Source organism: Pandoraea sp. PE-S2R-1, assembly GCF_002179865.1.
Classification (GTDB): Bacteria; Pseudomonadota; Gammaproteobacteria; order Burkholderiales; family Burkholderiaceae; genus Pandoraea.
Map to the genome: position 1 here is coordinate 57006 of NZ_NGUR01000002.1, position 57671 is coordinate 114676.

The window sequence follows — 57671 nt, forward strand, 5'->3', positions numbered from 1 at the left end:
CTGGTGGACGGACTCATCGCGTACCTCCCGGGCATTGAGGTGGCGAGTGGTTCGCCAACGTTGCCGGCGCAGACCGGCGGGCGGGCCTGCGGGGAACTGCGTCTGTAGTGTAGTCTTGCAACCCGCGTCCCGACAACCGAGTGTCAGCCGCAGCCGCATGGACTATAGTAAAAACGCCACACTTTGCGTGCCAAGGCGCGTCCCCCGTGGTGTGACACTTTCGCGAACGGAGTTTGATATGGAGACCGCATTCTCGCCTGTTGTCCTGTACGCCGTGCTGACGCTGGTATTCGTGATGCTCGTACTTGTCGTGCCCGTGGGTGCCCGTTGGCGCCAGGTGGCATGGCCGGCCTCGATGCCACCGCTCTCGCCGCACCGCCCGGGCGATCTGCTCGGCGCCCCGCGCACGCCCTACTGGCGCTCGCCGAACGACACACGAGATTTACGCCGCCCCTCGTACTTCAGCACGTCGGAACAACGCGGACGACGCCCGCCGAGCTTTCTCGCACCACGCGATCACGACTGGCGTTAGCCGTCGATCGCGGATGACACCCGACGACGCATCGATGTTGTCGTGAATAGCGGCCGATAGATTTTCGGCCGCTATCGCAGGTTTCCTTACGCCTTGTTACATCTGTAGTCCTGCGGTTGCACCGCCGTGGGACCACGTTCCTTAAAATTGGACGTGATGAAACAAGGAGATCAGATGCAACATCAACACTGGATCGCTGCCGCAGGGATGGCGGCTGCGCTCGTCTCGGGCAGCGCACTCGCACGCACCGATGTCTCGGTAAACATCGGCATTCCGGGGCCGGCCATCGTCGCCCCCGCCCCCGTCTACGTCGCACCGCCGGTCTACGCCGCGCCCGCACCGATGATGGTGGCACCGCCTCCGCCGGTGATCTACGGACCGCGTCCGCATTACTGGCGCGGACCGCCCCCGCGCCACTGGCATCACGACCGTGGCTGGGATCGCCGCGATGGATACCGCCACGACGGCTATCGCCGCTAATCTCGCAAGCCGATGCCGCAAGCCGGCACCGCGACTACCTTTAATTTGACGGTGAATACCCGATAAATTGACGGTGAATTGGCGATGAATTGCCAACAAAAAGCCCCGCATATTTTGCTTGCGGGGCTTTTTATTTTTCACGGCGAACAATTCTCGGCCGATGCGAAATTCAAATGAAACAGGCGTGATTCATATCGCGCCTGTCTCATCATCAACCGATGAATAAGCATTAATTGATCGCGTGTAATTTCGATGCGTTGAATTTCGCGTTTTGTCGCGTTTTGGCTCCCCAATTAAATCCCGAACGACGTTCTCTATTTCGTCAGGCGAATCAATAACGATAGCAGCACGGGTGTCCGTAGTAACCCCCGTAATACGGCCGGGCCGGAACAACAACGCATCCGGCAAGCGTGACGGCAAGCAGCGCGGCAACAAGCAACTTCATGATCTGACTCCTGATGATAAGGAACGAGGGGAACGCGAGTCCGTTCGATTCCTTTATATCTTTGGCCCGATATGAAGCCCATCACGCGTCTGTAAGCCGTGTAAGCGAAGGTTGCCAAACGGGGGAAGTGTCGCACTTTGTTACGTTACATGCGGCGTACAACGCCGTAACATCGCCGCCCCCGGTCAGCGGCCGCTCTCTGAAAACTCAATAACGACGCGGGTTTGCGCTTGATGCGACCGCTGGCACGGCGATTGCATAGTATTGTTTGCCGCCCTCTCAATTGCCCCGAAGAGAGCGGCTTTGGATGTCAGCCCCTTCCCGCGTCTGACGCGGGAGGGGGTCTTTTTTCCGACAGCCTGCTCAGCCACTTCCATTGCACCTTCTCCGTGCAAAACCCCTCGTATTGCCATTTCATCTGCGCGTTTGAAATGTATTGACGCTATAACAGCGTCGACTTTGCGCCCGTTTCATTTATCTTTAAATCTTTATTCGGCGCGGCTTACCGGGTGATTTTGCCATTCAAGGCAAAAACAACATGCGGGTAGCCACCAATCTCAAGTTGACTTTCCAACTGTCGTAATCGCGTCTATAGAGGAGTGCGCGTCAACTCCTGGGCGACGCAAAAAATCCTTTTCGTGACGGCCGCACGACACGCGCCGGGGCAAGCGTATCAGGGAGAAGGTCATGGAAATCGCCACGCCTGAATTCCAGATGGAACAACAGGAACTACAGGCCATCAGTGCCGCACTTAACCGCGTTCAGGCGGTTATCGAGTTCGATCTGCAAGGGCGCGTCATGCACGCGAACGACAATTTCCTTCAGACACTCGGTTATCGGCTCGACGAAATTCAGGGCCAGCACCATCGCATGTTCTGCGAGCCGGACTACGCCGCGTCAGAGGCGTATCGCGACTTCTGGGCGAAGCTCGGGCGCGGGGAATTCGACTCGGGCGAATACAAGCGGGTCGCCAAGGGCGGCCGCGAGGTCTGGATTCGCGCCTCGTACAACCCGGTGTTCGATGCGAACGGCGTGCCCTACAAGGTCATCAAGTTCGCGACCGACGTCACGGCCGACCGGGCCCGCCAAGCGGAATTCGAGAGCAAGGTGCGCGCCATCGGCGTGTCGCAGGCCGTCATCGAATTCCAGCTCGATGGCACCGTGCTCAACGCCAACGACAACTTTCTGCAAGCTCTCGGCTACTCGCTCGACGAGATCAAGGGCCAGCATCACCGTATGTTCTGCGAGCCGGAGTACGCCAACTCGGCGGCTTACCGCGACTTCTGGGCACGTCTGAATCGCGGTGAATTCGACACCGGCGAGTACAAGCGCATCGGCAAAGGCGGCCGTGAGATCTGGATTCACGCGTCCTACAACCCCGTATTCGACGCCAGCGGGCGCCCGTACAAGGTGGTCAAGTTCGCCTCGGACGTGACCGCACAGCGTCGTCAGACGGCGGAGTTCGAAGGCAAGGTGCGCGCGATGGATCTCGCGCAGGCCGTGATCGAGTTCAATCTCGACGGCACGGTGATCACCGCCAACGACAACTTTCTCAAGACGCTCGGCTACGCGTTCGACGACATCAAAGGCAAGCATCACCGCATGTTCTGCGAGCCGGAATACGCCGCGTCCGACACGTATCGCGAGTTCTGGGCGAAGCTCAATCGCGGCGAGTTCGACTCGGGCCGCTACAAGCGCATCGGCCGTGGCGGGCGCGAAGTCTGGATTCAGGCGACGTACAACCCGATTCTCGACATGAACGGCCGCCCCTACAAGGTGGTGAAGTTCGCGACCGACATTACGCAGCAAGTCGAACTCGAAGCCAGCGTGAAGCGCCGCGCCGAAGACGATCAACGCAAGGTGGCCGCGCTGCTGAACACGGTCAATCGCGCGGCTGCCGGCGACCTGACCGGCGACATCGCCGTGAACGGCACCGACCCGATCGATCAACTGGCCGAAGGCATTCGCCACATGATGGACGACCTGCGCGGCGTGATCGGCAAGGTCGTGAACTCGGCCGGCGAATTCTCGGGCGCATCGCGCGACATCGCGGACCGCGCCAATACCGTGGCGACCGGCGCTCAGGCGCTCGGTGCCACCGTCGAAGAGATGAATGCCTCGATCGAAGAACTGACCGCATCGATCAACTCGATTGCCGACAACACCAAGGGCGCCGATCAGCTCGCCAAGGCCACGCAGCAGGAAGCGGAGACCGGCGCGCGCGCCATCGCCCGCTCGGTCGAAGCGATGGAGTTGATCAACAAGTCTTCGGAAGACATCGGCGAGATCGTGAAGGTGATCGGCGAGATTGCCGGGCAGACCAACCTGCTGGCGTTCAACGCGGCCATCGAAGCCGCGCGTGCCGGTGAGCACGGCTTGGGCTTCTCGGTCGTGGCCGACGAGGTGCGCAAGCTGGCCGAGCGCTCGTCGCAGGCGACCAAGGAAATCTCCAAACTCATCAACGAGTCGACCAAACGCGTGGCACAGGGCAGCGAAGTGTCGAAGCAGGCGGGCGATGCGTTCGAGAAGATAGTCGGCGGCGTATCGCGCACCACGCAGGCGATCTCCGAGATTTCGTGTGCCGCAGAAGAGCAACTGGTTGCCGCCCGTGAAGTGAGTCTCGCGATTCAGCACGTGGCCGAAGAGACCGAGAAGTCGGCGGGGGCGTGCGAGACCATCGCGCAGGCCACCGCCGGGCTCACCAGTGAGGCCGAGGAACTCGACCGCACGGTCTCCCGTTTCAAAGTCTGACGCCGCACCCCGTTCCTTCGATCTGTCACGACTGACGCGTCCGTACCTCCGGAGAGCACGACATGGAAATCGAAGCCGACGCCGACCCCGGTACCCAGCTCGCCTTGTTGCGCGCCGTGCACCGGCACACCGGTATCTCGATGAACGAAAAAAAGTGGACGATGTTGCAGGGGCGGCTACGCCCGCGCCTGCGCACGCTCTCACTGCGTTGTTATCGCGACTATCTCGCGCTGCTGGAAAACACGCCGGACGAAGTGCGCAACTTCGTGAATCTGGTCACGACCAACGAGACCACGTTCTTTCGCACGCCGCGCGTGTGGGACTACTTCGCGCAGCACTTTCTGCCACGCTGGCAGGAGGGCAAGCCGGGCCGGCCGTTCCGCATGTGGTCGGCCGCAGCGTCCAGCGGTGAAGAGGCTTACTCTGCGGCGATGATCTGCGAGGAATTCCGTGTGCGGCATCCGGACTTCCAGTATCAGATTCACGCGACCGACATCTCCAGTCAGGTGCTGGCCGTGGCGATGGCAGGCAACTACGGCGGGCGCAGCATCGACGGCCTGAAGCAGCAACGCCCGGGCCTGCTCGCCAAGTACTTCCGGCCCAGCGTGGGCGGACATACCGTGGTGCCCGAACTGCGGGCTCACATCACCTTTGCCGAGCACAACCTGTATCAGCGCATGGCGCGCCGCGAGGCGTTCGATCTGATCATGTTGCGCAACGTGCTGATCTACTTCGAAGCCCCCGATCAGGAGCGGGTGCTCGAGAACGTGCGCCGCACGCTCTCCCCTGAAGGCGTGCTCATCGTGGGCGAGTCGGAATCGCTCTCGCGGCTGTCGACCGGCTACCGGTTCGAACAACCGCTCATTTACCGAAATCAGGGAGCGCCGAATGGGGTCATCGCATGACATTCAGGTGTTGATGGGCGAAGTGCGCATCGGGCGCGGCGAAGACGTCTTGCGCGCGACGCTCGGCTCGTGTGTCGGCATCGCGCTGATGTGGCGCTCGCGTGGCCTGTACGGTCTCGCGCACTGCCTGTTGCCCGAAGCCCCGGCACCCACGCTCGCTATCGGCGCCAAGTACGTGACGCAAGCCGTGCCATCGTTGCTGGCGCTCATGAAAGCCGATGGCGCGCGGCGCAGCGAAATTGAAGCCGTCATCGCGGGCGGCGGCAACATGATGCCGCACCAGCCGCCTGCCCGGCACGGGCTGATCGGGGTGGCCAACGCCAAGATGGCGCAGGCGCTCATCGCCGAGACAGGCATTCCGATCGTGCACGTGGAAGTGGGCGGCGAAGTGGGGCGGCAAATCACCATCGATTGCGCCCATCACGCGTATTTCGTGCGCGTGATCGGATCGAACGGTGCCACCGAGGTACCGCGCCGCCCGGCGCTTCGACTCGTGGGACGGGGCACATGAACGCACGCACACCCGGATTTCCCTTTCTGCATCGGGACGCGCTGGCCGGCACGACCGTGCTGCCGCCGACGGTGTCGCCCTTTCAGGGCTATGCCGGTCGCAATGCGTACGGTTACGGTGCGGGCGCGGCCGTCACGACGCATATCGCGAGCGAACCGACGCAGCGCCGTGACGACAAGGTGGAAGCGATCAACGTCGACGGCATCGACGGCATCGAGGACTTGAGCGGCGTGCACAGCGCGGCGCTGGAGACGGCAGCCCCTGCCGCGTCGCCCGCCCCGGCACCTGCACGGCGCGCGGTGACTGCCGACGACGTCGAAGTCTTCGGCTCGTTTCATCTGGGTGACGTGGAGTTCGCGCTGCCCATCGCCGCCTTGCAGGAAGTGGTGAATTACCCGTCGCGCATTACGCCGGTACCACTCTCGCCGCCGTTTCTGCTGGGCTTGTTCAATCTGCGCGGCACGCTGATTCCGATTGTCGATCTCAAGCCGCTGTTGTCGATCTCCTCGGGCACGGCTGGCGTGCTGGCGCGGGCGACGGAGAAGATCGCCATCGTCGATGTCGACGGCGTGCGCGTCGGGCTGCTGTTCGATACCACGGGCGAGATTCTGCGCGTACGCGCCTCGCAGCGCACCGGCTTCGAATACGATGCCGGACACACCGCGCCGCCGGTGGTTTCCGGGGCCATCAAGCTGGACGGGGGCGATCGGATTCTGCAAATTCTCGCGCCGGGTGCGCTCGTGCATATCGAGAACATGCCGCAATTGCTGGCCCGTCAGTCGCTGAGCGCACCGCAGCGCCGCCAGCAACGTCAGCGGCTGCAATGCGTGTCGTTCACGGTGGAGCACTCGCGCCTCGCGCTGCCGATGAGCGCGATTCGCGAAATCATCCGCATCCCCGAGTTGCAGAACTCGGCGCTCGCCAGCGTGTTCTGCGTCGGCATGCTGAACCTGCGCGGCACCGTGGTGCCGGTCATCGACTTCGCTCACTTTCTCGGCTTGCACGCGTGCCGGCCGGATGCCGACGTGGCAGGCACCGCCGCCGACCCGCGCCGCATTTTGATCGTCAAGCAAGAGGACGTGCATTTCGGCCTGCTGGTCGACGCCGTGGACAGCATCGTGACGTACTACGCCGACGAGTTGCTGGCGATGCCGTCGTTCAGCACGACGCATGCGCAACTCTTCGCAGGTTGCATCACCCGCGAAGACGCCAGCGACATCGTGCTGCTCAATGCCGACGAACTCTTTACGCACTCGCAAGTGCTTGAACTCACGCGCGGCCATCGCGAGCTGTATCGCGAAGGCGACGGTGCAGCGCATCAAAAGGGCGGTAGCCCGGCGCGCTTCGCAGCGGGCGCTGCGGGCAAGGCATCACGCGGCACTCGCCATGCTTACGTGTCGTTCCGCCTGCAACACATGCTGGCCGTTCGGCTCGACCAGTTGCGCGAGATCATTCACGACTCGCCCGATGTCATGCCGGCACCCGGCGCACCGTCGTTCGTGCGCGGCATGCTCAATCTGCGCCGCGAGCTGGTGACGATTGTCGATCTGCGTGCGCTCTACGGCATGCCCGCGCAGGAAGACACGCAGGCGCGCAAGATTCTGGTGATCGAACACGGCAAGGACAAGTTCGGGCTGCTCGTCGATGCCATTGAGAACATCGTGACGCTGGATGAAGCCGACAAGCTGCCGGTGCCCGCGATGCTGCTCGGACGGGCCACGCATGAGATGCGCAACGACATGCGCGATGCGGTGGAATTGCCGACGTCGGATGGCACGGCGCGTACGGCCATGTTGCTGGATCTTCAGCCGCTCAAAATGCGGCTGGAGACAGCACTCGCGTTGTAGACGGGGGTTTGACGCAGGGCCCTGCGGCGTGTCGGGGGGCGCGCCGCAGGGGTAGTTCGCGAGACGGTAGGCACTCGCCGGACTTCCTTTGCGTTTGATGTTCGACGTTTGATGTTCGACGTTTGATCTTCGGCGCTGAGTGCGCAGGGCTCAGGCGAGGCCCAACTCGCGGCGCACCTGCGTCAGAAACGCGCGCATGACATCGGTCCGCTCTCGGCCGATGCGCTGCCCTGCTGCGGTGCTCAGCCCGTCGGTCAGATGCAGCAATTTCCGCTCGAAATGGTCGATGGCGTACGTCGCGTCATCCAGTTCGCGATGCTGCGCAAACGGATCGACCGGGTCATACAAGCGACTGCCGAGACGCCCCGCCACATAGAACACGCGGGCGATGCCGACGGCACCCAACGCGTCGAGCCGGTCGGCATCGCGCAGAATCCGCGCCTCATCCGTCGTCGGCGTAATGCCCGCCGAGAAGCTGTGTGCCGCGATGGCATGCGCCACCAACTCGACGCGAGCCGCCGGCCATTCCATCCGAACCAGCAACGTGCGGGCGACGTCAGCCGCCAGCGTCGATGCGCGTGCACGATCCGGCGAGTTCTTTTCGACACTCACGCAATCGTGCAACAACGTGGCGACGGCCAACGCTTCCAGATCGACACCGGGCACGTCGGCGGCGATTTCTTTCGCAAGGCACCAGACGCGCGCGAGATGCGACACGTCGTGCGCGCCATCATCGGTCGCATGGCCGCCATCGTAGTGGCGCAACACGTCGGCGACCGTGGCCGAGCAGGGAGCAAACAGGTCAGGCAGAGACAAATTCGATTCCGTGGGAAATTTCGTTGCCGGCGACGTCAGATGACTTCGTGGCGATGCACGTCGTGCGTGACGAAGCCGGAGGTATCGCTCGGCATGGCCAGCCACTCGGGATGCGCAAGGGTGCGGCGCATGTCGTCGAGCCCGCTGGTCCAGTGATCGAGCATGGTCGAGAGGCCGAACTGATAGTCCTTGTAATGGCCCTCGTATTCCTTGTTGCGATAAATGAGCTGGACGACGTTGTAGCGCTTGCTGCACGCGATCTCCTGCGCGGCATGGCACCACGGATCGCGCGCACGCACCTCGGCAGGCACGCGCTCCAGCACTTCACGCAACACGCGGCGATAGTGCTGCGCGCGTTGCAGGTTATCGGTGACGAATCGCGTCCGGCTGGAAAACTGAATGTCCTTCTGCCGGTCGGCGACGTCGTTCAGGTTATCGGGCAACGGCCCGCGCGCACTCCACAAGTCCACCTGAAAGGCGAGCGTGTCGCGGCGCGGCGACGTGCCGAGCACTTCCGAGAGCGGGGTGTTCGACACCAGCCCGCCATCCCAGAAATACTGGCCGTCGATTTCGACCGCCGGAAAGCCCGGCGGCAACGCGCCGGACGCCATGAAGTGCTCGGGCCGCAGCACTTCGCGCGTGTTGTCGAAGTAGACAAAATTGCCCGTGTGCACATTCACCGCACCGACCGAGACGCGCGTCTCGCGCGAGTTGATGCGATCGAAGTCGACAAAGCGCTCGAGCGTGCCGCGCAGCGCCGTCGTGTCGTAATAACTCGCATGTGCCGGGTCGCCCGTCGCCGTCGGCAAGGGCTGCGGCCAGCGCGGCGTGAAGAAGCCTTTCTGACCTTCGATCAGTGCGCGCCAGGCCTGCCACGCGCTGTAGGCCACACGCCCCGACTCCGGTCCGTTGAGAATGGCGGCTTCGAAGGGAGCAGGCAGCGGCGGAAATACCGCCGGCTCGCAGATCGTGCGCCAGAACGCTTCGAGCTGCGCGACGCGCTTCTCGGGAGGATTGCCAGCGATGACCGCCGTGTTCAGGGCCCCGATGGAGATGCCCGCGATCCAGTTCGGGTGGATACCGGACTCGTACAGCCCGGCGTACACGCCCGCCTGATAAGCGCCGAGCGCACCGCCGCCCTGCAAGACAAGCGCGACCGTCTCGTACGGCGGCAGATCGATGGCGCGTTTGGGGACTTTCGGCGGGTTGGCCGTCATGACCGTTCTCCTGAAGCAATGGCGTGATGCCACGCGGTGCTGCTAAGGCAAGGCACTGGCCATCCGGCTTTGGCAACAGACGGATGGCCAGCAAACCGACTTCCGGTTATTGCATGAACCAGCCGTGACTCACCACGAACGACTGACCGGTGAAGGCCGCCGTCGGGAAGGTCGCGAGGAACAGCGCCGTTTGCGCGACGTCATCCACCGTGGTGAAAATGCCGTCGACGGTGCCGCCGAGCATGACCTTCTTGATGACCTCGTCTTCCGAGATCCCCAACTCCTTCGCCTGCTCGGGAATCTGCTTGTCGACAAGCGGCGTGCGCACGAAGCCCGGGCAGATCACGTGCGAGCGCACGTTGTGCTTGGCGCCTTCCTTGGCGAGCACGCGCGCCAGCCCCAGCAACGCGTGTTTGGCCGCGACGTAAGCCGACTTCAGCGGCGAGGCCTCATGCGAGTGCACCGAGCCCATGTAGATCACGATGCCGCCGCGATCGTCCTTGTACATGTGCTTGAGCGCCGCCTTGGTCGTGAGAAACGCGCCGTCGACGTGAATCGCCTGCATCTTCTTCCAGTCGGAGAACGCGTAGTTCTCGATCGGGTTCACGATCTGAATGCCGGCGTTGGAGATCAGGATGTCGATGGACCCGAACGTCTGCGCCACCTTGTCGATACCGCTGTTCACGGCTTCTTCATTGGTCACGTCCATCGCCACGCCCAGGGCCTTTCCGCCCGCCGCCTTGATTTCCTCGGCGACCGCGTCGGCACCCTGCTGGTTCAAATCGGCGATGGCCACCGCTGCGCCCGCTTTGGCGAGCGTCAACGCAATTTCCTTGCCGATACCGCTGGCGGCGCCCGTCACCACGGCGACTTTTCCATTCAACTGATTCACTGACTGGCTCATTTGCACACTCCTGATTCGTCAAAATGGCGCGCCGTGCGGCGCATCGCGCACACACGGCACGTCGGGGGTCTTGCGTTACGACTTCAGCAATTACGTCAGATGAAACAGAAAAGGCGCCTTGCGGCGCCTTTTCCTGCGTTACCGCGCGATCGGCTTGTAGCGGATTCGCTTCGGTTTCGCGCCCTCCTCGCCGAGGCGTTTCTTCTTGTCCGCCTCATACTCCTGATAGTTGCCCGGGAAGAACTCGACGTGCGAGTCGCCTTCGAAAGCCAGAATATGGGTGGCGATACGATCGAGGAACCAGCGATCGTGAGAGATCACCATCACGCAGCCGGCGAACTCGAGCAGCGCGTCCTCGAGTGCACGCAGGGTTTCGACGTCCAGATCGTTCGACGGTTCATCGAGCAGCAACACATTGCCGCCCGAAATCAGCGTCTTGGCCATGTGCAGACGGCCACGCTCACCGCCCGAGAGCGAACCCACCTGCTTCTGCTGGTCCGAGCCCTTGAAGTTGAAGCGGCCGATATAGGCACGCGACGGGGTTTCGTAACGGCCCACGGTCAGCACGTCGGCACCGCCCGAAATTTCTTCGAACACGGTCTTCGTGCCATCCAGCGCATCGCGGCTCTGGTCGACATAGGCCATCTTGACCGTCTGACCGATCTTGATTTCGCCGCTGTCCGGCTGTTCACGGCCGGTGAGCATCTTGAAGAACGTCGATTTACCGGCGCCGTTCGGGCCGATGATGCCGACGATCGCGCCCGGCGGCACGTTGAAGCTCAGGTCGTCGATCAGCAGACGGTCGCCGAAGGCCTTCGACACGTTCTTGAATTCGACGACTTCGTTACCCAGACGCTCACCCACGGGGATGAAGATTTCCTGAGTTTCGTTGCGCTTCTGGTATTCCTGGCTGTTCAGTTCGTCGAAGCGGGCGAGACGCGCCTTCGACTTGGCCTGACGGCCCTTCGGGTTCTGGCGCACCCACTCCAGTTCCTTCTTCAACGCCTTCTGACGAGCCGACTCACTCGATTCTTCCTGCTCCAGGCGCTGTTCCTTCTGGTCGAGCCACGAGCTGTAGTTGCCCTTCCACGGAATGCCATGACCCCGGTCGAGTTCGAGAATCCACTCGGCCGCGTTGTCGAGGAAGTAGCGATCGTGGGTGACGGCCACCACGGTGCCCGGGAAGCGCGTGAGGAACTGTTCCAGCCAGTCGACGGATTCGGCGTCCAAGTGGTTGGTCGGTTCGTCGAGCAGCAGCATGTCCGGCTTCGAGAGCAGCAGACGCGCGAGCGCGACGCGGCGCTTTTCACCGCCCGAGAGCACGCCGATCTTGGCGTCCCACGGCGGCAGACGCAGCGCGTCGGCGGCGACTTCGAGTGCCTGTTCGATGTTGTTGCCGTCGCTCGCGGCGAGAATCCCTTCGTACTTGGCTTGCTCGGCGGCGAGCGCGTCGAAGTCGGCGTCCGGCTCGGCGTAGGCGGCGTAGATCTCTTCGAGCTTGGTACGTGCCTCGAAGATTTCGCCCATGCCGCTTTCGACGGATTCGCGTACGGTCTGCTCGGGATCGAGCTGCGGCTCTTGCGGCAGATAACCGATGTTCAGGTTCGCCATCGGGATGGCTTCACCCTCGATCTCCTTGTCCACCCCAGCCATGATTCTGAGCACGGTCGACTTGCCCGAACCGTTCAGACCCAGCACGCCGATTTTGGCGCCGGGGAAGAACGACAGGGAGATGTCCTTGAGGATGTGACGCTTGGGCGGCACGATCTTGCCCACGCGGTTCATGCTGAATACGTACTGTGCCATTCGGCTTTCCTGATCCTGAAACGGTTATGCCGCTCTCGTCGAGCGACAGACATCGGCAAGTTTAACAAAGCGCAGCGTCGGGCGCGTCGATGGTGAGGTCGGCACGCGCGTAACTACAGCACGGCAGCAGCCAGCCCTCCGCTTTCTCGTCGCGCGACAAGCCCGGCCATTCGATGCGGTAAGCCACTGACGCCGGGGCCGGGTCGCCCGCGCTCTGCACGCGGCACAGGCACGCGCGGCAGGTGCCGTTGCGGCACAGACTCGGCAACTTGATGCCGGCGGCCTGCGCGGCGAGCAGCAGCGGCACGTCGGCCGGGGCGTCGAACTGCCAGCCGGCAGGCAGCAGCGTGACGCGATAGGTGCTCGGTTCGGCGGGGTCACCGATAACCGGCGGCTCGGAGGTAAAGCTGTCCACGGTGTGAAGGTTGGTGATCGAAGGTAAGGATGCCGGGTGATGATTCGCGATTCACGCGGCGTTGCGGCCACTGCTGGCAAGTGATGGCAACTGACGATGAGCACCGACGGCCCATGTGCCGGCCCTTCCCGGGGTGCAGCGCGCGTCTGGCATCAACGCGCTACCATAACCCGTTCCTGCGGCTTTTTGTCGCGAGTACGATGCCGATGGCATCCCGGACGATGTCAATCGCCAGCATCTTGGCCCCCGTCAGTCATTCGGCTTGCGCCATTGCGCTTTGAACTGCCGCCCCAATATCGAAGTCTCGCAGACGCTCTGCGATGGCGGCGACTCGACATCCCGCCAACTTATTCAACTTTATTCAGCCGTCCATGAGCCAAGTGTCCTCGTCACCGGATTCGCCTGCCGATGTTGCATCGCCCGACACGCGCGAAGATGCCCGTCTGATCGACACGCGGGGGCTGGAAGGCGCGCTGCACGCGTTTGCCGACGCGCGCGACTGGCATCGGCACCACACGCCGAAGAACCTTGCGATGGCGTTGTCCGTCGAAGTGGCAGAGCTGGTCGAAATTTTCCAGTGGCATACCGACGCTGAGGCCAGCGCGGTCATGGCGAGCAGCGAGGCACGCCATGTGGAGCAGGAACTCGCCGACATCGCCATGTATCTCGTGCGTCTGTCGTCGGTGCTGGGCGTGGATCTGAATCGCGCCGTGACCGAAAAGCTCGTCATGAATGCCCAGAAGTACCCGGCGCCGCCGGCGTAGTCTCTCCCCCAATTTCGTTACAGACACCGATATGTCGCAAACTTCACAAGCGTCTCGTGCCCCGTCAGGGGCGACCGACGGCCCGGCGCACCGCCAGGGCAAGTCGTCGCGCCGCACGCTGCCTGCGCGTCCGCGCTGGCTGATGCTCGCCATCATCGCGCTGCTGCATGCCTATATCGGCTGGCGGCTGCTCACGCCGCTGCCCGTCGGCATGGGCTGGAAGGTGGCCGGTGCGTTGTGGCTCATCGCCTCCACCGTCTTGATTCCGCTCGGCTTGATGAGCCGGGCGCTCCAGCGCGAGCCGCTCGCCACGCTGCTGAACTGGTCCGGCATGATGGCGGTCGGCATTTTCTCGTCGCTGTTCGTGCTCACGCTGCTGCGCGATGTGGTGCTCGGCGTGGCGATGGCGTTCTCGGTGCTCGACGCGCAGCTCGTGACGCGCTCCGCCGTCATCGTGTTGCTGCTGACTGCCGCCTCGACGGTGCTGGGTTTCTACAACGCGCGGCGGCTCGCGCGCGTGGTTGACGTCGATATCCCGATCGCCAATCTGCCGCCGGAACTCAAGGGGTTCACGATCGTGCAGTTGAGCGACATTCACGTGAGCTCGACGATTCGCCGCCGCTACATCGACGCCATCGTCGACGCGACCAACGAATTGAAGCCCGATCTCGTGGCCATCACCGGCGATCTGGTCGATGGCAGCGTGCCCGCGTTGCGCGACCACATCGCGCCGCTAGGCCGACTTGAGTCACGCCACGGCACCTATGTGTGCACAGGCAATCACGAGTACTACTCGGGAGCGCCGGCGTGGGTGGAAGAACTCCGCCGTATCGGCCTGACGGTGCTCGAAAATCAGCACGTCGTGCTTGATCACGAAGGGGCTGCGCTGACGGTGGCGGGCGTCACCGATTTCGGTGCGCATCATTTCGATCCGGAGAAGCGCAGCGACCCGCAAGCGGCTGTCGCAGGGTCGCCGGAAGATGTGCCGCGTGTGCTGCTCGCGCATCAGCCGCGCAGCGCACCGGCAGCGGCCGAAGCGGGCATCGATCTTCAGTTGTCGGGCCACACGCACGGCGGCCAGTTCTGGCCGTGGATGTACTTCGTGCCGCTCCAGCAGCCATTCGTCCATGGGCTGCACCGGTTGGGACGTCTGGCGATCTACGTAAGCCGGGGCACTGGCTACTGGGGCCCGCCCAAGCGCTTTGGGGCGCCGTCCGAAATTACGCGCATCCGGCTGGTGCCGGGGAAGGTCTGATTGGCGTTCAGTGACGATTGGGTGCCGTTTGAGCAGCGTTTGGCAGGCACGGACACGCGATGAGGCTACAATCGCCCTCCGCCACCGCATTCCATTGCGTTCCGCGCATTCCGCGTATTCCGTCGCCGCGCCTGCGGTCGTTTTCGCGATTCAATCTCCGTACTCGTCTTTGCTGCCATGAAGTCATTGCCTCCTGCCTCCGCGCTTGAAACCGTTGCCGTGCGCCTGCGCGGCAAGATCCAAGGCGTCGGGTACCGCCATGCCGCCGTACGCGAGGGCCATCTGATCGGCGTTCGCGGCTGGGTGCAGGCGCTTCCGGAGGGCGACATCATCGCCGTCGTGCAAGGCACGCCCGAGCAGGTCGACAAGATGCTGGAATGGATGCGGCGCGGCCCGCCCGCCGCACGCGTGCTCGACTTCGAGAGCGAAGTGGAATACACCGGCCGTCGCTTTGACCGTTTCGAACAGCTCTGAGAAAGCGGGAAGTACAGGGGATGCAGGGAAAGCTGGGGACGCTGCGGAAGCTGAGAAGTGTGCACCAACGGGCGCAACAACAGGACACAGGTACGAAACGGGAGCGAACCACGTGAACGAACCACGTGAGCGTCGGTCACGCGCTAATGGCGGCCGCACACACGGGATGCAACGAGTGGGGATTTGAGAGATTCGAAGTGACGAGCAGCGACCATCGAGTCGCTGCGCATCGCTTCTATGCGCGCCATGGCTATGCCCTTGACGGGCAACGCTTGGCGCGCCGGTCAGACTTGAGCGCTGACCTTAATTCTTGTGACGGTAATTGATGCGGCCCTTCGTCAAATCGTAGGGCGACATTTCCAGCGTCACGCGGTCACCCGCGAGAATACGGATGCGGTTCTTTTGCATACGGCCACTCGCGTACGCAATCACGCCCACGCCATTTTCAAGCGTGACGCGAAAGCGATTGTCCGGCAATACCTCTTCGACTTTTCCGCCGAATTCGATCAATTCTTCCTTGGCCAATATCGTGTCCTCTTGTAGGTGCCGCTCGCGATGAGCGCAGCACCGGTGTTACTGAAGGTTCGTTCGCCAATACCGTCGCCACGCCCTGTGGGTTGCAGGGCATCCATCGAAGCCAAACGAGCCTACCCGGCGGACCTGCCATGACTGTCATGGCGGCGCACCGAAACGCGGCGAGAGTTCGAAGGAGCAAGGCACATTGCGGCAGTGCCACAATGACGAGCAGTGCGTGTCGGGAGGGCGGAGACCGGTCGGTCCGCGCCATCGGCACAGCGAGTGATTCGGCTCGCAGGACAAGGCTGTCAGCGGCGCCGATAAAGCATTTCGCGATCGTCAGGCGATGATCGGCGAATTTTCGCCGATCCCGCTAGGATACCCCTATCTGTGTTGCTCGTGGGGAAAAGTTGTCCGGATTGTGCCATTTTGGAGGCTTTTGTCGTCAACTTGTGGCGCAATGCATCATTCGGGGCATTCAGCGCCCCCGCCTCCCAGCGTGCTTCTCCCGGATTCCTCCGGCGTTCCACCGGGCCGCCCCTCCGGGACAACGCGGGCGTGACGCGCAACGTGGCCTCTACTATGCTGTAAGTACCCGTACCCCGCAGGAGGATGACCATGAAAACAGTCGCTCAGATCCTGAAGTCCAAGTCGGCAGACACGGTATATAAAGTGCGCCCGTCCGATTCGGTACTCGATGCGTTGACCCTGATGGCAGAAGCGCGCATCGGCGCGGTACTGGTCAGCGAGGACGACCGCACGATCATCGGCATCTTCACCGAGCGCGACTACGCGCGAAAAGTGGCGCTCATGGGCCGGACATCGGTCACGACCCCCGTACGTGACGTGATGACCTCCGCCGTGCGTTATGTGAGCCCGGAACAGACCAACGAAGAGTGCATGTCGCTCATGACCGAGCACCGCATTCGCCACCTGCCGGTCATGAAAGACGGCGAACTGGTCGGCCTGCTGTCGATCGGCGATCTGGTCAAGGCGATCATCTCCGAGCAACAGTTCACCATCGATCAGCTCGAAAACTACATCATGGGCGGCGGCGCGGCGCTTGCCACCCGCACACCTCGCCCCAACTGATCACGAATCATGGGCCGGTAGCCACCCGTCAAAGGCGGAGCTGACGAGCCTTCGCACCTCGCCTGAACCTCCCGGCGCTTCCCCTGAGGCGCCATTTTTATTTCGCCTCAAACATCCTGCGCTGCGACCCGACACGGGGCTGTGCCAGAATGCACTTCCCTGACGGCCCCTAGCGTCGCGACGCCTGACCTTGCCGCCCCTCTCTCCATTCGCGCCCGCCATCGCCCCCTCCCTCGCTGCCCCGACATTCGCAACCTTCGCGCCCCGTGTGAGCGAAATCGATCGTGCGCGCTGGCGTCGCCGTATTGGCTGGATGGCGCTTGCCGTGCTGGTCGTCCATGGGCTCGCGGGGATGGCACTGCGTGAATGGTTGCCTGACTTGCCGGACCTGCGCGACGACACGCAACGGCCTTCGATGCGGGTGACTTGGATAACAACACCGGCGCCGGTGACACCGCCGGCCAGCACGAAATCCGTTCAACCGGCGCAATCCTTGACCTCGCCCGCCACCCGTTCGCCGAGAACACAAACGGCACCCGCCACACCCAGCGTTCAGCCCAAACCGATCACACCTGAACCACCCTCACCTCGCGCCATCACGCCGCCAACACTCACCGTACCGCCGCCCGACTGGCGCGCCGACATCGCACGGGGTGTCGGTCAGTTACCTCCCTCGCGGGCCTCGGCACCGGCGGCTTCCGCCGAGCGTGTGATTACCGATCAGTCGCAACGCCCCGCCGGTGCCGGAGACGATGCCAACGCCCCCGGATCGGCCGCGCAGCGTGCCTTCGACAATGCGTTGGGTAGCGGACGCTCGTCCGTCAGCGGCCCATCGGCGACGCGCGAAGGCGGCAACCCATTGGGCACCCGGGAATGTATCGAGATGAATGGCAAGAAGCGCTGTGCGCGCTATCGCAACCAGGCCGCAGACATCGACCCGTTCATGAAGCGAGAACGATTGTTCTCGCCGGATATGCGTTGAGACATCAAAAAACTTCGCAGAAACCTTCGCAATCGACGTCGCAGAAAATTTCACCGTGGGCGAGCGGCAAGACCACCGCTGCGCCCACTCGACTGACGCGAAAGGCGAATCAGAAGTCTTCGGCGTCGACGTCGTAGTTCGACGGCTCCCAGCGAATCGCCAGCAGCGCGAGCAGTCCGACAGCCGGGGCGATCGCGATCACCCAGAAGACCTTGGTCGCCAGCGCCGCCGCGAGCACCGGGAACAGGAACAGCGACACGGTGGAGCTCGAACGCATCAGCGTCTGATTGAAGCCCACGCCCACGCCGCGCAGCGACGTCGGGTAGCTCAGCGACGCAAACGTCATCGAGTGCGCGCCCGGACCGAAGCCCTGCCCCAGCAGGAACAGCGCGAGAAAGCCCAACGCCCACGCCACCTGCACCCCGCCTGCGGGCTTGCCGACCAGCGCCAACCCGACGAGTGCGGTCAACTGGAAGGCGTAACCGATGACGGTCAACTTCCACGCACCGACCTTCGGCACGAGACGCACGCCGAGCAAACCACCCGTGAACGCAAACAGCAGGTTGAGCGCCAGCGACATCAGAATCGTCGTGAGCATCGACTGCGCGAGGAAACTCGCAATAATCACCGGCAAACCGAATGCCACCGCGTTATACGCAAACGACGAGGCCACCGCGATGATGGTCGCGAGCGTCGTGCGGCGCAGATACACACCGCGCAGCAACGCCCCATAGTTGCTCCATGCCGCAGGCCGTTTGGCCGTCACACGCTCGGCGTCGGCAGCCACCACGGCATCGATGCCATACGACCGCTTAAGAATCTTCGCGGCCCCTTCCAGATCGCCCTGATTCGCGGCCCACACCGGCGACTCGCTCATGTAACGGCTGCGCACGGCGATGATGGCCAGCGCCGGAATCGCGCCGAAGCCGAGAATGATCCGCCACAGCAGCGCGCTATGCGACGACGGCAGCACCGAGTAGCACAGCAGCACGAGCAGATACGACGCACAGATCGCGGCGTACCACGTTGGACACCACATCGCCACGCGCGCCGCCTTGTTGCCGCGTCCCTTCAATTTCGAGAACTCGGCGAGGAACGCCATCGCCACGGGCAGATCGATACCGACGCCCAGCCCCATCACGAAGCGCGCACCGGCGAGCACGTACTCGTTCGGCGCGAACGCACAGGCGATGGCCGCGATGACGAAGCACAGCATGTCGGCCATGAACACGCGATAGCGGCCGATGCGGTCGGTGAAATAGCCACCGAGAAACGCACCGACGATGGCGCCGAACGTGATCGCCGACGCGACCATGCCGGTGCCGGCAGGCGTGAGATTGAATTCGCGGGCGACGTCTTTCAGACCGAAAGCGAGTGCGCCCAAATCGTAAGCGTCGAGGAACACACCGCCAAGGGCGATGGCCACGATCCAGCGGGCATTCGAGACACGCGCGCCGCCTTCGTTGACGAGCTGCGCTACGTCGCCCGCCGAGCGGATGACAGCGGGGCCGGAAGGGCGGGCAGCCGTAGATGCCGCAGTCGCTGCGGGAGCAGACGCGGCAGGAGACAGGGAAACGTCGACAGACATGATGCGGAACCGGGAAAGCAGGGACGAAAGGTCGCGATGTTACCGCTTGGTACCGTGTCAACCAAGTGCTTTCTGGTTATATGCTTAGACGATTCCCGCGCCAACTGGCATATTTTGCGAATTTACCAGCAACATCATCCACTTATCACCGCCATATATAGTGGCTTCCCCTCACCCCACCCGCATTGACAGGGCATGACCCCAAGTCCCACCCCATGGGAATATGATCGAGGCATGCTTCAAAAGCGGCGAGATCCGCGCGAACCCGCGCCGCACCGGGCTCGGCGCCATTACAAATGCTTACCGTTTCTTACAGCACGAATGTCTGCGGAACCCTACATTCCGCGACGTGGTCGCAAGATATGTGGCACATAGTGCGCGAAGTCACCGACCTCCATGGTGACGGCGCATTTACCTCACGCTCACGAGGAACGACTGAAAATGAAGATCAAAGCACTTACGGGAATCAGCGCGGCACTGGCCGCAGTCCTGCTCGCCGGTTGCGTCGCACCGGGCCAGCAATACGGTGGCGGTTACCAACAGGGTTATCAGCAACCGGGTTACCAACAGCCGGGCTACCAGCAGGGCTATCAGCAACCGCCGCAGCAGGCACCGCAGGGCGCGCTGTATGGCCGGGTCGAATCGATCGAGCAGATGAACGGCGCGAATAACAGCCCGAACATTCTCGGTACGGTGCTGGGTGGTGCCGCCGGCGGTTTGCTCGGCAACACGATCGGCGGCGGACGCGGACGCACGGCCACCACCATCGGTGGCGCGGTGGTCGGTGCCATCGCAGGTAACCGCATCGAAAACGGCATGGGCCAGCCGAACGTGCTGTACCGCATTACCGTGCGTCTGGACGATGGCCGCGTCGCCACCGTGACCCAAGCCCCGCCGCTGCGTGTGCAACAGGGCCAACGTGCTGCCGTCTCCAACGACACGGTGTATCCGTACTAAGCTAAGCACGAAATATCGGAAGGCCTGCAAGGGGCCGAGTCCGATTCGCTACAGTGAAACGCCCGCCGGTTTTGCCCGGCGGGCGTTTTATTTTCAAGGCGTGTCAAACGCGACACAGTCGCGTCGATCGAGGGGTCAGGCGCCATACGCAAAGACTATTTGGCCTGATAAGATACGCGCGACCATCGGAGGGCTGTGCGCCGTTCCGGAACTTTGTCGAATCCGTCAGTTACCGCAACCCTTCGCATCCGTCATGTCGACCCAGACGACTTATCACCATCGGCTTTTCATGGCGGTGGTCGGCGGCATTAGTGCAGTACTCAATGCCGGCGCCTTCTTTGCTGTCCTGCTATTCAACGGACAGAACCCCTATACCCCGTACGGCCTGACACTTGTCAGCGCGTTGGGTGTGGCAGCCTTTATCGTCTTTGCCCGCTTCCATCTGCTGGCCAGCGCCCGCGATGCCAAGTGGATGCTCGGCCGCGGCGCCATGCGCTGGTGCCGGGTGCTGCTCACGATGATCGTGCTGCTGTTCCTGACCTATGACCGTCCGGAAGACGTGCGCGTCATGCTCGCCGAATGGGCGGGGCTCGCGCTGCCGTTGCAGATGCTGGGGCTGGCCGCATTGCGCGGTGCGGCCCACAGCATCAACAATGCCCCGGGCAATCAGCGCCGCGCGGCGTTCTTCGGCTTCGGCCCCGAGGCGCGCAAGCTGAATCTGCGCCTGCGCCGCTCGCCGATTCTCGGCATTCAGGTTGCCGGTTACTACAACGACGCGCCTGTCGAGCCGGAAGACGGTGAAGTGTTGCCGCCCTACCTTGGCCGTTATGCCGACGCGGCGGCGCATATTCAAGCCAGCAGCTACGAAATCGTCTTCATCGCCATCGGGCAACAGGACAACAAGGAACTCACCGCCGACATCGTCAACCGCTTGTACGATTCGACGGCTGCCATCTACCTGCTGCCCGAGTTCCGCTTCCCCGGGGATCTGCCGCTGACCGGCACCGATCTTGCCGGTGTACCGTTGCTCGCTTTGCATGACATCACCGTGCAGGGCTTCCTGCGCATGATCAAACGCGGCATGGATATCGCCGGGGCGTCGCTGCTGCTGTTTTTCCTGTGGCCGGTCATGATCGGCATCGCGATCGCCGTACGGCTTGATTCACCGGGGCCGATCCTGTTCCGGCAGCGCCGTTATGGCGAACGCGGCCAGCCGATCATCGTGCGCAAATTCCGCTCGATGCGTGTTGTCCAGCCCGAGGATGCGGCCGCGGCGGCGACTGGCGGGTTGCGTCAGGCACACGCGGGCGACAGTCGCATCACGACCCTTGGCCGGCATCTGCGCCGGACGTCGCTCGACGAACTGCCGCAACTTCTGGATGTGCTGGGGGGCGCGATGAGTCTCGTCGGCCCGCGTCCGCATGCGGAAGAGCACAACGAGATGTACCGGCGTCTGATTCCGGGTTACATGCTGCGTCACAGCGTGAAGCCCGGCATTACGGGATGGGCGCAGATCAACGGCCTGCGCGGAGAGACCGAGACGCCCGACAAGATGCAGCGCCGCGTCGAGTACGACCGCTACTACATCACCCACTGGTCGCTGTGGCTCGACATCAAGATTCTGCTCAAGACTATTCCGGTCATGGTCACCGGACACAACGCGCTGTAGTCCGCGCTGTAGTCTTTTAGCGCGCCAGTGCCTGCGCGCGCTTCGGCGCAGGCGCGTGCTGCGCCGGCTAGCGGCTAGCGCCCTAGCGCCCGCTACGCGCCATGCTGCGCCACTGCCGCCAGCAGATGCCGACAAAGCGCCGGTCATCGACCAGATAGCGCCGCCACATCCTGCCCGGGTCCTGCAAGATGCGCCAGATCCACTCGGAGCCGGTGCGTTGCATCCACTTCGGTGCACGCCGCTGCATCCCGGCGGCGAACTCGATCGCAGCGCCCACACACAGCATCAGTCCACCCGGCATGTTGCCTGCGTTGGCCATCGCCCAGCGCTCCTGCTTCGGCATGCCTACGCACACGAAAATCAAATCGGGCGCTATCTCGCGAACACGCTCCGCAATCGCATCGCCTTCGGGGCCCGTCGGATCGAAGCGCATCGACGGCACGATCAGCGTGAAGTCCAGCCCCGGGAAGCGCGCAGCGAGCCCCTCGCGAATCCGGGCTTCGAATTCGGGATGACCGCCCACAAAGACTGCCTTGCCGCCCGTCGCACTGGCGCGGTCGCAAAGCGCGGGAAGCAAGTCTGCGCCAGTCACGCGTCCGGGCAACGGTGTGCCGAACAGGCGGCTGGCCCAGATGATCGGCATACCGTCGGCGAACAGATAGTCGGCGGTGGCATAGGCGCGCTTGAACTCGGGCTGTGTGTCGAGCCGCACAATGTGATCGACGTTCGGCGTCACTACGATTCGCGCGCGCCCGTCGCGCTGCACACTGGCATGTGCGAGCACATCGACGGCGGTGTCGAAAGGCACCGCAGCGAGATTCAGCCCGAACAGGGCAACGCTGGGTTCGAAGACGTCGCGCGAGTGCGTGACGGGTGCGGCGTTCAGATCCGTGTCACTGGTCATGACCTATCGTATTCCTGTCGTCCGGCGAAGCCGGATCCGTTCGGGTGGCAGGCACGATAGTATCAGCGGGCCTATGACGTCAGTGACACTTTTCGCCACACGCGCGCGCACTTGTTGCGGAAAGTCGTCGTCTTGACGTCGTGGATCAGCTACCATCGCAGCGGCTATCCGTCCTGCCCTTTCCCTAACTGCCGTAAGCACGCCGCGAGTTGCCGCAGACGATGATTCTCGACGCCCACGACATTCCTTCCGGCACCTGCCTGCAAGCCGATCTGTGCATTGCCGGTGCAGGTGCCGCCGGCATCACCCTTGCGCTGGCACTTGAAGCCAGCGGACTCGACGTCATCCTGCTCGAAAGCGGCAGCGACACCCCCGAGCCCGCCACGCAGGCGCTCTACGACGGCACCGTCGCCGACACGCGTCTTCATCCCCCTACGGAGAGCTACCGGGTACGCCGTTTCGGCGGCTCGACCACGCTCTGGGGCGGACGCTGCATGCCGCTCGATGCCATCGATTTCGAAGCGCGCGACTACATGCCGCACAGCGGCTGGCCAATCGCCCTCGACGACTTGATGCCGTGGTACGCACAGGCCAATACGTTGTGCGAGGCCGGTGAGTTCGCCTACACCGCCGAGCGCGCATTCACGAAGCCGTCGCCGCCGATGATCGGCAACTTCGAGAGCGATCTGTTCACCACGAATACGCTGGAACGATTCAGTTGTCCGACCGATTTCGGCGGCCGTTATCGGGCGCGTCTGGCCCGGGGACGCGTGCGCGTCGTGCAGCACGCCAACCTGTGCCGCCTGCCACAGCGCGACGACACGGCACGTCTGGTCGGCCCGGCCGAAGTCCGCACGCTCGAGGGCAAGGTCTTCACCGTGGCCGCGCGCGCATACGTACTCGCCACCGGCGGTCTGGAAGTCCCGCGACTGTTGCTCGATAGCCCGGGTGCCAGCGGTCAAGGCCTCGGCAATGCGCACGACGTCGTAGGCCGCTATTACATGTGCCACATCGCCGGCACCATCGGCACGATGGACCTCGCCGCAGCAGCGTCGGTGTACCACGGCTACGAAGTCTCGGACGAAGGTATCTACTGCCGCCGCCGTTTTGCCTTGCGCCCGCAAGCTCAGCACGACCTCCGGGTCGGCAACTTCGTCGCGCGGCTGCACCATCCGCGCATTCCCGAAGCGGGCCATGGCAGCGGCATTCTGTCGTCGCTGTATCTCGCACGCCCCATCGTTCCTTACGAATACGCCAAGCGCCTCTATGGCGACTCGCCCGACAATTCGCTCGCGAACTGGCTCGCGCACTTGCGCAACGTCATCGTCGATGCGCCGAACACCGTTCGGTTCCTGACGCACTGGACGCTCAAGCGCACGTTGGCGGCCCGCAAATTCCCGTCGATCATCGTGCGCCCGGCCAACCTGCGCTTCAGTCTCGACTTCCATGCCGAGCAAGCGCCGAACCCGGCGAGCCGCGTGATGCTGGGCGACACCGTCGATACGCTGGGCCAGCGCCGCATTCACATTGACTGGCGCTACTGCGATGAAGACGTGGCGACCGTGACCCGGACACTCGCAGCACTCGCGCAGGAAGTCGAACGCACCGGCGTCGGCCGCTTCTCGTACGATCCGTCCGAAGTGGAAGCCGAAATGACGCGCTACGGCGCCTACGGCGGCCACCACATCGGTACCGCGCGCATGGGCCTCGATCCGAAGACCAGCGTGGTCAATGCCGATTGCCGCTTGCACGAGACCGACAACGTCTTTATCGCGAGCGCTGCGGCCTTCCCGACCTCCGGGCAGGCCAACCCCACACTGAGCATCGTGGCGATGGCCCTGCGCCTTGCCGATCATCTCCAGCAGCAGGGGAACGTCTCCGACTTGCCCATGCCGCCGTCAGCCAGCCCGTCCACTTCTTCGTGAGTCCGTCCGCCACATGAAAGCCCGCATCCTCGTTACCGGCGCGACCGGCTTTATCGGCCGCCACGTCGTTCAGGCACTTGCCGCCAGTGATTGGGCCGAACCGGTCGCCGCCTCGCGCCGCGCCGGCCCGGGGCTGCGCGTCGTCGACGCCCTCTCCTCCGCCTCGCTCGGTGCCGCCCTCGAAGACGTCGACGGTCTCGTCAATTGCGTGGCTGGCTCACCGGAAACCATCGTGGCCAATGCGCATGCGTTGCGCGATGCCCTGAACGCGCGCACCACGCCGGTGCCTGTGGTGTATTTCAGTTCGATGGCGGTGTATGGCGGCGTCGAAGGACATATCGATGAGACGGCGACGCTCGCGGGTGAAAGCGCCTACGGCATCGCGAAGGTGGAAGCGGAAAAAGCGCTCGCAGGCCTGCCGAGCGTCACGCTGTTGCGCCCGGGCTGTGTCTACGGAGGTGGCAGCCCGCAGTGGTCCGCGCGTATCGCGGAGTTGCTGCGCGCAGGCCGTCTCGGCGACCTCGGCGTCGCGGGCGATGCGCACAGCAATCTGGTGCACGTGGACGATGTCGTGAGCGCCGCACTGAGTGCACTGCGCACGCCGGGTGCGGGTGGGCGCGCGTATAACCTCGCCATGGCAGAGGCCCCGCGCTGGAACGAATATTTCACCGCTTACGCGATGGCGCTGGGCGCGACGCCGGTCAAGCGCATCGGGGCAAAGCAACTGAAGCTCGAAACGAAGCTCTTGGGTCCTGCCCTCAAGATCGCCGAGATCGCAGGCCGCAAGGTTGGCTTGAAAAACCTGCCGCCGCCGATTCCGCCGTCGCTCGCCCGGCTCTGGCAGCAAGACATCTGCCTCGATGCTCAGTTGGCCAAACAAACCTTTGGCCTCAACTGGACCCCTTGGCGCGACGCCGTCAAGGCAGAAGCCACGCGCGCGTAATTAGCCGCGCGCCTTCCGGGCGAGAAGACCTGTCACCCAACGCCGCAGCGCAGCGAGCGGTGACACCCCGAGCAGTCGATGCGCGGCCCACGTCGCGGCCGCGCCATTCACGGCAATCGCCAGCGATGCGGCGGCCGAGGCGCCGACGCTGCCGCCTGACGGTGCCAGCAACGCCAACCCGGCCAGCAGCACCACCACCGACACGGCGTTGATCCGCATAAGCGCCCGCGTGTGTGCCGTCATCCCGAGCAGTTCCGGCATGGCAGTAAAGCACGCAGCGGCAATCTGCCCGAGCGCCAGCACGCGCAACGCGGTCGCACCATCGTCATAGCCGTGCCCAAACAGGCCCAGCAGGTGCTGCGGAATGACGAGCATCGCCACCGTGACCGGCAGCGCCAGACAAAGCACCAACCCGATCGCTTGCGCCGCGCTGCGCTCCAGCCCCGGCGTATCGTGACGCGCATACAGACTGGCGAAGCGCGGTGCGGCCATGCCTGTCACGCCACTGATCAACAGATTGACGACGAGCGCCAAGCGCCACGCAAGCGCAAACAAACCGGTCTCGCGCGACGACGCGACGATGCCCAGCACGATGGCGGGCGCCGAGGTGATCAGCAGCTTGGTGAGTTCGAGCGAGAACAGCGACAACCCCGTCTTGAGCAGCCCCTTGGCGGCAGGATGCGGTGCCGCTGACGGTGCGGTGTTCGTCAGAGTCTGCTTCGGCACATCGCGCAGAAACCGCCGGAGCAGCACCGCACCGACAATCGCCGTGAGCGTGAAGCTCGCGGCAATCAGTATCAAGGCATTGATCACCGTCAGGTGGCCGGTGACAACCAGCGGGATGACGGCCACGCAGAAGATGGCAGGCCAGAGCCACGAATAAATCATCTGGCTGAAGCCCACGCGCTGCAACCCGGCGAGCGCCCCGGCGACGGCGGCACCGAGATTCTGTGGAACGAAGGAGAGCGCCCCGAGCATGAGCGGCAAGGCGAGGCCCGGCTTGCGGAGAATATCGTCGGCAAACAGCGCGGCACCGGCGGCGAGCAGCACCGACACGGCGACCGAGGTGAGCACCACCAGCCAGAGCGCACGGCGGATCGTCGGGCGCACGGCACCGAACTGCCCCGATGCCACGTCCATGGCGAGTTGCCGCGTCAGCGCCTGATCGACGCCAAGACGCCCAAACCCGGCGAGCGCCACCATCGTGCTGAACACGATGTAGAAATTGCCGGTCTCGACCACGCCGAGCGCCGCAGCGATCAGCAGGTGAAAACCGTAGCGGCTGGGCAGATCGAGCAGGCGTACGCCGAGGCTGATCACGCTGCCGCGAATCATCGAAGCCCCGGTCTTGGCGGGCGGCGGGCGCGTGTCGGTCATATCAATTCGCCGGCTTCGAGGTTGGCTTGCCTGCGGGCTTCAATGCAGGCTGCGCCGCGCCTCGCAACACCAGCAGCTTGATGCTTTGCGGCGGCAAATCGACGCGCAGCGCACCGTCGGTGGCCGCGACGTCAGGGGCGCGCGTCAGTTCGTTGTTCACCAACTGCCAGACTTCGCCCGCGCCGCCGACCGCAAAATTGGCCAGCGAAATCGTGGTCTGTGCGGGACGATCGAGTTGCTTGTTGATGACCACCACGGTCATCGCGCCGTCGTCACGCAAAGCCGCGAACGCCGAGACGGTATCCGGATCGGGGACGGTCGCTGCCACGCTGGTCGAACCGAACGCACCGCCGTGTCCGTCGTAGTTGCGGTAAAGCTTGATCGCCTTGTAGACCGGCATCGACGGATCGAGCGTGCCCCAGCGCGTCGCCATATCCAGCTTTTCGCGGCCGAAAATGCCCAGCACATCCGCTTGGGCCGTCGCCCCGTTCATGCGTGTATCCGCGCCCCAGTTGTACTCGGTAATGGCGATCGGCGTGCCCGGGTAGTAATACGTGTCGACCCACTGACGCATCATCGGGATCAGCGCCACCACGCTGTTGATCCACGTCGGGTCCTTGTAATTCGGGTCCCACAGATTGCGCGTGGAACGGTTTCGCATCAGCGCAATCGTGGACGAATTGCCGGTGGGCGCTTCCTCGTACTCACCGCTCTGCGGGTAGAAGTGCAGGCTGAAGACATCGACCGGACGGCCCGCTTTCTTCCACTGCGCCAGCAGCCACGGCACGTAAGCCATGCCACCGGTCTCGCGTTGGCGGTCGGGCGCCTGCGCATAGCCATGTTTGATGGAATGCTGCTGGTCGAAGCCGCTGTACTGATAGCCGTTCCAGCCCCACTCTTCGGGCGCGATCACCTGCGCGCCCGGGTCGGCCGCCTTCACGGCACGCGAATAGGCGATTACCTTGGCAGCGATCTCACTCGCGTGCGCACCTGTCGGATGCACGTCGTTATGAATCAGTTGCCAGAGGCTCGGCTCGTTATCCATCGCGTAATAACGCACGCCACCCGCACGCGCGGGCCCGAACTGCTGCACCAGCGCCGCCACGCGCGCCTGCTGGCTGGCGGGGTCATCGGGCACCGTGGCGTCGTTCGGATCATTCACGACCGGTGTACCGTCGCGCAGAATGCCGTTGCCCGCGTCGGTCATCCCGTCCACGTCGTGATTCTGTTGCAGACCGTATTTGGCGATCGAGAAACTGGCGAGACGCTCACGGGCACGCGACAACGTGGCTACGCGCCCCAGCATCGAGATCGTCACGATGGGGGTCGCACCCCCCGCCTTCGTCAGCGCGACAAACCGGTCGCCGAACTGGTCGTTGATATCGGCGGGATTGACCGGCAGGCTTTCGTAGTACCAGTCGCGCCCGGCGTTGCGCGCGTCGAGCCGCCAGTTGTAGGCCGAAGCGCTGTTACCGCCCGAGCGATTGAGCGGCACGCGCAGGTCCTGCAACATCGCTGTCGTGCCGAAGTTGATACCGTAGACATACGGATTGATCGGATGACGGTTTGCCGCCGCATCCACCGCGATGGCAACCGGCAGCAACTCACCGGGTGTGGCTTTGGTGCACGCTGCGGCGGACAGCAGCAGCGCCACCCCGACCAGTTGAATCAAACGGGAGCGTGGGCTACGGTGCCGCAAAACGCGCATGGAAACTCCGGGGATCGGCCCGCCGATCGAAGCCGCCCGCGCGCCAGATATAGGCAAAAATCGCCAGGATGACGGCGGTTTCGCCCGGCGCGAGCGTCGGCGGGTAGAAGAACGAGGCCAGCAGAACAAACTTCAGATAGTCGAACAGCGCGCCGAGGAAGTCGTCTTCGACCTCCGCGCGCAGGCGCCGGTAGAAGAAGAGTCCACGCAGTTGCAGGGCCAGGATGATGAGCGCACCGATCAGGCCGAACTCGAACACGATCCCCAGCCAGGTAATGTCCGCCAGAAAGAAGAAGTGGTGGAAGTAACCGATCAGGCTATCGCCGCTCGCGGGGCTGATGGTGCCCACGCCAAACAGCCAGCGCATCGGCTCGTTACCGAGGAAGCGTGTCGCCAGTTGTGCGGAAATGCGGCGCGTATCAAAGCCGGTCTCGGCGCCCGCGCTGAAAATGGTCGCCAGATAGCCCATCGAGAACACCGACGCCAGCACCACGGGCACCACGAGCAGCAGCCCGATCCGCGCACGCGGGCGGGCCCACACAAACGTGTTGATGACCAGCACCGCCACGATGCCGATGGCCAGTGCGCGCGATTTCACGATCAGCAGCGCCACCGCCAGTCCCACGAGCACGCCGACGAGATACCGGAAACTCCGCTCGAAATAGGCGCGGCGGTAGCAGAAGAACAGCAGGATGAACGGGAAATACATCGACATCCGGATACGGTGTCCCCGGCTGTCGGCGGTGAAGAACGGCGCCTGACCGAATACGTAGGTTTCCTTGTACCAGCTGGACGGCACCACCAGCCACATCAGGATCAACGCACCGACCACGACCGCACCGAGAATCACGAAGCTCCGGCCCAGCTCGCCCAGCGTCGGCTTGAGCATGAGCAGCAGCGCGAGAAACGAGAAGAAATACAGGATCGGCAGCAGTTTGACCTGCGCCGTCAGGCTGACGAAGAAACTCTCGTTGAAATAGATGACGGCCGCGAAGCTCGGGATGATCAGCAGCCACGCGAAACTCAGCAACACCTGCCGCGTCATGGGGAAGCGCGGCTGACTGCCCAGACGCAGGACCAGCGGCAGCGTGAGCACCGGAAACGCTTTCGACAAGGCCCACAGCGGATACAGCGCCGTAATGTAGTGAAAGGTCTGGCCGAACATCGGCAGCACCAGCACCAGGCACCAGATCACATAGGACCGCGAGGCGCTGTCGGCAAAGACGGGCGGCAGTTCGCCCACCGGTGCATCGGCGTGGCGGGCTGTCATTTCGAGGGAGTGCGACCCGGCTGTCACGAAGCGGTTGAATTCGGTGAGTAAGCTTGGCAAACCCGGCTGTCGCAGTGTCCCTGCGACAGCCGGTCATGAACGATCAGAAGGAACGTGCGCCGTTGATGTCGTAGTTCACGTTCTTGTTGAACGGCAGTGCCTTGTTGATGTACTGGTCGACCCAGAGATCCACTTCGGCAATCGACGACTTCGGCACGAAAATCGTGTCGTTGGACGTCAGCACGATGTCTTGCGCCGGGTCGCCCTGTTGCGTCAGTGCCTTGACGTCGATGGTGCGCAGCATCGGACGGCCGTCCGGGCTGCGGCGAATCAGCACGATCTCGCCGGTGCGGGCCGTGTCGAGCAGGCCTTGCGCGGTAATGATCGCCTGCATGACGCTCATGCCCGGCGTGAGTGCCAACTCACCCGGCTTGCCGACTTCGCCGCCCACAAAGATGTGTGCGGCCGTTTGGGTGACGGCGATCTGGGCACGGGCATTCGCGACCATGCCACCGGTCGCCAGCGCCCGGTCGACGGTCTCGCCGAACTGCGCAAGCGTCTTGCCGGCGGCAGGCAGGTTACCGGCAAACGGCATCGCGATCGTGCCGTCAGGCGCGACGCGGCCCTTGTAGTTGAGCTCGATGTTGAACGGCAGGACAACGGAAATATCGTCCCCCGGCAGCAGGCGGTAGGGGGACGGTGCTGCGTCGACCCACGTCGCAAAACTGGCCGGCTGCTGGTATTTCGTGTCAACCCAGGTATGGGAACAGGCTGTCAGCGTCATCAGTGCCAGAACGCAGGCCGGGCGGAAAATGTTCATCGGTAATGATGGCAGGAAGCCGGGATTGGTCGGTTTGGACCGTACTCTAGTGCACTTGAGCGTTCTCGCCAAGCGCGAAGAATGTTTGTCGGATTTAGGGGAAAAAAGTGCTTCTTGGGAGACTTTAGGGGGACGATCTTCCGTAAGATATGCGCCTTGAAGCCACACTTGATGGCCCGGCAACGCTACCGCTACTCGCACCCTTATGGCAATTACGACCAGAACAAGGCCTGACCGGCACGCCGCTGTCGTCGATTTGACGATCCGGGACTATCTCAATACCTTCTTCTATTACCGAAAAATTGCGACGGCAGTATTTCTGGGGATCGTCGCTCTTGGCATTCTGATAGCCCTGCTGGTACCTATTCCGTACCGCGCACAAGCCACGCTGCTGGTGCTCAACGCCGGCTACTACGACCAGACCAACAACGCCAACGCCGGCGTGGCGCTCCAGCCACCGGTCGGCCAGTTGAACGGTGTGGAAGCGCAGATTCTCGCCAGCCCGGAGCTGCACCGCGATGTCGTCCTGTCCAAACTCGGACCGGCTGCCACCGAGCGTGACATCGACCGCGAATTGCAGAGCTTCGAGCGCAAGCTGCATATTGAGCAGAACGACCTCGCCAACACCATCACGCTGACTTATTCGGATACCGATCCGAAAGTGGCCGCCGATGCGCTGGCCCGGCTGCTCGACAAATACTTCCGTCAGCGCGCGTCGATCTTCACGTCGGGCCGGGTCAGCATGCTGGTGAGTCAGCGCGACGATGTGGGCAAGCAACTCGACACGGCCGACGCCGATCTGCTCGCGTTCCAGAAGAAGCACGGCATCGTCAAGATCGACGACCAGACCTCGCGCGCGGTGCAACTCGAAAGCCAACTGGTGCAGCGCAAGCTGGAAACCGACGCCAAGCTGTTGCAGGACCGCAGCGAGCTTCAGTCGATGCAGGCCTCGACGAAGGACGTGCGCTCGACCATTCCGATCTATACCGACGATTCGGAAGCCAGCCGTGCGCTGAACGGCATGCAGACCACGCTGTCGGAACTCGAGACCAAACGCGCCGATTTCGCATCACGCTATCTGCCGACGTCGCCCTTCGTGCAGAACATCGACAAGCAGATTGCCGATATGCGCGCGAATATCGCGAGCCAGAAGCAGCAGATGATGACGGCGACGCGTCTGGGTCATAACAATTACTACGACGTGGTGCAGGAGCGTCTGTCCGTGCTGAACGCCAGCATCGCGGGCGGTCTGGCGCAGCAGAAGGCGCTCGACGAGCAGATCAAGGACACGCGCACCAAGCTGCAAGGCCTGAGCGACGTCTCGAGCCAGCTGAGCCAGTTGCAGGCGCGCCGCGACATCCTCGCCGACAGCTTCAAGGAGCGCTCGCGTCAGGTCGAGCTGGCCCGCGTGCAGCAAGGTCAGGCCAGCCAGATCAACGGCACGAACGTGCGCGTGATTCAGGCCCCGTTCCCGCCGTCGCAGCGCAGCGTTGCCGCCAGTCTGGTGATCGCCGCCGCCGTTGCCGCCGGTCTGCTGATCTCGGCACTGACGGTGTTGATCCTCGCCAGCCTGCGCGAAACGTTCCTGAGCCCGGAACAGGTCGAACGTGCGCTGTTGCTGCCGGTGGTGAACGCGCCGGTCATGCTGGGCGCAGAACGACGTGCGGGCGTGACTGCCGCAGCGGCGGGTGCGGCGGGTGCGGGAAGCCCTGCGGCCGCAGCGGCTGCCGAGCCAACCCTCAGTCGCCCGGCCTACATGGCGTATGGCCGCATGATCGCGGCGATCAACAGCAGCACCGACGCCCACGCCAAGGTCGTCATGGTGCTGGCAGCGAGCCAGAACGACGGTCAGGCGGCCGTGATTCAGGGGCTGTCGGTCGAACTCGAACACCGCTCGGCCAAGCCGATCGCCATTCTCGACTTCGCTTCGACGCCGGGTGCGCCGCTGTACGGCAAGCCCAACGCTCAGGGCCTGCTGGCGTGGCCAGATGGCGCCGGTAGCGGCGGCAGCGATACGGCCAGCGCCGACGCCATCGTCAACACGGGCACGCTCGAGACGCTGGTATTTACCCGCGTCGATCGTCACAATATCGTCGTGGCGCAACCGCGCAGCGGGGGCATTCCGTCCTCGTGGCAGCAGGTGACCCAATTGTTCGACGCGCTGCGCGAGTCACACGACTACATCGTCGTGCACGCCCCGCCGTCGAGCCAGTCCTTCACCGGCATCGAAAACGCATCGCTGGCCGACGCAACGGTCCTGGTGGTGCGTGCCGAATCGACTCGCAAGCCGGTCATCGCCGGTCTCAAGTCGCAGGTCGAAGATGCAGGCGGACACTTGATCGGCGTGGCGCTCACGCACCGCCGCGGGTACATCCCCGCAGCGATTTACCGCTTCTTCTAGCCACCGGCCCAGATTCGGATTCGGATTCGGACTCAGACACGACGACCATGCAACAAATCAGCGCGATCCTGCCGATCAAGACCCGGGGACGACACTACGCCGACAACATCGGCCGCTGTGACATCCTCTTCTCGTCGCTGCGTCACTTCACGACGCCGGATCTGTTCCATCGGTTCGTCATCATCGTGCCGCACGACGAGGTCGACGAGGTCAAGGGCTATGCCAAGGCGTGGTCGGATTTCCCCATCGAGGTCATCGACGAATCGCTGTACATGGGCGCGTTCGCGGAATTCTCGCAACGTCACCAGATTCGCAACTGGCACCGTCAGCAGATCATCAAGATCAACGCACCGGAGTGGATCGAGACCGAGTACTTCCTGATCTTCGATCCGGATTGCTTCGCCACCCATGCGTTCGACGTGAATTCGCTCGTCGTCGACGGCCGTGCCGTCACGCACCTCCAGCCGCGCAATGTCGAGCCCTACTACTGGGAAGCCTCGTCGAAACTGCTCGACGTCGAGCCGCACCTGGAGCGCGACGGCGTCTGGTGGACACCCGCCACGCTCTCACGCACGCTGTGCCTGTCGTTGCAACAGCGACTCGAAGCCGTGCACGGCACCGACTGGAAGCGCGTGCTGCTTGCGAACTATGCCGTCGACTGGACCGAATACACCCTGTATTGGCTCAATGCCGAGCATGAAGGGTTGCTGGAGCGCTATCACACGCAGGCCGTGCCGCCGCAGCGCACGCTGCACGCGACCGAGAGCGTGTGGTTTGCCGAGAAAATGCAGGAGTGGGACGCCGCCCATTACTTTGCGCCGGACAGCGATGGCCTCTTCGCGGTCGTGCAAAGCAACACGCAGATTCCGCTCGATCAGGTGGTCGCCAAGCTCTCGCCTTATTTCCCGATTACCATTCAGCCTTACGAGCGCCACGTTGACCCGGTGCTCAAGGGCGCCGAGCTTTACTCCGCTGTGGTGCGGCGCGGACTCAAGATGTTGAAAAAGCTGCGAGGCTGAGGTTGATGAGCAGTGGCAAGAACAAGCTGGTCGGTATCGAGATTCTGAGATTTGTCAGTGCATTCGCGGTACTCATCTGGCACTACCAGCACTTTTTCTTTCAACCTGCGACGGCCTCGATCGACGTGGTGCGCAGCACCGAGCCGCTTTACGGGCTGCTGCACCCGTTCTATGACTTCGGCTGGCTCGGGGTCAACGTCTTCTGGACGATTTCCGGCTTCATCTTCTTCAATCGCTACCTCGGAAGAATCGCCGAGCGCAGCGTGTCCGGCGGCCTGTTCTTCCTGAACCGGTTCTCGCGGCTGTATCCCCTGCACATCGTCACGCTGATCGCCGTTGCGGCGCTTCAGGCGTACTACGTGCGCGAGAATCACGCGTATTTCGTGTATCCGTACAACACGCCGTACGATTTCTTCGTGAACGTGATCTTCGCCTCGGGCTGGCTCACGCCTTACACCGACTCGTTCAACGGGCCGGTCTGGAGCGTGTCGACGGAAATCGTCATCTACGTCGCCTTCTTCCTGCTCGCGCGGTTCTGCCGCATCGGCCTTGTCTCGACGCTCCTGCTCATGGGACTGTCGGCGGCGGCGGGGGGCTGGCTGATTCTCCAGCAGATCAAGGGCAGCGAGTCGAACATCGTCTACTGCGCCTTCTATTTCTTCATGGGTGGCGCCGTTCACCTGATCTACCAGCGCTTGCGCACGGTGATCGAGCAACATCGTCTCGCGACGGTTGCGCTGTGTTGCGCCGCCTATGCCGGGCTGTTCTGGTTTTGCGCCGTTTTCGGCGGCACGAAGTATCTTGCGGCCACGGTCATCGCGCCGGTGTCGATTGTGCTGTTGCAGGTGATCGAACCGTGGATTCCCGACCGGCTGGCGGCGCCCATCGTCCATCTGGGCAACACGACCTATTCGAGCTATCTGATCCACTTCCCGCTGCAACTGACGACCGTGATCGTGTTGCAGCAGTGGGGCATCGCCAGCGCCTCAGTGGCCATGAACGCGGGGTTCCTCGCGGCCTACCTGATCGTGGTGTTCGTGCTGGCGCATCTGGTCTACCGAGGCTTTGAAGCCCCGGCGCAAACGCTGATCCGGCGCCGCATGGCGTGGCTGGACAAGCGCTCGGCGGTTAAACCCGTGAACTGAGTGGACTGGAAGGACGTGAGGGGACGCGTCGGGGACGCCTGACAGGCACGATGCGTATCGTGCACGCGCCGCTCAATGATGGTGGTGATGCGACCACAGCGGGTCCATCGAGTCGACAAACGACGCCACCGCCGCCTTGTCGCCGGTCGCATGGCGCATCAACTGGCCGCACTTGCACCAGCCCTGATACGGCGTAATGTGTGAGCACGCCGAGGTCTTCTGCAAATACAGCGTGACGGGTTTGGCGCACTTCGTGCACTTGAACTTGAGAGTGAGGGCGAGTTTGCTCATGATGAATTCGCGACGGCACGCACGGCCTGACGCCACGCGTAAAACCGCTATTGTACCGGTAGTGTCCGCTCACTCGCCGATGCGCCGCCGCCTTCTGCAAGCCGCCGCGCTGGCGGCCTGCCTGCCACTCGCCGCCTGCACACCGCCGCCCGAACTCGGCGGCAGCTTCGTCCAGCTCTGGCGCAGCCATCTGGAATGGACGCCCCAACAATGGCGCGAGCGCCTCACCGCCACGCACGCGCTCGGCTGCAAGGAGATCTTCGTGCAGTGGGCCGGTATCGACGGCGAGCCGGATAACACATGGATGGCCCCCGATCCCCTGATCCGCACGCTCCTCGACGAAAGCGCTGCGCTCGGCATGGGCGTGCATCTGGGGGTGCCCTACGACGAGCGCTGGTGGACCGCCATCGGTGCACCGGACGACGCCTCGCTCGCCACCTTCCTGCAACGCACCGGCAATAACGCTGCGCGCTATATGCAGCAGGCCGCGTGGCCGAAACATGCCGCCTTTCGCGGCTGGTATCTGCCTTACGAACTGGAACAGTACGATTGGGCCATCCCCGCGCGACTGGACAAGCTTGCCACCTGGCTCGGCGGCATGTCCGACGTTGCGAAGGCGACCAGCGGCCAGCCCCCGGCGATTTCCACCTATTTCAGCCGGCTGCCGACGACCGGCACGCTCGCCGGCATGTGGAGCACCCTGCTGGACCGCGTCACGCTGCACCCGATGATTCAGGACGGCGTAGGCGTCGCCGGCATGTCGAACTACACAGCGCTGGCGCCGCTGCACGACATGCTTCTCGCCAGAGGCGCGCCGTTCGATCTGGTCATCGAATTGTTCGAAGAACTGCCGTCTGAGAAAGACGACGGCACCACCTTCAACGCGAAGGCGGCTGATTTCTCCCGCGTGAAACGGCAATGGGAAATCGCACGACACTACGGCGCGACACGGCTGGTCGCGTTCGCCATCGATCCTTGGGTGCTCGACGACACCCCCGGTTCGAAGGCGCTGCTGCGCGAATGGCAGGCGGCATTGTCCTGACCGGCCTCAGCGCTGATAAGGATCCGTCGCACTCAACTGTCCGCGCAACACCGGTGCGCCGGGCGTACCCACCAGAAACAAACTGTAGTGATCGCCCGGGGCCAACGCGGGCAGCGCCAGCGTTTTCGACGAGACCGCGCCGCACGCGGACACCAGCGTCGCTTTCACCGGATTGATACCACGCGCCACCGATGCGCCCTGCCCCACGTTGTCGAACAGTGTCGGGCCGGACGGACTGACGCTGAGTTGCCCGCCTGCGCATTGCGCGCTCAGGTTGTAGAAGCGCAACTCGGCCTTGAGCCCATCTTCAGTGCCGCCCGCGTCGGTCAGGACCGTGAACGTGAGCTTGCCGCCTTCACGGCGTGGCACCAGCGTGTTGAACGTGTCGGGCGCGACCTGAAGCGTGCCCGCGGGCTTCCCGTCGATGACGATCGGAAACGCGTCGTTGCCCTTGACGATGGCATACGTGCTCGCCACCTTCTCGCCCGAGAGGGTCTGAACAGGCCCCTTGGCAACCTGTGCGCGCATCGGCGCGCCGCCCGGGTTAACCACACGGACGAACGACGAACCCGCGGGCGGCCGGGCAGCGTAGAGCTGGGCAAAAATTCCCTCGGCACTGGCCACCCCTGTACCGGCAGCTGTCATCGCACACACAAGTGCCATCGTTCGCAACATCTTCATTCTTACGACTCCGTATTCGCGGTATTGCCGGGGCGCATGCGCGCCGCCAGATACATCCGCTCCAATTGTTTTCGATCGGCCTTGTCGCTGCTCGTCGTCGGAAAGCCGTGACAGACGAGCAACTCGGTGGGGATCATGTACGGCGGCAGACGCTGGCTCAGCAGGGCCTTCCAGTCGGCCAGTGCATCCGGGATCGGATGCAGGCCCGCCGGACCGCTCGTCTCCGGCTCCACGAAGCCGATCATGCGCACGATCACGCCGTCCGGGCGACGCAACGCGACCGCAGCCCCCGCGCGAATGCCGGGCAGCGTGGCGAGCGACGCGTCGACCTCCGCCAGCTCTATCCGATACCCGTGCATCTTGATCTGATCGTCGCGGCGACCGCGAAAGGTCACGAGCCCCTGCGCATCGATCTCACCAAGATCGCCACTGCGGTAGGCCCGTTTGCCGTGATGCAAGAACAGACGCGTCTCGTTGAGATCGGGTCGATTCAGATAACCGCGCATGACGTGATCGCCTGCCATGCAGATCTCGCCGTCGTCGATGAAGACCTCGGCATAGGGCTTGGCCCGTCCGATCGGGAACGGCAACGGTGCCGCCGCCCGCAGCGCGGGGTCGATTTCCACCCAAGTCGTGGAACAAGTGGCTTCCGTCGGCCCGTACGAATTGACGATGCGGACTTCGGGAAAGCGTTGCCAAAGCGCTTCGGCGACGGTGGGCGTGAGTGACTCGGCACCGAAAACGAACATCCGCAGGTCCGGTAGATGCGCATGGTCGAACTCGGGATTGAGCAACTGCTGGCGCACGAACGACGGCGTCGACGCCCACACGTTCACTTGCGTCGTCGCGAGATAACGCGCAAACGCGGCCCGGTCGGCGATGACCTCTCGCGGGCACAAAACGCAGCATCCACCAGTGGCCAGCGCACCGACCCAGTTGAACAGCGAGAAATCGAAGCTGAACAGCATCTGGTCCATGAAGGCGGGCGCCGGGCCCGGCTTCACGTCGTCGCGAATCCATCCCGCGAACAGCGCAACGCTTTCGCGCCCGATCTGCACGCCCTTCGGGTCGCCCGTACTGCCCGAGGTGAACATGATGTAGGCGAGTCCGCGCTCTGCAAGCGCCGCCCCGTGCTGTCCCGTCGGTACGAACTCGCGGGACTGCGCATCGAAGCGCAACGGCGCTTGTACGAGCTCACCGATGCGCACAATGCGCGACTCCGGATTGATGACGTCCACGGGGACGAACGGCACGCCCAGACACAGGCACCCCAGCATCGCCACGAGAAAGGCCGATTCCTTGTGACCCGAAATCACCATCGGCACATCAGGCAGCGCACCGGCTGCCGTGGCCTGCGTCATCCATTGTTCGGTCGCGCCGTGCAATTGCGCCCAAGTGAGCGCGCCTTGCAGATCCGTTACCGCAGGCACGTCGGGCGCGTGCGCAATGTCGGCGAATGCCAGCCGTTCGAAATCGAAATACATGGTCTAACCCTCCGGCGAGGCGGCCGGCGCTCAGGCGCCTTTCTGTTCGGCAATGAATGCCGCAAGCGTCTGCACCGATTGCAGATACACGTCGATCTCCGACGGCGGCACCTTCACGCCGAATTCGCGCTCGACCGCCAGCACCACGTCCACGGCCGAGAGCGAATCGACCAGCCCCGAATCGATTAGCAGCGTGTCGGGTTCGACCTGCGTGAGCACGATGTTGCCGACGATGTCGGCGAGTTTGCTTTCGATGTCATTGATGTTCATGAAACGACTCCCGCGAATGACGCGAAATCAGAATTGAAAATAAAGGAAACGCGTTTCCTTATGGAGATTCACCAGGCAAAGAAACAGCAGCGCGAGCGTGACCGACAGCCATGCCGGGTTGGGTTGCCAGCGCATGAAGCGGCGTGCCGCTTCCTGAACCTTGAACAAGGCGGGTGAATATCGCCCCAGAATCTGGTGCGCATTCGGTGTGAACCAGACAATGCCGAGCAGCACGACCACATAGGCCAGTTGCAAGTGGTGTCCGATGAGCAGACGCCATGCGTCGCCGAAGCTCGCACCGTCGAGATAGCTCAGCGACGGCCAGGCTTCGAAACCCCGCAGCCCGGTCATGCCGCTCAGCAGCGACAGGGCGTCATGGACGCCGTTTGCGCGGAAAAAAGCCTGTGCGACCAATACGGCGACGAACGTCAATCCCACCGACGCGACGTGCGCCGGCCAGCGAGGGACATGCGACTTGGGGCGACGACCGACGACGAAGATGCGCCAGCCGTGATTGACCGACAGATAGGCGGCATGCAGCAAACCGAACACCAGAAACTGGAAGCCGGCACCGTGCCACACCCCGGCCAGTCCCATCGTGAAAAGTGTCGGCACGACGATGGTGCTCGCAAAGCCCGCCGGTGTGCGCGCGCCTTCGGAGCCCACCGGCAGACCGCGCGCACTGCGGTATCGCGAGATGGCCATCGCCGCCGGGTAATACAGGTACGACGTGAGGTAGCGCGTGAGCGTGATGTGCCACCGCGCCCAGAAGTCGATCACGCTCGTCGCCTTGTACGGCGAATTGAAGTTCAGCGGAAACCGGATGCCGAACATCTTTGCCAGTCCCAGCGCCATGTCGGAGTAGCCGGAGAAGTCGAAGTACACCTGTAGCGCGTAACACAGGCTAGTTCCCCAAGCCGCCCAGAACTGCAAGTCGCCGGGCGACGCAAAACCCGCGTCGGCATAGGGCGCAATCGCATCGGCCAGCAGCACTTTCTTGGCCAGGCCAATCACGAACAGCATGCCGCCGATGGACAGATTTTCGGCCTTGAAGCGGTAATTCTCCCGCTGCGCGAACTGCGGCATCATCTCCTTGTGATGCAGGATCGGCCCCGCGATCAGGTGCGGGAAGAACGTCACGAACAGCACGTAGCTGAGCAAGCTGCGCTCTTTGACGAGCCCCGCACGGCAATCGAGCAGATAACCGATCTGCGTGAACGTGAAGAACGAAATCCCCAGCGGCAGCACCAGCGTATCGACGCTGGAATGCGTGAGACCGAGATCGTGCAGAAAGCCGAACAGCGCCGCGAAGTATTTGTAGTGAAACAGCACGATCAGGTCGACACCCACGCCGACGGTGACAATGACGTTCTGTACGCGCGCACGCCCCACGTTGCGTAACACGCCCTGACTCACGACGTAGTTGAACGCGATCGAGAGGGCCAGCAGCGCCACGAACTGCGGGTTCCACCAACCGTAGAACACGAACGACGTCAGGCAGAGCCAGAACGCTGCGAGACGCAGGTTGATGGCACCGCTGAGGTAGTGTCCCGCCAGCGCCACCGGCAGAAACAACAGCAGGAACAGGTAAGAGTTGAACAGCATCGGATATCGCGCTTGGTATCGTTTGGAATCGTTTGGAATCGTTTGGTATTGTTTCGTGTCGTATCGTCAGACGTTGCCCGTCAGGGCAAACGGGCCAGCACGGATTTCTCGTCGTCGCTGAGCGGCAGCGACAACGCGTTCTCCGAGAACTCCCAGATCACCAGCTTCAAGCTCTTGGGCCACTGCGCGCGCTGCTTGAGCGCCACGGTCAGTGCCCCGGCAAAATCACCGCCGTCCATACTCATATTCCAGACCTCGCGCCCCAGATCGACGCCCAGCCATTCGGCGAAATTGCTTCGTCGCCCATGCGAACTGCCGGCGAGCATCACTTCGACCGGTGGTGTTTCATCAAGCAGGCCGCCGCTGCGCAACGGCGCAATGTGCTGCGCCGATGCCTGATCGGGACGCGGCCGCCAGCCGTCGTGTGCATGTTCAAGACCTGAGAGCGACAGCAGATCGCCCACGCGCGGTTGGGCGGGCGCGGGGGTACCGACATCGAACGCTTGTGCACCCTTGCCCGGCAGCAATGCCAGACCGGCTTGCGCGACGGTGGCCGCAGCGGACTTCGCGCCCTCGGCATTCATGTGGACGTCGGTGCGGAAGAACATCGGCCGGTCGTGCTCGGCGAGCGTCGGACGCAGATCGACGAACGGCACGCCATTGCGCTGCAAGGCCGCCTTCACAATATCCATGCGAGCGAGCATCGCCGCCGACACGGGCTGACCGCACAAATGCGACGACTCGATGCGCGCCTTGTCGGGCACCGCCACCACCAGCACGTTGATGCCTTGTGCGCGCACCTCGCCGAGCCAGTAATGCATGAGACGCAGACGATCCTCGAACACGGCATCCTTCGTGCCGGGCTTCGGTCGCATGCCGTCGCGATAAAACATCCATTGCGGGCACCCCATCGCGACCTGCTCGCCCACGTCACCAAGCATCCGGTAGCGCACGGCCGCATTCCACGTTTCAACCGTCTCCTGCGCCGGCAAACGCAACGATTTGTTGAGCGCATGGCCCGCCGTCCCGTCGAGCCACGCGGACCCATTCAGTTGATCGCGATCGAGTTGCGCGTGTGCGAGCGTCCACGCGCCCCACGCGAGACCTGCGGCAAGCAATGCGGCCATGACAAGCGCGTTCAGGCGGTGCGATGGCACTGACGATGGTGACGCCGATGCCGACAAGGGGGGCTTGATGTCTGGCACGTGCTCAGTTCCCCAATGCGGCCTTCAGACGCTTGCGCCAGACATCAGGTGTCATGATCGAGGCGTTGTCCCACAGACCGGCGGCATCCGGACCCTGCGAATACGCGGGTTCGAAAATCTGCCAGACGAGCACTTGCGGCTTGGTTTGCTTGAAGGCCGGCGACTCGACGTATTCGAGCAGCATTACCCATTGCCCAACGTTCCCGGGTTTCCAGTTCACCGAGACGGGACGATCGAGCAAGTTCGAGAGCTTCTGCGGAAAGCCGAAGTACGGCTGCATCATGCTGTGGCCAGTGATGTGCACCGGCGCCGGCGCATCGTCGAGCAGATTCTGGCCGTCGGACGGGCGACGTACCGTAAACACCTCGCGCCCGATCTTCTTGCGATCTTCCGGCGTCAAAAACAGTTCGGCCAGATCGCCATAGCGACGGTCGTTGACCATGCCGCCCAGCGGCATGCCCGTGCCCGGCTTGCCCGACAGTTCCGGCACGTCCTTGCGGATCATTTCCGCCGTCGCCTGCGCCGTCGCATCGGCAGCGACCTGCGTCCAGTGCTGATCGGTGCGGTAGTAGACATCCTGACCGCCGTCCTTGATGCGGCGCAGAATCACCTCGTCGTCGAACGTCGAAATGCCTGCGGCCTTCAGCTTGCCCAGAATCGTCGTATAGCGCGCCTTGACCTCGGGGCTCATGACTTTGCCGTCGGGCAGCTTGTCCTGATAGAACAGCGATTTGTCCGGCAGCAACAATACTTCGAGCTTGATGTTGTGTGCCGCGAGCGCGTCGCGCGCCTCGATCACCAGCGCCGTGTTCGCGTCGATACCGCGCGTGTCGACTTGCGTGAGGCTGCCCCAGCCGGGAAACAGCCAGTTGTCCTTGCCGCGCAAGATGAGCGTAGACGCGTCTTGCGCCTGTGCAGCCCCCAAGGCAAACGTCAGCACACAGAGGCTCAGGCGACGTACGACGCCCGCGGAGAAATATCGCAATGGGCGTCGCGAAGCGCGAGGTTCGGAAGCGTACGGCGTCATGTTGCAACTCCTCGATATCGATTGAAATCTGTCCCGCATCAGTACGACAGCGTGAAGGTCATGAACAGGCCCTTCGCCCGATCCGCCTGCCCGCCGCCGATGTTGAAGCGATACTGCGTAGCGAAGTCGACGTACGACCTCGCCGTGTTGTAGTGGTCCGAGCGGAAGTAGTACCGGACGTTGAAACCGACGCCCGCCCCCAGCGACCACGAACTGCTGTTGCCGAGCAGTTCATAGTCGTCTACGCCATTGATCGGCAGCCCCTCGACCCGGTCGGCGTTCTTCAGCCAATCGCCCCCGAGCACGACGTACGGATACAGCACGAGATGCTCGTCGATCTGGTCCATTCGGAAGCTTTGCCCTGCACGCACTTCGAACGCAGCGAAGTACTGACGCCGCTTGACCTTGCCGGACGTGCGCGCGTCGGTAGCGCCGGTATCGTTGTTCGTGAGCCAGAGGTCGGAGGGCAGGTCTTGCCACGAGTAACCGGCCTGCACATAGCTCTCCAGCGTGAACCAGCTCGGCCGGTCCATGCGCAGCTCACTGCCGATGTAGTGGCCGTACGTGGCGTACGCCTGCCAGCCGCCGTTGCCTGCATTCGAGTGGTAGTTCGCGGTCTGGTTACGCTGATTGAGCGCGCACTGAAGATCCTGTCGCAGCGGCTGGAAGGTGCCCGAGCGCGTCGCCGATCCGAGCAGGAACTGGCGCTCCAGACCGAACGTCAGACCGAGATCGGTGGACGGCGTGAAGCGCATGCCGAGAATGCCCACGGTCGTCGGAAAACCCGAACTGCCCCGGTTCGACGTCGGGTCGATGTTGATGGGTGCCTGACTGCAAGGATCGAGGCCCGTCTGCGCGATCGTATTGCCGCCTGCGTCGTACAGCGTGTTCGACAACTGGCCATAGACTTCGAAGGCGTGATTGTTCGCGTTCAACCAGCCACGCGGGCGCCAGAACACTTCTGCCGTGCTGAACACGGCATTGCCCGGCACCGAGATCGCCGCACCGCCCAAACTGCCCCCGGCCGGGCGCGCACCGCGATACCCCACGGAGACCGTCGCGCCCCACTGGCGCGACACATCGGCGATGGCGCTGCGCGTGTCCAGCAGTTGCTCGGGTGTGAGCGATAACCGTTTGGCGTCGTAATCGTCGATGGCCTGACGGAAGGTGGTCTCGGCTTCGGCCTTTTGACCGGCGGCCGACAGCGCGTAACCCTCGGCGAGCACCACATCCGGCGAGGCTTTGCCGGTCGCTCGCGCCGCCCGAAAATCGTCGACGGCCAGTGCCGGTTCGTTGATGCGCTGGCGAAGGTAGCCGCGCTGAATCAGCAAATCCGGGTCGCCCGGCTTCTCCGCCAGCGCCTTCTCAATGCGCTCACCCGCTTCCTTCGTCTGCGCCGAGTCACCGGCAGCGAGCGTTGTCGTCAGCAGGCTTTGGTAGATCGGACTCTTCGGATCAAGCTCGACCGCACGGCGTGCTTGCTTGATCGCTTCCTGATAGTCCTCGCGGTCGTACGCGGCATAGGCTTGCGCCGACGGCCCGCCGTAGCCGACCGTGTCGTAGGGCAGCAACTCGTAGACCGTGCCGTAGGGGGTTTCGCGCGGGTCTTGAATCGGTGCCGGGAAATTGATCTGCGTGAGTGCCTTGGGCGCACGCGCACCGGAACGCGCGAGCTTCAGACGCTTCTTGACGGCGTCGTCCTTCGCGTCAAGCGGCGCCACCAGCGCAATGGCACGCGCATGATCGCCCGCCGCAAGGGCAGCATCGGCGGCGATAAGCCGAACGTTGCGCACCTGCCCATCGTCGAGCCAGTCCTGTTTGATGGCCTCGTCGAAGTCGGCGTCAGCCAGTGTTTTCTTGCCCTGAAGCTGTCGCAGATAGCCGCGCATCTCGAGTGCGACCGTGTTCTCGTCGTTCTGAGTGAGCGCATTGCTGGCGGCGTCTTCCGCCTCGGGCAACTGATTGTCAAGCATGAACGCGGAAATCAGCAGCAGGCGATAGCTGTCGTCCTCGGGGGCCAGACGCACGGCCTCCTGCGCAAGCGGAATGGCGTCCTTCGGCTTGTTGTCGATGATGGCCTGATAGCCGGCGCTCGCCGGGTCCACGGCCATGCGCGCCCGCAGCACCTGAATACGCGCTTTCAGATCCGACGTATTCGGTGCGCCCAGCGACATCGCAGTTTCGGCGGCACTCACGCCTGCGTCGAACTTCTCCTGTGACTCCAGTCCGGCGATCCAGAGCAATGCCCATTCGCCGCGCGACGGATCGATACGAAACGCTTGTTCCGCATGGGTCGACGCCTCCGCGTATTGCTGCGCGTTGTATTCCGAGTACGCCTGTGTCGCAATCGGAAAAGCGCGTCGATAAGCCTCCGTCGGTGGTGGCCCGCCCGCCTGTGCGCCGCTCAGATTCGTATTCGCGTCGCGCAATGCGGGTGTATCGAAGCCGTACTTGAGCGCGCTGTCGACGGCCTTGTGGGCGTCGTCGATCTTGCCTGCGCGTTGCAGCGAATAGATGAGCAGCATGCGAAGACGCAGCACATCGGGGCGCAGGCGAACAGCGGCTGCGGCCGCCGTCGCCGCCTGCTCGAAGCGTCCCGCCTGATAGTGCTTGTAGGCCTGATCGGCCAACTTCCAGGCCTGCCCGGACAGCGGCGCTTCGCCAGACGGTTTGCCGGCGTGTGCCGTCGCCTGCGCCATGGCGGGCGAGGCCGGCCAGCAGCAGGCCATGGCCGTGACGAGAAGAAGCGTTCGGAAAGGCGGCATCATGTCGCAGCGGGGGAAATGTCGTTAGGCGGCAGCGACGGCGCGATCACGCCCTGCTGGAACGAGATGGCTTCATGCAACGTGGCTTCGTCGAGCCAGCCCAGTTGCATGAGAATTTCGCCGAGCGGACGTTTCTCGCGCGCCTGTGTCTCCAGTGCGAATGCCAGCTTAGTTTCGTCGATGGCCTGCCACGACAGCAGCAACTCACCGAGACGCTGACGCTGCTGGGTGATCTGATCGGTCGACGGGAAGTCGTGCATCGTCTTGTCCCACACGAGACGCTTGCCCGTGATGAGATGCACGATGAACAATCGCCACGCGCGTGCAGCCGCCATCGCGTTGATGAAGTTGCCGATCACCATGCGAGGTGCGGCCAAGAGCGCGTGTTCCCAGCCGTACATGTGATACACGAAGAAGCTGCGCTGACACACACGCAACGCGAGCGCCACGGCGTTCACGCTCATGAGCGTCATGACCCAGCCGCCGGGCGGAAAGATCGACGGGTAGTAGATCGTCCACCAACCCATGCGGTCTGCCAGCAGGAACAGCGCGAAGTTGATCAGCAACACGTAGGCCATGATGGCGATGAACGATGTCGCCAACCCCTTGCGATCACGGAACAGCAGATATTTCGTCGCGAGCGAACCTGCCCAGCCGACCTGCACCCAGCCTTGCAGCCCAATGCCCAGTGTCCAGCGTGCCTTCTGCCGGTACGCGGTTCTGAACGTGTTGGGGAAATACTCACGAATGCCGAGCGGCATGCGGATCGTCGAGATCTTCTCCTTGCCGAAGCCGAACATCCGCCGCCGCTTGATCACATACTCGACCGGGAACTTGCCGAAGATCTGCTTCATGCCGCGTCGCGCCAGACGGGCGCCGATGTCGTAATCCTCGGTCAGCGTGTCAGTGTTGAACGGCTGGTTGTCGGTCTCGGCAGCGAGCTCTTCAAGGGCGCGGCGCGAAAAGCAGGTCCCCACGCCCGCCGACGGCACCATCTTCGACAGGCTCTCGCGCACCACCAGATCCTTGGTGTGCCATTCGGCGAACTCGTCCATGTACGTGCCCGCGACAAGTTCGTACCATTCACGCTCCAGCGACGTCACAGGCAACTGAATGAAGTCGATGCGCGGCAACAGATAGTTGTAATACTTGAGCTCCAGCGGGTGGAGCACGTCTTCGCTGTCGTGGAGAATCACGCCCGCGAACGGCTCCGGCTGCTGCTGGTTCTGCTTGAAGATCGCCTGAACGATCCAGTTCAGGCAGTCCGCCTTGCAGGTCGGTCCGTCGTGCGGCACTTCCACGCGCACCAGTTGCCGATAGCGGCGGCGCATGCGCTCGACTTCCGTTTTGGTCCGCTCGTCGTTCTGATAAGTACCGACGAAAATCATGTAGTTCTTGTACTCAAGCGTGCCCACCATGCTCTCGAGCATGGCGGCGATCACGTCGAATTCGAGCCACGCGGGCACCATGATCGCGAGCGGCTGCTCTCGCACGTCGCGCAACTGCGCCGCCTGCAACGGCGTGTAGCGTCGCTTGATGAACAGTGAGCGGTAGACCTGGCGCACCCAGTACCAGGCATCGACGAACAGATCGTCGATGCTCGATAGCAGGATGAGAACACCAACCACCGCGCTGGCAATTTCCAGCGCGTGATAGTAGTCGGCGACCAGATACGGCCAATAGAGCGAGGAGATCACGGCGGCGCGTCTCTACCGGTCAATGGCTGTCTTGTTTCTTGCGACCGGCGCGCAGCGCCAGCACGAGAATCAGCAGCAGCACCAACAGGGCAATGGCAACGGCCGGCACGCCCCACGAGACATAGCGGCGCCACTCGTAAAACGCACTCTCTCCCGCGCCCGGCGGCAGGCTGGCATCGGGGTTGCTGCTGTCGATCCACGCGACCGGCCCTGCTGGCCCGATGATCGCGAGATTGCCGCGATTGAGCAGGAACGGCTCACCCACTTCGACCTGCGGCGCACCGACGGCGTACCACAACAATCCGTCCTCACCGCCGCCGCGCACCACCTCTGCGGTCGACAGATTCTCCAAACCAGTGATGTCCAGCCACTTGGCATCCTTGCCGCCGATTTCCAGACGCTTGCCATCCGACACGCTCACTGTCGGCTTCGCGCCATCGATCGGCACCTCCATCGCGACGAACGGTTTGACCGGCTTCACGCTCTTGTCGGCAGCGGCAACCGTCAGCTCCGTGCGCGACGGGGCGAGCCCGCTGGCCGACGCAATACCGATCACGCGGCGGATATTGGCCGGGGCGTCTTCGAGATAGCGCGCGGGGACGATCAGTTGCGGGTTACCGGCCATGAGCGGCAGCAAGCCCACGAACGTGCCGTCCGGTTCGGCCTTGCCCGGGCGGATGTAGCTCGCCGAAGGCAGCACATTGACCGGATAGGCCTGCGGAATTTCATCGCAGTTCGCCGAATACGGCTGACGTTGCACCGACACGCGCAGGTTGTTGTTCACGCCGAGGACGTAGCCCGGCACACGGGCCTTGAGTTGCTCGGGGCGGCCATTGGCGTCGAGTTGCTTCGCGGCCAGCAGAATGCCGTTCCAAAACACCGTCGCCACCGGCTTTGACGCCGCAGGTCCCGGCGCAGCGGCGAGATACAGCGAAATCTCGCCCGGCATGCGGCCGTCTGACGCCACCGCACCCAGCGGGAAGCTCACGGTCCAGTCGCCGCGGGCGAGCACGTCGAAACTATCCGATGAGCCCCCAAGGCTCGACAAGCGCACTACCTGCTTGTCCGCGATGTCCGGCGTGCGGGCGACCGGCACGGTCACATTGTTCGAGAGCAACAGACGGCGCAGCGAGTTGTCGAAGAGCCCCGCTGCCTGCGCGCCTGCGTCGCCCGCGATGGCAATCACCGACTGACTGCCCATGGACAGCAGGCGAATCTGCTTTGCACCCAGCGCGTCATTCGCCAGCGGCGCACGCTGATCGCGCCATGCCTTGAAGGCCGCAGCGGCATCGCTATCCGAGGCGAGCTGACCTTGCAGCGCGTCGAACGCAGCGGCGAGGCGCGCACGCATCGCCGCGTCGGCCACCACAACGTCACCGCTGACCGACGGCGCGTTCATTGCCAGCAACGCACCCAATTCGGCGTCGTTGGCCAGCTTGTGTGTCGCGGTGCTGTCACGCAGCGCGGCAAAAGCCGGCACGCCGGCGAGTGCTGCCGGCACGTTGACGCCGCGTGTATCGACAACATCGCCCACGGCGGGCAGTGCCCTTACCTGCACGCGCTTGCCGCTACGCTCAAGGGCTACACCGATACGCCAGGCGCTGTCGAACGCTTCCTGACCCAGCGTCTTCGATGCGATAAGCAGTGCCGGTGCACCGGGGAGCGTGCCCCACGCGTCATCGAGACTCGACACCGATTTCTGATCGATGCGATAGGTCAGCCGCGTCTGCGGCGTGATCGTGACCGAGTTCGCAATCGAGCGATCAGGCTCGCAGCGATAGGTGCCCGTGCGGGAGTGCCAGTTCACCGAGAAGCGCACGAAACCGGTGTCGCGAGGACGCGCCGACACCGCGAGATTGCGTTGCAGCGGCCCGTCGCCATCAGGCACCGACTGCGACGTCATGGGCTGGCCGTCGATGGAAAGCACCACCGACGCTGCACCGGGCTCCCCCTTCAGATAGCGGCCGTCGAACGTGATCGACGCATCGGCAAGCGGCAAGCCCTTGGGCACCGGCAGATAGAAGTCCTGACTCGCATCTCCCGACAGCACGATAGGCGCCGTGATGCCCAAGTCGGCCAGTGCGATGCTGCGTTGCAGATTCACACCCGAGCCAAGGGCACGCACGCCGTCGCCCAGTGCGCTGGCGTGCGACGCGAGCGGCGCGCACATGCCGAGCACGGCAAGCACACCCGCCGTCGTCGCACACAGGCGGCCCAGGGGCGTACGGGGTGCACGCGTCGCAGGCGATACCGAAGATACCGAACGGGAAAGGTCGCGGGTCATTCGGCGGCGTGCAGTCAATGTGTTGAGCAACGGCATGGAATATCCGTAGTGGGGCGCACGGTCCGCGGGGGCGGGCGATGCGGGGTTGGACGGAACAGGTGGCAGCGCAGGTGTCGGCAGAGCAGTCATCGCGTGAGTCCCCCGCCTGTCAGGACACAAGGCCGGTGGCCGGCGCATCCGGATCGAACTCGCTTACCGTGCGTCCGCAAAGGGCCGCCACGATGCGTTGTGAGGCGTGACCGTCACCGTAGGGATTCACGCGCCGCGAGAAGGACACGTGGTACGCGATGTCATCGAACAGACGGGTCACGGCCTCGACGATGCGATCACGGTTGGCGCCGACGAGTGCAACCGTGCCGGCGGCGACCGCTTCCGGGCGTTCGGTCACATCACGCATGACCAGTACCGGTTTGCCGAGATACGGTGCTTCTTCCTGCACACCGCCCGAGTCGGTGAGAATCACGTACGCGCGCTGCATGAACCAGACGAAATCGACGTAATCGAGCGGATCGATCAGATGCACATTGTCGAATCCCGCGAGCGCCGTCATCACGACCTCGCGAACGGCCGGATTCAGATGCACCGGGTAGACGATCTGCACGTCGTCGCGCTTGGCGATATCGGCGAGCGCGGCGCAGATATTGCGAAAGCCATCGCCGAAGCTCTCGCGGCGATGCCCTGTGACAAGCAGCAAACGGCGCGAACTGTCGAGCCACGGGTAACGCGCGGCGACCTCCTTGGCCAGCGGCGAATCGTCGCGTAGCCGCTCCATAAGCGTCGCCAGTGCGTCGATCACGGTGTTACCGGTCACGGCGATCCGGCCCTGAAGGTTCTCGCCCAGCAAGTTCGCTCGGGATGTTGCCGTCGGCGCGAACAGCCAGTTGCCGACTGCATCGACCACGCGGCGGTTCATTTCCTCGGGAAAGGGTTTGGCCAGATCGCCGGTGCGCAACCCCGCTTCCACGTGCCCGATAGGAATGCGCCGATGAAAGGCGGCGAGTGCACACGCAGACGCCGTACTCGTGTCGCCATGCACCAGCACGTAATCCGGCACTTCCGCCTCGAGCACAGCGTCTACCCGGGCAATGGCGCGCGAGAACAGACCGTTGAGCGTCTGATTGGGCACCATGACTTCAAGGTCGTACTTGGCCGAGAGATTGAAAATCGACATCACCTGATCGAGCATCTGGCGATGCTGCCCCGTCACGCAAACCACGCTATCTATGCCGGGCTCGCGATCGAGCGCCGTCACGAGCGGTGCCATCTTGATGGCTTCGGGACGTGTACCGAAGATCGACAGGACTTTCATCGTTTTGTGTTCCGGTCATCGCCTGCTGGCGCCATACGGCATAAGGCATACGGCGTGCAGACGTTACTCGCCCCGGGGACTTCGGACATGGGGCTCTCAGACATGAGGTCGGAATGGTAGTGGCGACGCTATGACACGTACTTCGTTGTCCGATACATTGGTATCGGCTGCCTGCGCGGCGAAGACCAACAGACGACGCCGGCCGTACGGCCAGTGTCGCAATACCTCCTCCTGCCACTTGTTTCGCACCGGATTCAGCGGCTCGTTTTTTCTACAGTGCGAACTTGATTTGCCGGATGGTATCGATCAACCGTCCCCATACAGTCCCCCCATTTGCGATGTGCCTCTCGCTGTCGCGCATGAGCAACAGCGTTTTTCACTGGGAAATCAAGGGTTGACGGGCGTCAAAACAAAAGAAAAAGCCCCGTGCAATGGCCGCGAAAACGGCATCGCACGGGGCGAACATCGGTACGGCAAAGGCTGATCGGCGACCTGACCTACGGGGTCACCGTCTTATGCGTTTCATCACGCCTGCCGCTGCAACCGCACCACATTGTCTTGCGAACCCGGTTGAATACCGGCACGCAGGAGCAGGATCTTCAGGTGATCGCCGATGCGCTCGATACGATCGTTGAAGTGATTGAGGAACACGAGCACGAACAACGCCGTCGAGATACCGAGTGCGGTCGCGTACAGCGCCGTCCCGATACCGGCCGACACGCCCTTGGCATCCGAGATCCCCGACGCGGCGAGCGACGAGAACGTATCGATAATGCCGAGAATCGTACCGAGCAGGCCGATCAGCGGTGCCGCCGTCACGATCGTGTCGAGCATCCACAGACGCTGCTTGAGCTTGGACTTCATCGCGAGATACAGCGCAGCCGAGAGCTGCTCCATGTCTTCACGCGAATGAGCGTCGGCACGCGCCTTGGCCAGTGCACGCAGCGCATCGGCCGGCACACTGTCATTGCTCTCGAGATGTTGCGTGAGATCGTCGAGCGTACGGCCTTCGCCGAGCAGCATCGCGTCAAGCTCACGAGCGTGTTTGTTCGTGTAGCGATAGAAAATCAGACGTTCGATGCTGATGAACAACGCCACGACCAGGCACGCGTACATCAGGAAAAACGACAGATCATGTAGCACCTGAGTGTTCATACGAAGGTTCCTCTTTCAAATTCGTGAGTGCGAAAGCAGCGGCTCGCCTCACTGGAAGTCGGCAGACAACGACACAGACAGCAGTCGCGGTGCGCCCAGGTAGTAATAAACCGTGCCGCTGCCGCCGCCGACCTGCACGCTCGACGGGTTGCGATACTGGCGATTGAACAGGTTGCTGACGTTCACGCGCACGGTCGGGTTCTTGAAGAAAAACGTGTTGTTGAACCGGTAGCCTGCATCCAGATCCACGGTGGTGTACGACGGTGCGACTTCGTCGTTCATGAGCGTGGCGTACTGGCGCGCCGTGAACTTCGTCTGCGCACGCACGTACCACTTCGGCTGGGCGTACTGAATCGACAGACCCAGCAGCCACGACGGATCCAGCGGGTAATCCTTGCCCGACGTCTGCATCGTGGTCGTCGCCGACGTTTGCAGGTTGTCGAGCTGGCGGCTGTGATTGTTCGTGATCGAGGCGTACGCCGACCAGCCGTGGAACGGCACCGTGCCGAATTCGAGCTGGAAGCCGTAATTGCGCACGCGACCGGCGTTCGTGTAGACCGAGTTGTTCAGGTTCGGGTCGTACGCGGTGGCCTGACGGTTCTTGTAATCGACGTAGAACAGCGAGCCCGAGAACACACCCAGACCGCTTTCGTTGCGATAGCCGATGTCGTACACGTTCGACGTTTCGGCCTTCACGTTGCCCGTCACGGTCGCCTGACCGTTCACGAACGTCACGTTGCCGTTGGTCGGCGAAAACGCGAAGTTGGGCGGCGCACGGAAGTTCATCGCGTAGCTGGCATAGACCTGATTCGCGTCGTCGATCGAGTAACGCACGCCGGCCTGCGGCAGGAACGCGTTGTAGTCCTTGACCACGTTGTACGACGTACCCGAGTTGCTGCCCTCGTTGGCGAAGTTCGTGAAGTCGCGGCGCACGTGCGGCGTACGGAAACCGGCCGTCACGTTGAGCTTGTCGGCGAGCATCGAGATCGAGTCGGCGGCGAAGAACTGCCACGACGTCGACACCGTCTTCCAGTTACGCGATTCGTACGGTTGTCCCGTCGGGCCGGTGATCTGGTTGTCTTGCAGCCAGATGTCGCTGGCGGTACCGTCGGCATTCACGAGCACGGCCGGGCCGGTCTGACGGTGCACCGCACGCTCGAACCACACACCGGCTTGAATCTGGTGGTTGCCGAGCTGTTGCGTCACCGTCGTGGTGATACCCGGGCGGTCGGTGCGCGTCACGCTGCTGTTCGCCACGATAATCTTGTCGAGCGTGTCGCCGTCGCCGTTCAGATCCTTGCCCAGACCGGTCTTGCCGGTGGCCGGGTTCAGGAAGCCGGTTTCCGAGAGCACGTACTGCTGCGTGCCGCCGGTGCCGAAGCCATACCAGTAGTACGGCTGAATCTTCACCTGCGTGGTCGGCGTCAGACGGAACACACCGGTGACCGACGCGATCACGTTTTCAAACGGGTTCTGCGACAGCTTGTAGTACGCCGGGCTTTGCGACGCTTCGTTCTGCGCCGTGCCCTTCACAGGCGGCAGGTGACCGGCGAACTGCGAAGCGTAGTCGCCGTAGTAGCCGTTCTGGTTGAGCTGCGCGAGCGACGGGTTGTAGATGTTGTTGTTGATCGCACGGTTGTAGTTCAACGTACCCGTGACGTAGTTTTCCTTGTTGAGATCCAGTCGGAAGCCGAAGTCGACGTGATCGCGCTTGGCCTTGCCTTCACCCTTCCACTTGTCGATTTCGGCGTGCGAGTACGACACGAAAATCTTCGCCATGTCGTTCGCGAAGCGGCCCGAGTCCAGACGCACGAACGAGTTCGTGAGGTTCAGGCCACCGACCGTTTGCGACACGCGCACGCGCTTCTCGTTTTCCGGTTCGCACGTGACGATGCTGACGTTACCGCCGGTCGAGCCGACGTGCGGGGCGTCGAGATCGGTCGCGCCCTGCGTCACCGACATACCGCAGGTGTTCGAGTTGTCGAGGAATTCCTGCGGATACACGGCGAAGCTGCCCGAGTCGTTGACCGGCACGCCGTTGATCGTGAAGCCGATCTGGTCGGAGTTGAAGCCGCGAATCGACAGACCGCCACCGAACAGGCCCGACGCGTCGTAGCTGTACGTCGACACGCCCGGCAGCAGGCCGATCGACTGGAACACGTTGCCGGTGGCACGTTCCTTTTCGATTTCGGCGCGCGTGACCGTGCTGCGGGTTTTCGGTTCGTCTTCACGAACCATGAGGCCGGTGCCGAGGTTGTCGCCGTCGCCGGTGATGGTCACCGTGCCGATGTTCGACGTGCCCGAAGCACTGGGGGACGCCGTGGCAGCGGCGGGTGCGGCATTGGTATCGGCGCTCTGTGCGTGTGCGACGCCAGCCTGAAGCAGCAGCACGTGAACAGCGATCATGGACAGACGCAATGCGGGATGCTTGAACGGCTTGCCGGCCGTCGTATGTAGATCGTTCATCTCGGTCTATTCGTTATGGTTACGGGTGCCTGGATTGCTGCGGCAAAAACGCCGCCGCGGTTTTTTTCACGTGGCGCAGGGCCGCGTGGTCAGCGTGAGTGCAACGGGACTTCTGTGTTGCCTGGGTCGCTCCTCAGCTATTGCTCGGGAGCTGGTAATCGAGCTTCATGCAGAACCTGTGTTGCGCCTGGCCTGCGAAATGGGTGTCCTGAAATGCCGGGTACGTGGTGCCCTCGACGAGTCGCGTGGCCGTGTTGTCGAGCAGCAGCGAGCCCGAGCCGTTGGTCAGGTTCACGTCCTTCACCTTGCCGCTGCGATCGAGCATCACGCACAACTCGACCGTCCCCGTGGGCTTCTCGGTCATGGCCTGACGGCTCGTCGGATACTTTTTTCGCGACTCCACCAGCGCGCGCAACGACCGCTCGTACTCACGGTCGGGGTCGCCCTTGCTCGGTGCCGCTGCCTTCTGTACGGGCTTCGACTCAGCGGTCGGCGTCGACGGTGCGGCGTTGGTCGCGGTGTTAGCCGTCGGCGTCGCGCTTGACGTCGCCGGTGCGCTGTCGGCGACTGGCTGCGGTGTCGGCGTTGGCGTCGGTGTGGGTTGCGGCGCCGGTTGAGGACGCGGCTGCGGCTGAGGTTGCGGCTTCGGCTCGGGCTTCGGTTCGGGCTTGGGCTCAGGCTTCGGCTGAGACTTCGGTTCCGGCTTGGGCTGAGGCAGCGGCTCTGCCTTCGGCTGCGGTTGCGGCTCGGGCGGCGGTGGCGCGAGATCGATTTCGGTGAGCACTTCTGCCTGCTTCTCGCCTGGCGGCGGCGTCAGCGCTCGCAGGCTCGGACCGACCGTGGCCGCAAGTGCGAGCAACAGCGTCAACCCGCCCGCCACCCAGTCGCGGCGGCGATAGATCGGCGTGGGCATCCAGAAAGCTGGGGTGGCGTTCGTCGCAGTCATTACGATTTCGCTCGCGTGGCGATCGAGATTTTGCTCACCGACGCTGCCTTCAACGCATCCATGACGTCGATCACACGTTGCATCAACGTGCCTTCATCGGTCTTGAGCGTGACTTGCGCCTTCTCGACGTCGCCGGCCTTCTCCTTCACGCGTGCGCCGAGCGCTTCGAGCGTGGTGTCGGCACCGTCGACCTGCAATGCGCCATCGCGCGTGATGGTCACGACGACGGGCTTCTCGGGATTGACCTGCGCGGCGCTCGACGACTGCGGCAACGTAGTCGACAGGCCGCGCGACGGGATCACGTTGATGCTGAGCAACACGAAGAAGACGAGCAGGAACATCATCACGTCGATCATCGGAATGATCTCGATGCGCGCGTGCCGTTTGGGGGGATCTTCGAAGTGAATCATGGCGACGTCCGGAAAAAAGAAACCGGATTATTTTGGACGTCGATGAAATTTCCGTGACGAATCGGCACAAATGCGATGCTGATTCCGTCAGACGTTGCGTTTACCCCGTAACCGCAAAATATATTTCCTACGTGTAATAAAGTTTAACAATTGACGAATATCCTGCCGTGTAAACCACAGGAAGCCAACGCGCTACACGAGCGTAAAACCCCTTGAAACAAGGTGTTTTCGCGATGTGACGCAGGCAGTTTTTGAAGGCACATATGTCAATGCATATGTTAGATATACGATGCCATCGCAGAACTGTCACATAAGGATTTCCGTGCGAAAGCTTTGCTCCACACACGAACACGACACGTCATTCGAGGAAGTCATGCGTCACACGTTTGCCGCGCTCACGCTAGCGCTGAGCAGCATCGCTCCGCTATGCGCTGCGCCCGCACCCTTCACCATTCCCGGCTTTGAACTCGTGCACACCGCACCCGTTGGCGCCGGTGCCGACAGCGACGATCTGCGCGATTCCGTCACCGTCTGGACCGACATGTTCGATCGCGCAAAGACGTCGATCGACTTCGGTCAGTTCTACGTCTCGGGTGAGCGCGGCAGCCGCATGGACACGGTGCTCGATCATCTCGAAGCCGCAGGCAAGCGCGGCGTGAAGATTCGCTTTCTGATGGAAGCCAAGGGCGAGCGCATGTCGGACGAAGCGACGCTCGCGCGCGTCAAACAGATTCCCAATCTCGAGTTCCGCATGCTGGACTTCTCGAAAGTCGGCGGCGGCATCATTCACGCGAAGTACTTCATCGTCGATCGACGCGAGGGCTTCGTCGGCAGCCAGAACTTCGACTGGCGCGCGCTCGAACACATCGACGAGACCGGCGTGCGCGTGAGCGACGCGAAGATCGTCGCGCAGATGCAAGGCATCTTCGAGCAGGACTGGGAAGCGCAAGCCGCGCTGGCGAGCGGCGGACAACCGACGGTGCGCAATCGCGATGTCGTGCCCGCCGATCTCGCACAGTCGTCGTTCCTCGTCGCGAGCCCGAATGCGTACAACCCGCCGGGCGTCGGCGATTCGCAGACTGCCCTGCCCGCGCTCATCGGGCAGGCGAAGCAGAGCGTGCAGATTCAGTTGATGGATTACGCACCACTTTCGTTCGGTGAGAAGGGCAAGCGCCCGTACTACGGCGTGATCGACACGGCGTTGCGCACGGCGGCTGCACGCGGCGTGAAGGTGCAGATGCTGATCTCGAACTGGAACCTGAAGCGCCCTGATGTTGCGTATCTGAAGAGCCTTGCGCTGGTGCCCAATGTCGAGCTGCGTGTGGTGACGGTGCCGCCTGCCTCAAGCGGTTTCATTCCCTATGCGCGCGTGGTGCACAGCAAGACGATGGTCATCGACGGCGAGCTGGCTTGGGTCGGCACGAGCAACTGGACCGGCGGCTACTTCGACAACTCGCGCAATCTCGAAGTGGTGATGCGCGACGCGAAGATGGCGCAGCGTATCGCCCAATTGCAGCGCACGTGGTGGAATTCGCCGCATACGGCCCCGATCGACGTGTCGCGCGATTACCCTGTGCCGCACCCGGGCACACCGTG

48 protein-coding genes (2 of these 48 cut by a window edge) are annotated in these 57671 nt (G+C 63.2%); 20 read left to right on the forward strand and 28 right to left on the reverse strand.

Annotation, left to right across the window (positions count from 1 at the left end):
• Positions 1-17 carry the 5' portion of a VOC family protein gene (locus CDV44_RS00250; RefSeq protein WP_058376248.1) on the reverse strand. 520 nt of this gene lie to the left of the window's left edge, so 17 of the gene's 537 nt are visible here — the first part of the coding sequence; the start codon lies at positions 15-17; its stop codon lies off the left edge, out of view.
• A 221-nt stretch (positions 18-238) separates the two neighbouring features.
• On the opposite strand from CDV44_RS00250, the gene CDV44_RS00255 reads away from it, so the two are divergent.
• The 6 genes from CDV44_RS00255 to CDV44_RS00285 all read left to right on the forward strand — a co-directional run bounded on the left by CDV44_RS00255 (position 239) and on the right by CDV44_RS00285 (position 7471).
• Positions 239-532 (forward strand): hypothetical protein, encoded by a 294-nt coding sequence (locus CDV44_RS00255; RefSeq protein WP_087686218.1) that lies wholly within the window; start codon positions 239-241, stop codon positions 530-532.
• 174 nt (positions 533-706) lie between these two features.
• Positions 707-1012: a hypothetical protein gene (locus CDV44_RS00260; protein WP_087686219.1), complete on the forward strand. Its 306-nt coding sequence runs from the start codon at positions 707-709 to the stop codon at positions 1010-1012.
• A gap of 1132 nt (positions 1013-2144) precedes the next feature.
• Positions 2145-4208, forward strand: a complete 2064-nt coding sequence (locus CDV44_RS00270; RefSeq protein ID WP_087686221.1) for a PAS domain-containing protein — start codon at positions 2145-2147, stop codon at positions 4206-4208.
• Positions 4209-4270: 62 nt separating this feature from the next.
• Positions 4271-5113 carry a protein-glutamate O-methyltransferase CheR gene (locus CDV44_RS00275; RefSeq protein WP_087686222.1) on the forward strand — a complete coding sequence of 281 codons (843 nt, stop codon included), beginning with the start codon at positions 4271-4273 and terminating at the stop codon, positions 5111-5113.
• Positions 5097-5624: a chemotaxis protein CheD gene (locus CDV44_RS00280; RefSeq protein ID WP_087686223.1), complete on the forward strand. Its 528-nt coding sequence runs from the start codon at positions 5097-5099 to the stop codon at positions 5622-5624. Before CDV44_RS00275 ends, CDV44_RS00280 begins: the two co-directional genes overlap by 17 nt.
• Entirely contained in the window at positions 5621-7471 is a 1851-nt protein-coding gene (locus CDV44_RS00285) for a chemotaxis protein CheW (protein WP_087686224.1), read from the forward strand. The genes CDV44_RS00280 and CDV44_RS00285 overlap by 4 nt, the downstream gene beginning before the upstream one ends.
• 150 nt (positions 7472-7621) lie before the next feature.
• On the opposite strand, the gene CDV44_RS00290 is transcribed toward CDV44_RS00285, so the two are convergent.
• The 5 genes from CDV44_RS00290 to CDV44_RS00310 form a co-directional block, all read right to left on the reverse strand.
• A complete protein-coding gene (locus tag CDV44_RS00290) occupies positions 7622-8287 on the reverse strand; it encodes an HD domain-containing protein (protein ID WP_249277349.1) in 666 nt (221 codons plus the stop codon).
• A 35-nt stretch (positions 8288-8322) separates the two neighbouring features.
• Positions 8323-9504, reverse strand: coding sequence for a patatin-like phospholipase family protein (locus CDV44_RS00295; protein WP_087686225.1), 1182 nt, complete (start codon positions 9502-9504; stop codon positions 8323-8325).
• A gap of 106 nt (positions 9505-9610) precedes the next feature.
• Entirely contained in the window at positions 9611-10408 is a 798-nt protein-coding gene (locus CDV44_RS00300; RefSeq protein ID WP_058376256.1) for a 3-hydroxybutyrate dehydrogenase, read from the reverse strand.
• A gap of 138 nt (positions 10409-10546) precedes the next feature.
• A complete protein-coding gene (gene ettA / locus CDV44_RS00305) occupies positions 10547-12214 on the reverse strand; it encodes an energy-dependent translational throttle protein EttA (protein WP_087686226.1) in 1668 nt (555 codons plus the stop codon).
• A gap of 61 nt (positions 12215-12275) precedes the next feature.
• Entirely contained in the window at positions 12276-12629 is a 354-nt protein-coding gene (locus CDV44_RS00310; protein ID WP_249277350.1) for a 2Fe-2S iron-sulfur cluster-binding protein, read from the reverse strand.
• Between the two features lie 371 nt (positions 12630-13000).
• Between CDV44_RS00310 and CDV44_RS00315 the strand changes: the two genes are divergently transcribed.
• From CDV44_RS00315 to CDV44_RS00325, 3 genes are all read left to right on the forward strand, one after another.
• Complete coding sequence (locus CDV44_RS00315; RefSeq protein WP_087686227.1) at positions 13001-13393, forward strand: nucleotide pyrophosphohydrolase; 393 nt, start codon at positions 13001-13003, stop codon at positions 13391-13393.
• Between the two features lie 142 nt (positions 13394-13535).
• Complete coding sequence (locus CDV44_RS00320; RefSeq protein WP_087686316.1) at positions 13536-14648, forward strand: metallophosphoesterase; 1113 nt, start codon at positions 13536-13538, stop codon at positions 14646-14648.
• Positions 14649-14825: 177 nt separating this feature from the next.
• Entirely contained in the window at positions 14826-15122 is a 297-nt protein-coding gene (locus CDV44_RS00325) for an acylphosphatase (RefSeq protein ID WP_087686228.1), read from the forward strand.
• Between the two features lie 303 nt (positions 15123-15425).
• Here CDV44_RS00325 and infA read toward each other — a convergent pair whose 3' ends face one another.
• Positions 15426-15647, reverse strand: coding sequence for a translation initiation factor IF-1 (gene infA, locus CDV44_RS00330; protein ID WP_058376259.1), 222 nt, complete (start codon positions 15645-15647; stop codon positions 15426-15428).
• Between the two features lie 609 nt (positions 15648-16256).
• Here infA and CDV44_RS00335 point away from each other — a divergent pair.
• A complete protein-coding gene (locus CDV44_RS00335; protein ID WP_087686229.1) occupies positions 16257-16730 on the forward strand; it encodes a CBS domain-containing protein in 474 nt (157 codons plus the stop codon).
• Positions 16731-16998: 268 nt separating this feature from the next.
• The gene (locus CDV44_RS27675) at positions 16999-17712 is read left to right on the forward strand and encodes a hypothetical protein (protein WP_141118646.1); all 714 of its coding nucleotides are present in this window, start codon (positions 16999-17001) and stop codon (positions 17710-17712) included.
• Between the two features lie 109 nt (positions 17713-17821).
• On the opposite strand, the gene CDV44_RS00345 is transcribed toward CDV44_RS27675, so the two are convergent.
• The gene (locus CDV44_RS00345; RefSeq protein WP_087686231.1) at positions 17822-19300 is read right to left on the reverse strand and encodes an MFS transporter; all 1479 of its coding nucleotides are present in this window, start codon (positions 19298-19300) and stop codon (positions 17822-17824) included.
• Positions 19301-19741: 441 nt separating this feature from the next.
• Between CDV44_RS00345 and CDV44_RS00350 the strand changes: the two genes are divergently transcribed.
• A complete protein-coding gene (locus CDV44_RS00350; protein WP_058376263.1) occupies positions 19742-20257 on the forward strand; it encodes a glycine zipper 2TM domain-containing protein in 516 nt (171 codons plus the stop codon).
• Between the two features lie 253 nt (positions 20258-20510).
• A complete protein-coding gene (locus tag CDV44_RS00355) occupies positions 20511-21926 on the forward strand; it encodes an undecaprenyl-phosphate glucose phosphotransferase (RefSeq protein ID WP_249277351.1) in 1416 nt (471 codons plus the stop codon).
• A gap of 82 nt (positions 21927-22008) precedes the next feature.
• Here the strand turns inward: CDV44_RS00355 and CDV44_RS00360 are convergent, their stop codons facing one another.
• Entirely contained in the window at positions 22009-22830 is an 822-nt protein-coding gene (locus CDV44_RS00360; RefSeq protein WP_087686232.1) for a WecB/TagA/CpsF family glycosyltransferase, read from the reverse strand.
• A 221-nt stretch (positions 22831-23051) separates the two neighbouring features.
• On the opposite strand from CDV44_RS00360, the gene CDV44_RS00365 reads away from it, so the two are divergent.
• Positions 23052-24755, forward strand: coding sequence for an FAD-dependent oxidoreductase (locus CDV44_RS00365; protein ID WP_087686233.1), 1704 nt, complete (start codon positions 23052-23054; stop codon positions 24753-24755).
• Positions 24756-24768: 13 nt separating this feature from the next.
• Positions 24769-25698: an NAD(P)-dependent oxidoreductase gene (locus CDV44_RS00370; protein ID WP_087686234.1), complete on the forward strand. Its 930-nt coding sequence runs from the start codon at positions 24769-24771 to the stop codon at positions 25696-25698.
• Here CDV44_RS00370 and CDV44_RS00375 read toward each other — a convergent pair whose 3' ends face one another.
• From CDV44_RS00375 to CDV44_RS00390, 4 genes are all read right to left on the reverse strand, one after another.
• Positions 25699-27075: a lipopolysaccharide biosynthesis protein gene (locus CDV44_RS00375; RefSeq protein ID WP_249277352.1), complete on the reverse strand. Its 1377-nt coding sequence runs from the start codon at positions 27073-27075 to the stop codon at positions 25699-25701.
• A 1-nt stretch (position 27076) separates the two neighbouring features.
• A complete protein-coding gene (locus CDV44_RS00380) occupies positions 27077-28747 on the reverse strand; it encodes a glycoside hydrolase family 44 protein (protein ID WP_249277353.1) in 1671 nt (556 codons plus the stop codon).
• A gap of 13 nt (positions 28748-28760) precedes the next feature.
• Positions 28761-30053, reverse strand: a complete 1293-nt coding sequence (locus CDV44_RS00385; RefSeq protein ID WP_087686236.1) for a hypothetical protein — start codon at positions 30051-30053, stop codon at positions 28761-28763.
• A 103-nt stretch (positions 30054-30156) separates the two neighbouring features.
• Positions 30157-30873 (reverse strand): polysaccharide biosynthesis/export family protein, encoded by a 717-nt coding sequence (locus CDV44_RS00390; protein ID WP_087686237.1) that lies wholly within the window; start codon positions 30871-30873, stop codon positions 30157-30159.
• A gap of 205 nt (positions 30874-31078) precedes the next feature.
• Between CDV44_RS00390 and CDV44_RS00395 the strand changes: the two genes are divergently transcribed.
• From CDV44_RS00395 to CDV44_RS00405, 3 genes are read left to right on the forward strand one after another with little or no spacing between them, the layout of a single operon-like run.
• The gene (locus CDV44_RS00395) at positions 31079-33274 is read left to right on the forward strand and encodes a hypothetical protein (RefSeq protein WP_087686238.1); all 2196 of its coding nucleotides are present in this window, start codon (positions 31079-31081) and stop codon (positions 33272-33274) included.
• 47 nt (positions 33275-33321) lie between these two features.
• Complete coding sequence (locus CDV44_RS00400) at positions 33322-34293, forward strand: DUF6492 family protein (protein WP_087686239.1); 972 nt, start codon at positions 33322-33324, stop codon at positions 34291-34293.
• A 5-nt stretch (positions 34294-34298) separates the two neighbouring features.
• Positions 34299-35438, forward strand: coding sequence for an acyltransferase (locus CDV44_RS00405; RefSeq protein ID WP_087686240.1), 1140 nt, complete (start codon positions 34299-34301; stop codon positions 35436-35438).
• Between the two features lie 72 nt (positions 35439-35510).
• On the opposite strand, the gene CDV44_RS00410 is transcribed toward CDV44_RS00405, so the two are convergent.
• Positions 35511-35729 carry a hypothetical protein gene (locus CDV44_RS00410; RefSeq protein WP_058376273.1) on the reverse strand — a complete coding sequence of 73 codons (219 nt, stop codon included), beginning with the start codon at positions 35727-35729 and terminating at the stop codon, positions 35511-35513.
• Between the two features lie 79 nt (positions 35730-35808).
• On the opposite strand from CDV44_RS00410, the gene CDV44_RS00415 reads away from it, so the two are divergent.
• A complete protein-coding gene (locus CDV44_RS00415) occupies positions 35809-36771 on the forward strand; it encodes a DUF4434 domain-containing protein (RefSeq protein ID WP_170935810.1) in 963 nt (320 codons plus the stop codon).
• A 6-nt stretch (positions 36772-36777) separates the two neighbouring features.
• On the opposite strand, the gene CDV44_RS00420 is transcribed toward CDV44_RS00415, so the two are convergent.
• The 14 genes from CDV44_RS00420 to CDV44_RS00485 all read right to left on the reverse strand — a co-directional run bounded on the left by CDV44_RS00420 (position 36778) and on the right by CDV44_RS00485 (position 56075).
• Entirely contained in the window at positions 36778-37452 is a 675-nt protein-coding gene (locus CDV44_RS00420; protein WP_087686242.1) for an alginate O-acetyltransferase AlgF, read from the reverse strand.
• A 2-nt stretch (positions 37453-37454) separates the two neighbouring features.
• Positions 37455-38936 (reverse strand): AMP-binding protein, encoded by a 1482-nt coding sequence (locus tag CDV44_RS00425; RefSeq protein WP_087686243.1) that lies wholly within the window; start codon positions 38934-38936, stop codon positions 37455-37457.
• A 30-nt stretch (positions 38937-38966) separates the two neighbouring features.
• Positions 38967-39206 carry an acyl carrier protein gene (locus tag CDV44_RS00430; RefSeq protein WP_058376277.1) on the reverse strand — a complete coding sequence of 80 codons (240 nt, stop codon included), beginning with the start codon at positions 39204-39206 and terminating at the stop codon, positions 38967-38969.
• Positions 39207-39233: 27 nt separating this feature from the next.
• Positions 39234-40811 (reverse strand): MBOAT family protein, encoded by a 1578-nt coding sequence (locus CDV44_RS00435; protein WP_087686244.1) that lies wholly within the window; start codon positions 40809-40811, stop codon positions 39234-39236.
• 80 nt (positions 40812-40891) lie between these two features.
• A complete protein-coding gene (locus tag CDV44_RS00440) occupies positions 40892-41938 on the reverse strand; it encodes a cell division protein FtsQ (protein WP_087686245.1) in 1047 nt (348 codons plus the stop codon).
• Positions 41939-42020: 82 nt separating this feature from the next.
• Entirely contained in the window at positions 42021-43043 is a 1023-nt protein-coding gene (locus tag CDV44_RS00445) for a twin-arginine translocation pathway signal (protein ID WP_087686246.1), read from the reverse strand.
• A 38-nt stretch (positions 43044-43081) separates the two neighbouring features.
• Entirely contained in the window at positions 43082-45772 is a 2691-nt protein-coding gene (locus CDV44_RS00450; RefSeq protein WP_249277354.1) for a tetratricopeptide repeat protein, read from the reverse strand.
• A 35-nt stretch (positions 45773-45807) separates the two neighbouring features.
• Positions 45808-47505 (reverse strand): glycosyl transferase family protein, encoded by a 1698-nt coding sequence (locus CDV44_RS00455; RefSeq protein ID WP_087686248.1) that lies wholly within the window; start codon positions 47503-47505, stop codon positions 45808-45810.
• 19 nt (positions 47506-47524) lie between these two features.
• Positions 47525-49675 (reverse strand): hypothetical protein, encoded by a 2151-nt coding sequence (locus CDV44_RS00460; protein WP_087686319.1) that lies wholly within the window; start codon positions 49673-49675, stop codon positions 47525-47527.
• 262 nt (positions 49676-49937) lie between these two features.
• Positions 49938-51098, reverse strand: coding sequence for a non-hydrolyzing UDP-N-acetylglucosamine 2-epimerase (wecB, locus tag CDV44_RS00465; protein ID WP_087686249.1), 1161 nt, complete (start codon positions 51096-51098; stop codon positions 49938-49940).
• A gap of 525 nt (positions 51099-51623) precedes the next feature.
• Positions 51624-52253, reverse strand: coding sequence for a MotA/TolQ/ExbB proton channel family protein (locus CDV44_RS00470; RefSeq protein WP_058376284.1), 630 nt, complete (start codon positions 52251-52253; stop codon positions 51624-51626).
• A 48-nt stretch (positions 52254-52301) separates the two neighbouring features.
• The gene (locus tag CDV44_RS00475; protein WP_087686250.1) at positions 52302-54719 is read right to left on the reverse strand and encodes a TonB-dependent receptor; all 2418 of its coding nucleotides are present in this window, start codon (positions 54717-54719) and stop codon (positions 52302-52304) included.
• A 133-nt stretch (positions 54720-54852) separates the two neighbouring features.
• Positions 54853-55665: a TonB family protein gene (locus tag CDV44_RS00480; RefSeq protein ID WP_087686251.1), complete on the reverse strand. Its 813-nt coding sequence runs from the start codon at positions 55663-55665 to the stop codon at positions 54853-54855.
• Positions 55665-56075: a biopolymer transporter ExbD gene (locus CDV44_RS00485; RefSeq protein ID WP_058376287.1), complete on the reverse strand. Its 411-nt coding sequence runs from the start codon at positions 56073-56075 to the stop codon at positions 55665-55667. The genes CDV44_RS00480 and CDV44_RS00485 overlap by 1 nt, the downstream gene beginning before the upstream one ends.
• A 373-nt stretch (positions 56076-56448) precedes the next feature.
• Here CDV44_RS00485 and CDV44_RS00490 point away from each other — a divergent pair, with 373 nt between their 5' ends.
• Positions 56449-57671 carry the 5' portion of a phospholipase D-like domain-containing protein gene (locus CDV44_RS00490; protein WP_087686252.1) on the forward strand. Its footprint extends 1 nt past the window's final position, so the window shows 1223 of its 1224 coding nt (coding positions 1-1223); it begins with the start codon at positions 56449-56451; only part of the stop codon is in view: it crosses the right edge, with 2 bases visible at positions 57670-57671.

Coding starts and splice junctions, on each gene's coding strand:
- ettA (WP_087686226.1), bottom strand. CDS start 12,214: ATGGCACAGTACGTATTCAGCATGAACCGCGTGGGCAAGATCGTGCCG.
- wecB (WP_087686249.1), bottom strand. CDS start 51,098: ATGAAAGTCCTGTCGATCTTCGGTACACGTCCCGAAGCCATCAAGATG.
- CDV44_RS00345 (WP_087686231.1), bottom strand. CDS start 19,300: ATGTCTGTCGACGTTTCCCTGTCTCCTGCCGCGTCTGCTCCCGCAGCG.
- CDV44_RS00420 (WP_087686242.1), bottom strand. CDS start 37,452: ATGAAGATGTTGCGAACGATGGCACTTGTGTGTGCGATGACAGCTGCC.
- CDV44_RS00395 (WP_087686238.1), top strand. CDS start 31,079: ATGGCAATTACGACCAGAACAAGGCCTGACCGGCACGCCGCTGTCGTC.
- CDV44_RS00360 (WP_087686232.1), bottom strand. CDS start 22,830: ATGACCAGTGACACGGATCTGAACGCCGCACCCGTCACGCACTCGCGC.
- CDV44_RS00300 (WP_058376256.1), bottom strand. CDS start 10,408: ATGAGCCAGTCAGTGAATCAGTTGAATGGAAAAGTCGCCGTGGTGACG.
- CDV44_RS00275 (WP_087686222.1), top strand. CDS start 4,271: ATGGAAATCGAAGCCGACGCCGACCCCGGTACCCAGCTCGCCTTGTTG.
- CDV44_RS00255 (WP_087686218.1), top strand. CDS start 239: ATGGAGACCGCATTCTCGCCTGTTGTCCTGTACGCCGTGCTGACGCTG.
- CDV44_RS00430 (WP_058376277.1), bottom strand. CDS start 39,206: ATGAACATCAATGACATCGAAAGCAAACTCGCCGACATCGTCGGCAAC.
- CDV44_RS00375 (WP_249277352.1), bottom strand. CDS start 27,075: ATGACCGACACGCGCCCGCCGCCCGCCAAGACCGGGGCTTCGATGATT.
- CDV44_RS00370 (WP_087686234.1), top strand. CDS start 24,769: ATGAAAGCCCGCATCCTCGTTACCGGCGCGACCGGCTTTATCGGCCGC.
- CDV44_RS00400 (WP_087686239.1), top strand. CDS start 33,322: ATGCAACAAATCAGCGCGATCCTGCCGATCAAGACCCGGGGACGACAC.
- CDV44_RS00410 (WP_058376273.1), bottom strand. CDS start 35,729: ATGAGCAAACTCGCCCTCACTCTCAAGTTCAAGTGCACGAAGTGCGCC.
- CDV44_RS00295 (WP_087686225.1), bottom strand. CDS start 9,504: ATGACGGCCAACCCGCCGAAAGTCCCCAAACGCGCCATCGATCTGCCG.
- CDV44_RS00415 (WP_170935810.1), top strand. CDS start 35,809: ATGCGCCGCCGCCTTCTGCAAGCCGCCGCGCTGGCGGCCTGCCTGCCA.
- CDV44_RS00425 (WP_087686243.1), bottom strand. CDS start 38,936: ATGTATTTCGATTTCGAACGGCTGGCATTCGCCGACATTGCGCACGCG.
- CDV44_RS00445 (WP_087686246.1), bottom strand. CDS start 43,043: ATGACGCCGTACGCTTCCGAACCTCGCGCTTCGCGACGCCCATTGCGA.
- CDV44_RS00270 (WP_087686221.1), top strand. CDS start 2,145: ATGGAAATCGCCACGCCTGAATTCCAGATGGAACAACAGGAACTACAG.
- CDV44_RS00390 (WP_087686237.1), bottom strand. CDS start 30,873: ATGAACATTTTCCGCCCGGCCTGCGTTCTGGCACTGATGACGCTGACA.
- CDV44_RS00385 (WP_087686236.1), bottom strand. CDS start 30,053: ATGACAGCCCGCCACGCCGATGCACCGGTGGGCGAACTGCCGCCCGTC.
- CDV44_RS00325 (WP_087686228.1), top strand. CDS start 14,826: ATGAAGTCATTGCCTCCTGCCTCCGCGCTTGAAACCGTTGCCGTGCGC.
- CDV44_RS00470 (WP_058376284.1), bottom strand. CDS start 52,253: ATGAACACTCAGGTGCTACATGATCTGTCGTTTTTCCTGATGTACGCG.
- CDV44_RS00460 (WP_087686319.1), bottom strand. CDS start 49,675: ATGTGCGCGCCGCTCGCGTCGCACGCCAGCGCACTGGGCGACGGCGTG.
- CDV44_RS00335 (WP_087686229.1), top strand. CDS start 16,257: ATGAAAACAGTCGCTCAGATCCTGAAGTCCAAGTCGGCAGACACGGTA.
- CDV44_RS00435 (WP_087686244.1), bottom strand. CDS start 40,811: ATGCTGTTCAACTCTTACCTGTTCCTGCTGTTGTTTCTGCCGGTGGCG.
- CDV44_RS00405 (WP_087686240.1), top strand. CDS start 34,299: ATGAGCAGTGGCAAGAACAAGCTGGTCGGTATCGAGATTCTGAGATTT.
- CDV44_RS00485 (WP_058376287.1), bottom strand. CDS start 56,075: ATGATTCACTTCGAAGATCCCCCCAAACGGCACGCGCGCATCGAGATC.
- CDV44_RS00480 (WP_087686251.1), bottom strand. CDS start 55,665: ATGACTGCGACGAACGCCACCCCAGCTTTCTGGATGCCCACGCCGATC.
- CDV44_RS00350 (WP_058376263.1), top strand. CDS start 19,742: ATGAAGATCAAAGCACTTACGGGAATCAGCGCGGCACTGGCCGCAGTC.
- CDV44_RS00475 (WP_087686250.1), bottom strand. CDS start 54,719: ATGAACGATCTACATACGACGGCCGGCAAGCCGTTCAAGCATCCCGCA.
- CDV44_RS00355 (WP_249277351.1), top strand. CDS start 20,511: ATGTCGACCCAGACGACTTATCACCATCGGCTTTTCATGGCGGTGGTC.
- CDV44_RS00280 (WP_087686223.1), top strand. CDS start 5,097: ATGGGGTCATCGCATGACATTCAGGTGTTGATGGGCGAAGTGCGCATC.
- CDV44_RS00365 (WP_087686233.1), top strand. CDS start 23,052: ATGATTCTCGACGCCCACGACATTCCTTCCGGCACCTGCCTGCAAGCC.
- CDV44_RS00440 (WP_087686245.1), bottom strand. CDS start 41,938: ATGGCCGCATTGCTTGCCGCAGGTCTCGCGTGGGGCGCGTGGACGCTC.
- CDV44_RS00315 (WP_087686227.1), top strand. CDS start 13,001: ATGAGCCAAGTGTCCTCGTCACCGGATTCGCCTGCCGATGTTGCATCG.
- CDV44_RS00450 (WP_249277354.1), bottom strand. CDS start 45,772: ATGGCCTGCTGCTGGCCGGCCTCGCCCGCCATGGCGCAGGCGACGGCA.
- CDV44_RS00320 (WP_087686316.1), top strand. CDS start 13,536: ATGCTCGCCATCATCGCGCTGCTGCATGCCTATATCGGCTGGCGGCTG.
- CDV44_RS00285 (WP_087686224.1), top strand. CDS start 5,621: ATGAACGCACGCACACCCGGATTTCCCTTTCTGCATCGGGACGCGCTG.
- CDV44_RS00260 (WP_087686219.1), top strand. CDS start 707: ATGCAACATCAACACTGGATCGCTGCCGCAGGGATGGCGGCTGCGCTC.